Below are 57671 nucleotides of genomic sequence, written 5' to 3'. Positions count from 1 at the left end.
GCCGGGCTGGTGACGTTGCCCGCGACCCACACGTTCGGCACTTCGGTGCGCCCGTCGGCGTCCGCGGCGATGTAGTCGCCGACGTCACCCGGCCACGGCGTCGGCACCAGCCCCAAGGTGCGCAGCACGTCCGCCCGCGCGGCGAACCTGGGGCCGGCCACGACCGCCTGCACGGCGATGGTCTCCCCGGAGCGCAGGCGGACGCCGGTCAACTTGTCGTCGACGACCACCAGGCGCTCCACCTCGCCCGGCGTGACCTCGACACCGCGCGCGGCCAGCTCCTCGGCCTCGGCTTCGGTGGGCTCGGGACCGGTGTGCAGCAGCAGGCGCAGGTCCGAGGTCCACTGGCTGAACAGCATCGCCTGGTGCACCGCGAAAGGACCGGTGGACAGCACCGCGATCCGCTGGTCGCGGACCTCCCAGCCGTGGCAGTAGGGGCAGTGCAGCACGTCCTTGCCCCAGCGCTCCGCCAGTCCGGGCAGCTCCGGCAGTTCGTCGTGCAACCCGGTGGCCGCGAGCAGCCTGCGCCCGCGCACCACGCGCCCACCGTCGAGCTCGACCCGGATGCCGTCCTCGGTCGCGGAGGCCGATCGGGCCACCGCGTCGACCAGCTCCACGCCGTACCCGCGCAGCTCCGCCCTGCCCGCCTTGATGAACTCCACCGGCGACGCGCCGTCGCGGGTCGGGAAGCCGTGCATGTGGGCGGCCGGCGCGTTGCGCGGCTGCCCGCTGTCCACCAGCAGGACCGAGTGCCGCGCGCGCGCCAGCATGAGCGCGCCCCCGAGCCCGGCGGCACCACCGCCGATCACCACGACGTCGTAGTCGGTCTTGCGTTCCTGAACGGTCACCTGGTCTCCCGATCGGCTTCGTGAGCTGACATGCGGACCATCTCCGGCGGCGCGACCCGCGCAGCGGGCACTTCCCCACTCCACCGCCGGCGGGAAGTCATACCTTATCGTAGTCATCCGACGTGCCGGGCGGACGGAGGACCGCTACGTCGGTGAACTCGCGAAACAGCGGCACGCCTGCCCGATCGGGGTGAATCGGATCGCCGTCGTGGTTCACCGGTGTTCACGTGCGGTAGCCTCCGTGCGTATCGCGGACGATGCCAGGAGGAGAACACCGTGGGCAGTTCCCGTCTCGACAATCCCCCGGTCGTCACCACGGCGATGCTGATCCGCAAACCCGTCGCCGAGGTATTCCGCGCTTTCACCGATCCGGCCGTCACCACGAGGTTCTGGTTCACCGAGAGCACCGGGCCGGTGGCCGCCGGCGCGGAGTTGCGGTGGACGTGGGGGATGTACGGCGTCTCGGCCGACGTCCGCGTGAAGGAGTTCGAGCAGGACAGCCGGTTCGTCGCCGAGTGGCGCAACGGGCCGACGCCGACGACGTTCGAGATGCGGTTCACGGCCAGGTCAGAGGCCACGACGCTGGTCGAGCTGGTGGAGACCGGGTTCGGCGGCGACGACGCCGACGAGGTCGTGGCCTGGGCGATCGGCTCGATGGGCGGGTTCACCGAGGCCATCGCCGCCGCCAAGGCGCTGCTGGAGCACGGTGTCGTGCTGACCCTCGTCGCCGACCGGCACCCCGACGGCGTTCCCGGAGCGGAGTAACCGAATTCCGGCCGGAGCGCGCGTTGAGAAGGCACCGGACCGGAGCGCGACTCCGCGACCAGGCGATTCGCAGGAATTCAGTCCGTACACGGCAGATGAACGCGATCGTGCGAAATGGCGCGTAATCGTGGCACGGAAATCGCGAACCGGCCGGCGGGCCGCACAAATCGGGTTTTCGGAGCTTCGGCCAACCGGACGTGCACGGGTGTCCGGACGCCTCACCGTTCCGCCAAACGGTTGAATTAACGATAGCGGATTGCGGCAGGACGAGTGGCGGGCAGGACCCGGTTCACACGTCGCCCGCGATGGAGTTGCCGGCTTCCGCGGGATCGTCGCTGAGGTAGAAGGCCCTCGCCGCCTGGACGTACTCGTCCGTCGTCACGTAGCCGTCGCGATCGGTGTCGAGCATGGTGAACGCCCGCCGGGCCTCCTCCTCGGACATGCCGCCCCGCATCTGCGCGGCCATCATCTCCGTCGCGGTGATCCGGCCGTCGCGGTCCTTGTCGGCCGCGGCGAACACCGCCATGCTGAACGGGATCGCGGACGCCTCGACGAAGTCGGCGAAACCGGGGTCGTCCCCCCAGGCCACCCAGTCCTCGACGGTGACCTGCTCCACCCCCTCGACGTTCGGCCGACCGGGCATCGCCCGGAACATCCGGTGCGCGTGGAGGTGCACGCTGCGCCAGTGCTCCGAGTACGGCGGCAGGTCGTAGGTGTCGCACCACACCTGCGCCAGCGCGGTGATGTCGAGTTCGTCGATCACGCCGTCCCGGTCCGCGTCGAAGGAGCCGTACACCTTCTCCAGCTTCCGCCGCCTCAGTTCTTCGACCACCGGACCGCCTCCCAGGTGTTCGTCCTCAGTGGACACTGGCGTCGCCACCGCGCGGGGGCGAGCAGCTGTCGCACGAACTCACTTGAACAAGTTATAGCAGAACGTCGCGGCAGACGTCTGCTCCTGGGATGGCCCTACCTGACCGGCGGGCAACGCGAGGTCGAGCACGGGGTCGATCACGGGGTCCTGAGCGCGTCGAACGCCCAGGACCCCCGCGTGCCACACCGAGGTCAGCGGGTGTGGACCATCAGGCGGTCGACGCCGTGGACGATCGACGCGGCGCGGAAGGCCGGGTCCTCGCCGGCCATGCGGAGCTTCGGGAAACGGCGCAGCAGGGCCGGGTAGGCGGCGCGCAGTTCCATCCTGGCCAGCTCGGCACCCACGCAGCGGTGCGCGCCGTGGCCGAACGCCAGGTGCGCGGACGCCGGTCGACCGGCTTCGAAGTCGGTCGTGCCCTCGCGGTTGGCCGCCGTCAGGGACACCACGACCACGTCGCCTTCCTCGATCTGCTGGTCACCGACCCGCAGGGCGTGCCGGGCGAACCTCGGGAACGCCACCTGCACCACGCTCAGGTGCCGCAGCAGCTCTTCGACCAGCGGCGCGGTGGCCGCGTCGTCGTCACGCATCGCCGCCCGCGCGTCGTCGTCGGTCAGCAGCACGATCGCACCCAGCGCGAGCATCGACGCCGTCGTGTCGAAGCCGCCGGTCAGCACGCCGTCCGCCAGGCCCGCCAGCTCGACGTCGCTCACGTCGTCACCGTGCTGGCGGATGATCGCCCCGATCAGGCCGTCCCCCGGCGACCGGCGCTCGCGGCGCACGATCTCCTCCATGTACGACAGCGACTCGGAGATGGCGCCCAACGCCTGCCCCGCACCGCCGAACAGGTCGAACCGGGCCGCCGCCAGTTCCTGGAACCGGTCACGGTCCTCGTAGGGCACCCCCAGCAGCTCGCAGATCGTCAGCGACGGGATCGGCAGCGCGAACTCCTGCACGAGGTCCACCGGCCCATCGGCCGCCTCCATCGCGTCCAGCCGCTCGGTGACGATCGCGTCGATGCGCGGCACCAGTCGGGACAGCCGGCGCATGGTGAACTCCGGCGTGAGCAGCTTGCGCAGCCGGGTGTGGTCGGGCGGATCGGCGAAACCGAGGCCTCCGGGCGACTGCTCGATGCGGACCGCCGCACCGAGTCGGGCGTAGTCGTTACTGAACGCCCCTGTGTCGGAAAGCACCTTCTTGGCTTCTTCCTGACCGGTGACCAACCACACCCGCAAGCCGAACGGCACCGGGATCCGGTGCACCGCGCCGGCCTCCCGCATCCGCTCCAACTCGGCGACCGGCACCACGCCGTCCCGCTTCAACGGGACCAGCGCACGGTCCGGGAGCAGCGACAACGCCCGCGAACCGATCTTGCCCACGACCCACCGGGTCGCCGAACGCCGTGCGACCCACGCCACCAATCCGTCGCGCACGGACGCCAAAGTCGTCATCCCACACTCCTCTTCCCCAGGTTGACTTGAGCGACGGTAACCGTACGTAGGGGTGAGCAGCATCGCGCCACAGGCGGATTGACAGGAGATCGCAGGTAACAGACGATCGACGATCGCGCGTGAACGGGTGAAGCCGGTCGAAATCCGGCGCTGACCCGCAACGGTGATCCCACCCGGAACCAGCCCGAAAACTGCCGCGCATACCGGCTCCTGACACGGTCAGGCTGGTCATCGGGTCGGAGCCCGGGGGTAGGTCGATCACGGCTGTCGGTGGTCCGCTCAGCGTTGCGCCCGACAGGCAGACATGTCGTCGAGTCGGACCGCCGCCATCGCCACCGTCGGATACGGAGCGAGCTGGCGAACGGCCGTGCGCCCCCGAACACCCAACAGCGTGGACATCGGGGTTCCCCATTGACATGCAGCGGGAAAAGTTCGTGTAATTCTTTCAGGTATCACTCTCCCCATCCGCCCCTGCACGCAGAGTAAAGGGAGGTAGAGCCGTGTCCCTGTCACGCCCCACCCGGTTCGTGGTCTCGACGTTCGGCGCCCTCGCGGTCACCGCCGGCCTGGTGACCGCACCGGCCCACGCCGCGCCCACCGAGCCCGCCGCACCCGCGGACTCCGTCACCTCGGTCACCGACCGGATCGCCGCACGACTGGCCGGGGAGTTCGCCGACGAGGCACGACGGGCCGGCCTCCTGTCGACCACCTCGACCCAGGCCGTGCCCCTCGCGCGCGCTGCCGGCGACACAGCGCTCGGTCGGGCCGTGCGCGACGCCGACCGGGCGGTCCTGGCCGCCAAGGGCCTCCCGCAGGACGGCACGTCCCTTCTCACGATCCGCCTCGCGCACGCCGACATGGCCACCGCGCTGCACCGCGGCGCCGAGCCGCTGGTCGCGTCCTCCCCCGCCGACGACGCGGCGACGGTCGTGACGGCACACGACCGCGCGGGCCGCCGGGTGGCGCTGCCCGCCGACCGCGTTCCGCTGCGCCCGGTGTACCTGGTCGAGGTCGACACGCAGACCGCGCTCGCCAAGGGCGCGGAAGTGCTCCGCTCGACGCTGGCGCAGCGGGGCCTGTCCCCCGACGCCCGCGCGGCGGTCTCGCCCGCCTCGGGGTACTGGGCCACCCAGCTCACGTCGATCCGCCTGGAGGACGACAAGGAGCCGTGGCACAAGGGTGACTCCGAGATCTTCACGATCACCGCGGGGTTCGGCCTGGACGGCAAGGTCAAGGTCGACACGGTCCAGCTGCCCTACCTCGACGAGGACGGCAAGACCTACTACCCCAACCAGCTCCTGGTCCACTTCTCCGACTACAAGTACAACCTCGCCGACATCGTCATGATGGAGGAGGACGGCGGCACCAACTACCGCGACCTCGCCCTCGCGCTCACCCAGGCGTTGCTGACCATCGTCGACGGCGGCGCCTACATCCCGCTCGTCAACGCGATCATCAACGCGCGAGCAGGCCGGCGGTCATCGCCGCCGGCACGTGCAACCGCCCCGCCATCACGTCCCGCATCGCCGTGCGCAATTCGGCACCGCCCAACACCCGCTCGAACAGGAACCCGTCCGGCTCCAACTCCACCGCCGCCGCCACCGTCCGATGATCACAATCCGGCAGCAGCAACAAGACCTTCACCCGGCACGACCGCGACACGTCCGCACGACTCGCGTCCCGGCCCAGCAACTCCACCGCCACGATGACCAGCTCCACACCCTCCCGCCGCACGCAGGGCAGCCCACGAGTCGAACGAGCGGGACACCGACACCTCGTGGAACCCCCGGACCAGCGCCAGCAGACCCTCCCGGATCATCTCCCCGGGATGGGCGATGCTCACGGTCAGGCCCAACCCCGACGACGGACCGACGGGCACAGGCACAGCGGCGGAATTCGCGAATGTGCTGACGGGCATGAGTACCGGCCTCCAGACGGATGGTGCGCGAATGGCCGGCAGCTCACCGACCAGCCGACCATTCGCGGCGGTTTCGACCTCGACACCGCCGACCCCGCTGCCACCTCCTCCCGTTCCCCGACGTCTTCGGTCGAGCCGGCAGCGAAATGCCGCGCTCCGACTACCGACATCGTCACGTCCGACGGCAGGGCCGGCGAAATGCCACCTCCGGCCGCGGTGATGCGTTTCGCGCATCACCGGAGGCGACCTCTGCGGTCGGGCCGCCCGGGAAGCGGTTCGGAATCCCGCAGAAGTGCGAAGATTTCTCATGGTTCACCACTCGTCGGGCGTCAACATCGCAATCTTCCCAGCACCTCCCCCACCGGGGCATGATCCTCGTGAACGCCCTGAACAAGAACAGCCCACCGCGAGGAGCAGTCAGTGAGGCTGGACTTCCACCACGTGCAGATCCTCGATGCACTGCGGCAAGAGGGCAGCTTCCGCCGTGCCGCGGCGCGGCTCGGGATGAGCCAACCCGCGCTGTCCCGCCAGGTGGCGCGGGTGGAGAAGCAGCTCGGCGTGAAGCTGGTCGAGCGAGGCCCGTCCGGGGCGACGCTGACCGAGGCCGGCCGGATAGTGGTGCGGCACACGACGTCCATCAACGCGGCGATGGACAGGATGGCACGGGACCTGCGCGCGCTGGACGAAGAGCGGACCGAGCACCTGACGTTGGCGGCGTCGCTCAAGCCCGCGGTGACCGTTCCCCACCTGCTCTCGCAGGGTTACCGCGTGCGAGTCGAGCGCGTGCGCGACGCCGTGGCCGTCTCGATGGTGGAGGCCGGCCAGGCCGACGTGGCGTTCATCGTCGACGACCCGGACCGCCCGTACACGCCCCCGCGCGGGGTGCGCGCGGCGACGGTGATGGAGACACCGCTGTGGGTGGCGCTGCCCGAGAAGCACCGGCTCCGCGATCGGGAGCGGATCGCGCTGCGGGACCTGTCCGGTGAGCAGTGGCTGGTCCCGACCCCCGGCAACCTGCGTGCGATCGTGAAAGCGGCGTGCGCGGACAGCGGTTTCACCCCGGACGTGCGGCTGTCCGGCGAGGTCGACCTGCTGCTCGGCACGGTCGACCTCGGCGTCGGCGTCACGCTCGCGAGCCCGCTGTGCGGGCGGTTCTTCGGCAACAAGCTCGTCATGCGCCAACTGGCGGAGTCACTGGTCGAGCGCAAATTGTGCGTGTGGAGGTCCGATCGCGTGTCCTCGGCGATGGTGCACGACCTGATCGAGAAGCAGCAGCAGGCACACCTGACGTTGTCCTGGACCGAACCGGCGTACGAGCACTGGCTCGAAACCCACCCCTACGCACTGCCCTCGGTTGCCTGAAGCGAAAGCCCGTTCCCGGCGCCTCCCCGACGGCGGGCGGCCAGCAGCAGGGCCAGCCCGAGCACCGACATGACCAGGCCCATGCCGTACGCGGTGCGGTAGCCGAGGAACTGGGCCAGGCCGAGCAGCGGCCCGGCCAGCATCGCGCTGGTCTTCGCCGTGTTCGTGTACAGCGTGCTGGCGTAGCCCGGCCGGTCCGGCGCGAGGTCCTGGAAGTACGAGATGCCCACGCCCATCACCGCCGAGATCACGATCGCGTGCAGCACCTGCGCGGCCATGACCTGCCAGGTGGCCTCGGTCACGAGCATGATCCCGTAGTAGGCGAGGGCGACCGCGCCGCCCGCCAGCACCAGCACCCGGTGGTTGAACCGGATCGCCAGCGCGCCGAAGCCGAGCATCAGCGGGATCTCCAGGGCCGCGCACAGGCCGAGCACGAGGCCCGCGTCACCGGTCGTGCCACCGAGGTTCTCGGTGACGAACAACGGCATCGCCGCCACGCCGAGCGACGTCGCGCACTGGAGCAGCACGAACGCGAGTGCCGCGAAGACCACTTCCCGGCGCAGCCCCGACTGCCGTTCGACGCCGTGCGCCGGCGCGGGGGAAGGTCCCAGCTCGGGCAGCCACGCCAGCGCGACCACGACGGCCAGCACGTACACCACTGCGCTGGCGACGAACAGCCCGGTGAACCCGCCGCCGACGATGAGCAGCGCGCCCAGCGGCGGTCCGCCGACCCACGCGATCGACATCGTCATCCGCAGGCCGCTCATCGCCAACGGCGCCTTGGCCGAGCCGCTGCGCTCCAGCAGCTGCCGGGCGTAGGCGAACATCTGCGGCAGCTGGGAGGACGCGACCGCGTTCAGCGTGACCGCCACCGCGAGCAGCAGCCAGTAGTCGCGCAGGACCGCGAACAGCGCCCACGCCGCCGCGCCCGTCACGCCCGCCACGACCAGCAGGGTGCGGCGGATCGCGCGGGAGTCGGACAGCCGGCCGATCAGCGTGCTGACCACCATCGACATCAGGGCGCTGATCAGCAGGAACGCCCCGACCTCGAGCGGACCGGCCCCGACTTCCTTGATCAGGAACAAGGACAGGAACGGCGCCGCCAACGCGTACCCGACGCTCGTCATCAGGCTCATCGACACCAACGGGACGAAGGGTCGGGAACGGACGGCAGCAGGGCGTTCGGTCAGTGCCACACCGGCGATCCTCGCCGCCCGGGTGGGCGGCGAGGAAACGAAATTCCAGTATCCGGACCTTGTGAGAGCGCTATCACACCGTCGCGCGCGCCACGAGCACCGCCATGTCCAGCGGCAGCTCCCGGACGTCCTCCAACGTGAAACCGTTGGCGGACAACAACGTGCGGAACTCGTCGGTCGTGCGTTCACGACCTTGCACGGTGTTCACCATCATGTGCACGCTGAACGCCAGCGGCAGCACCGCGGGCCTGCCGGCCTGGATCGGCCGCTCGACCAGCGCCAGCGTCGCGCCCTCCGCCATCGCCGCGCGCACGTTGCGCAGGATCACCGAGCAGCGCTCGTCGTCCCAGTCGTGCAGGATCCGCGACAGCAGGTAGACGTCGCCGCCTGCCGGCACGGGGTCGTGGAAGAAGTCGCCCGCGACCACCGTCGCCCGCTCCGCGTGCCCGGCCAGCACGTCGGCCGCAGCGCCGACCACGTGCGGCCGGTCGAACAGCACGCCGCGCAGGCCGGGTGCGGCGGTCAGCACCAGGCCGAGCAGCCGACCGTCACCGCCCGCCACGTCGACGACCGTGCCGCCGGCGGGCAGGTCGAGCACGCCGGGCACCAGCTCCAGGAACGCCGTGCCCGCCGCCATCGCGCCCTCGAACAGCCGCGCGTCGGCCGGGTGCGCGGCGAAGTGCTCGAACGGCTGCACGCCGTACACGTGGCTGAACGCGCTCCCGCCGGTGCGGACGGTGTGCTCCAGCGCACCGAACGACCGGTAGAACAGGCCGCCGTAGATGCGGGCCAGGTCCCGCTGCGACCCGGCCGCGTCGCTCCGCAGCATCGCGCCCACGTCGGTCAACGACCACTCGTCGCCATCCCGGTGGAACGCGCCGAGCACGGCCAGGTACGCCATCAGGCGGCGGAGGTTGTCCTCCCGCGTGCCGGTGCGCTCGGCCAGGTCGGCGGTGTTGCGCGGACCGTCGGCGAGCAGGTCGGCCACACCCAGCTCGGCCACCACCGCGACGGCACTGGTGCGCCACGCGCCGGTCATCAGGTCGAGCATCTCCCGGCGCGGCCGGTCCGGCGGCCCGACGTGACGGGCCAGCAGCCTGGGGTGGTGACCGGGCACCTTCAGTTCCATCCGGGCCGCCCCCGCGACGCCGCGGAAGTACAGCACCGTCATGTCCTCGTGGTCGTTGTGACCGCCGCCGTCCGCGGCGAGGCCCGCGTCGAGCAACACCTCGCACAGCCCTCGCACCAGCACGTCGTCGTCGCTCGTGGCGCGGAACGCCAGGTGCGACTCGGCCTCGCGGTCCGCGGCCGACAGGGCGGACCCACCCGCCACGACGAACAGCTCCACCTCGCGCGGGCCGCCCTCGACCTCGCCGCGCACGATCCGCACGTCGAAGTCCTGCCCGGTCCTGCGCCGGAGCCTGTCCCGCACCACGACGCTCGGGACGGGTTCCCGCGCCGCCACCCCGAGACCGGCGAGCGCACCGACCGCGTCCGGCACGCGGGACGCCGCCACGAGGACCGCGGCGTGCAGGAATTCCAGGTGGGGTAAGGCCGCGGCGGGCGGCTCATGGCCCAGTACGGCCGCCAACGCGTCCGCGGTGCTCGTGCCCCGGGTGAAGCTCACGCATTCCGCCACTCGGCGGAAGTCTCTCTCCTCCAGCGCGCCGGGCGCGCCGGTAACCGTCACGGACATTGCTCGTCTCCCCCACTTGAGGATGGCGTGCCGCGCCCACCAGGGCGGGCACGGCGAACGCGTGTGACCCCGGGCACAGGCTAGGAGGTTTCCAGCTCGGGGTGAAGCTCGATGTCGCACCAGCGCACGAGTCCGGCGATGCGCGGCTGCCCGTCGTGCCGCCAGACCATGGACGCCTTGGTCATCGCGCCCGGTGCGCAGACCCGGCTCGCGCCGAGGGTCGCCAGTTCGCGGGCGGTGCGCCGGAACTCCTCGCCGACCACTCCGAGCCCGACGTTCTGGAGGTGCTCGGCGTACGGGCGCATCGCGTCGACCGCCGCGGCCACGTCGGGCACGGACACGATCCGGGCCACCCGGTTGCCCGCGCCGCTGAGCGGCGTCAGCGCGTCGTCCAGCACGACCGTCCACTCCAGACCCTCCGAAGCCCAGACCTCGCTGCGCTCCGAACCGGCCGCCCGCCACTCGGCGACGAGCCTGCGGTGCTGCAGCACGGCGGCGTCCTGCGCGTCGATCGTCCCGGGCGGGCTGTCCCGGGCCTCGCGCCGCATCGCCTCGGCCAAGTGCCGGGCGACCGCGCGGGCGTGCTGCTCGTGCACCAGGTACACCTGCGGCGACAGGCACGCGTGCTGGTCGAAGTCGCTGCAGTCCGCGGCGATCTGCCGGGCCACCTCGGCCGGACCGTGCCGGTCGACGTACCCGGCGTCGACGATGCCGAACGACAGCTTGTGCGAGTGCTCCTCGTAGAGGTGGTGCGGCCCGACCTTGGCGCGGATCGCCGCGCACGCCTGGTCGCCGCCGTAGGCGATCACCGCGTCCGCGTGGCCGAGCGCGGCCTCCAGCGTCTCCTCGTCGTCACGATCCCAGTACGTGGCCACGACCGCGTCCGCCAGCACCGGCTCCACGTCGTGCAGCGTGCGCAGGAACGCGGCGGTGAAGTGGGGTTCCCTGGCCGGGACCTTCGCGATCACGGTCGCCTTGACCAGCAGCGCCCGCACCAGCGACCGTGCGGGCAGGCCCGGCACGTTGCCGGAGAACACGGCCAGCACGGTCCGCGGCCCGACCGCCGTGGTGCCGCCCGTGAAGCCGTCCAGCACCTCGGGGTCGCCCAGGTCCCGGGTCAGCGCGGCGAGCAGCGGCTCGGTACGCAGGTTGCCCAGCTCGGCGTCCAACGCGCGGTCGATCGTCTCCTCCGACATGCCGGTGACCCGCGCGGCGTCCCGCACGGTGGCGCGGCGCGCGGCGAAGTCCCGCTTGGCCCAGAGGTCGACGACCGCGTCGACGGCGGCCACGATCCGCCGCACGGGCAGCCGCCGCAGCTCACGGTGCGCGGTCTCCAGCCCGGCCCCGATCACGGCCCAGTCGACGGGTCTGACGCCACGCCACTCGTGCGGACCCGAACTCAGGGTGAACGGCACGCCGCCCACCGGCGCCCACTCCGGCATCCACGACACGCTCATTCGGCTCCTCCGGTCATCTCGTCCAGGGTGAGCGAGCAGCCGCGACTGGCGCCGCCCGCGACGCGGCCCGCGATGGCGACGCCCTCCGGCACGGCGATGCCGAGGTCTCCGGTGAGCAGCACGTGCGGCCGGTCGAGCAGGGACAGGTCGGTGATCTCCAGCAGTCCGGTGCCCTCGGTCAGGTACTCGCGGGTGTGCGGGTCGCGGACCTTGGGACCGCCCGCCGGGTGGCTGCCCTTCGGGCGTTCGCCGAGCGGGCCGACCGGGGTGTCCGCGGAGTCGAACAGCTGGTTGGCCAGTTCGGTCATGCCGAAGATGTTGGCGTGCCGCTCGATGCCGAAGACCCGCCGAACGGCGGCACGCAGCTCGTCCACCCGCATGACCCGCGAACGGCCCTTGAACCCGCCCCCGTCGAACAGCCGCGAGCCGGGCGGCAGCCGCCAGCTCTTGCCCTGCGCCTCCAGCGCGTCGCAGATGTTGACGAACGCGAACGTCGCGCCGATCAGCACCACCGGCAGGCCTTCCGCCACCGCGGTGTCCAGCCGCCGCGCCAGCAGGTCGAAGTCGACCCCGTTCGGGCCGACGACCGCCGTGCTGAGTTCGGGATCGCCGCACGACCGGGCGACCCGCCCCATGTCGAACGCGATGGCCATCTCCGGCGCGGCCTCCTCGGACGGCACGAACGGCAGGACCACCGGGCGCACGCCGTCGTCCGGCCGCAGGTGCCGCCGGGCCTGCGCCTCGATCGCCAGCCGCTTCAGCTCCAGCCCGAGCGCGGAGTACCGGACGGTGCCCCGACCGCTCCCCGTCGTGCCGCTGGTGCGGAACACCCGGACCGCCGGCGCGTCCGGGAACAGGTGCGGCCCGCCGTCCTTGTAGGCGGTGTCCGGCACACCGACGCCCACCCCCACCTGCTTCCAGTACCGGGCGACGTCGGGCGAGTTGGCGATGGCCAGCTCGACCAGCTCCTCCTGGACGTCCCGCGGATCGCCGACACCCTCGGAGACCAGCTGTGCCATGCGATCGAAGAGCCGCGCGACGTGGGGATCGTCGTGGGCAACGGTCATCGATTTCCTCCTGCGGACGAGGTCGACCGGACGGTCGGCGCGCACCGGCCCGTACTACGGGATCCGCCCCCGGAACGGCGTACTGCCAACCGGGGTTTGCCGAGGCCACAGGATGACGGACGAACGGCCCAGGTAGGAATGCCGCCGACCGTTCCGCTTCGGTAACCGGAACGCTCGAAGGCCAGGTCGGCACCTCCTCCCTGCGGCAGGAACGCCCCCGGAACGACCCCGGAACGCCGACTCGCACGCACGGCCGCGTCACAACCCGACTGCGCAACGTCACCATGTCACGCGTGGTGATCACGTGACACCATGTGCGGGGACAGATTCGTGACCAAAAACTTGCCCGGTTTTCCGCATTATTGCGGAGAGCGTTCGGACATCCGACCATTCGTGCCGTAACAATGGCGGGTATGCGCTAACAAATACCCGGAGCAACCGATATCGCCGCTATGGACGAGGATTCCACTCCGACGGCAGGAGTCCTCGCGCCCGAACGCCGGAGCACGGCGTCCGAACGCCTGAACCGCGCCGTCGCAGACCGAGCAACCAACTGGGGTGCCGGATGAACAGCCGAATGGTCGAACTCGAAGCAGTCCTGTCCCGGTCCGCGCCGGACCGACAGGCGGCACGGCGCCTCGCCGTGGACTTGGCGCGCTCCCTGGACGCGCTGAGCGCCCGCCGGGACGTGGACCGCCTGCTGCGCTGTGCCGCGGCGCTGACCCGGATCGGCTCCGCCGACGCCGCGGACGCGCTGCTGATCGCCATGCTGACCCTGGTGGACCCGGTGGGGCCCGAGGCGTCACGCGTGCGCGACCAGCAGGCGCTGACATCCGTGGCCCGCGGTCGGCGGGAACCGGGCGCGACAGTGGCGCGCCAGGCGCGGCGCAGAGTGCCCGGAACCACGTTCGGCCGGGGTGCTCCCCTGCGCCAGGTGGTCGGCGACTTCCTGGACCCGGTGCCGATGCCCGACCCGGTGACGGTCGGCGCGGTCGCGGTGGCGGTCGAACCGGTGAAGTCGACCGAGACGGGCGCGCTGGAGCTGGCGTTACAGCGCAACTCCGCGGTGCTGGGCGCGAACCACCCGCAGACCTGCGTGCTCCGGCTCAACCTGATGTGCGCGCGGTTCCGGATAGCCCGCGACCAGGGCGACGCGGAGGAGATCGCCGAGTCGCTCACCGACATGCGCGACGCGACCAACCGGGCGTTGAACTCGCTGGGCACGTACCACCCGCGGGCGCTGGTCGCGCAGGCGAACCTGGCGTCCGCGGAGTTCGAGCTGGCCAGGACGCGCCGCTCCGCCGAACGGGCCAGGCAGGTGCTGCCCAACCTGCGTTCGGCCTCCGACCGCACGGGCACCCGGCTCGGTCTGGACCACCCGCACGCGATGGTGGCGGCGTCGAACCTGGCGTCGGCCGAGCTGGAGCTGGCCCACTTCGACGGCGCCCGCGCGCAGGCGCAGCGGCTGCTGGACCTGGTTCGTGACGCGTCGATGCGCTCCATGTCGGCGTTGGGCCCGGACCACCCGGCCGCGATCGCGCTGGACGAGCAGCGGCGGGCGTGCGAGGCGTTGCTGTCCGGCGCGGGGCCCGATCCGTCGTTCGAGCGCGGCTACGCGTCGTTCGCCGACGCCGGTCGCTCGCTCGCCACGGCGAAGCCCGGCACTCCGGCCGTGCGGCAGAACATCCCGACGGAGTGGCCACCGGGCACGCTGCTGGCCCGGCTGCGGGAGAGCAGCAGGCAGGAGCTGCTGACGCTGGGCACGGCGGTCCGCTACTCGGCGGACCGGGAGATCATCGTCCAGGGCGCGACCGACACGCACGCCTTCCTGCTGCTCGAAGGCGTGGTGAAGGTGCTGGTCAACGACGCGAGCGGGGAGACCGCCGTGCTCACCGTGCGGGTCGCGGGCGACCTGATCGGCGAACTGGCCTCACTGGACCACAAGCCGCGGTCGGCCACGGTGGTGACGTGCGGTGACGTCTCGGCGAGGCTGATCACCAGCGCCGAGCTGCACGGGTTCCTGCACCGCCGCAACGACGGGTTCGTCGAGCTGATCGGGGTGATCGACGACCAGCTGCGGTGGGCCAACCGGCGGCGGCGCGACTTCCTGTCCCACACCGCCGCCGAGCGGGTCGCGCGGGTGCTGGCCGAGCTGGTCGGCGCACACGGCAGGCAGGAGGCCGACGGCTGGGTGCTCGGCATCCCGCTGACCAAGGTGGAGCTGGCGTCGATCGCCGGGATGAAGCCGCGCACCGCCGAGAAGGCGTTCGCGGACCTGCGCAAGGCGGGAGTGGTGGTGAGCCACCTCCGGCGTGACGTGGTCGTGCCCGACCTCGAGGGGCTGCGGAGGTTCGCGCGCTTGTAGTCGGGCTCCAGCCGGCAGCTCCAGCCGGCAGTCGGGCTTCAGGTGGTGAACCAGCCGTCGACCAGGGCGTTGCCGAACTTGCCCGCGGGGTCGAGTTCGGCACGCAGTTCGGCGAACCGCGCCCAGTTCCCGTACCGCGCGCCGGGGTCGGCCAGCTCGAACAACTTGCCCCAGTGCGCACGCGGACGCCACGGGTCGAGCGCCGCCTCGATCTTGCGCAGCACGGCCCGCACGGCGGTGTCGTCCTGCGTCCAGGTGAAGTGCAGGGCGACGCTCGCCCGGTCGTGCACCGGGCTCAGCCACTGCTCGTCGGCCGCGACCGTGCGGACCTCGGAGGTCAGCAGCACCGGCGCGAGGTCGGCGCCCAGGCCGTTCAACGCCGTCAGCGCCTCGGCGGCGTGCTCGCGGGCGACGAAGTACTCGGACTGGAGCTCCCGGCCGACGCTCGGCGTGAAGTCGGCGCGGAAGTGCGGCAGCCGTTCGTGCCACGGGCCGGGCACGCCGAGCTGGGTCGTGCAGTGCAGGGCGGGCTGGCCGGGCACCGGGTGCCGGGGCTCGGTGGCGGGCGTCGCGCCCGTCCAGCTCAGGTCGTGGCCGGCGGCGTCGGCGCGCTGCTTCACGAACACCTGGGCCACGCCCTGCCAGGTGGTGAAGGCGCTGACGCTGTAGGCGCCGGCGAACACGGCGTCGACGTTCGCGACCAGGGCCTCGAACGGCATGTCCTCGTAGATCCGCTGCTCGACGTCGAACGTCGGCACGACGTCCAGCTCCACCGCCACCACCACGCCGAGCGACCCCAACGCCACCACGGCGCCGTCGAATCCGGCGTCGCCCCTGCTCAAGGTGATGACGTCACCGTCGGCGGCGACGAGGTCGAGCGAGCGGACGAGGCTCGCGAGCGACGGGATGTCGTTCCCCGAGCCGTGGGTGGCGGTGGCGCACGCGCCGATGATCGTGATGTGCGGGAGCGACGGCATGGCGGGCAGCGCCAGCCCGGCGGCGTGCAGCAACTCGGCGAGCCTGGCCAGGCGCATCCCGGCGCCCACCCGGACCGACCCGGACCCGACCTCGAACACCTCGGGCATCCCGTCGAGGCTGATCAGCGTGCCGGTGGTGTCGGCGATCGTGCTGAACGAGTGGCCCGCGCCGACGACGCGAGCCGAGTCGGCGGCCTTGACCGCAGCCCGGACCTCCTCGACCGACGTCGGGCGCGCCGTCCGCGCGGCGGAGAAGGTGAAGTTGCCTGCCCAGTTGGTGCTCACCGGCGAGATTCTGCCTCATCAGCCGCATGACCCCCTCTTCTCCGAGCGGGCGGGTGGAACGGATCGCCGTCGCCTCCCGTCCCACGCGGGGAGGTGTCGGGATGCTGCGGTACATGACGGTGGGTGCGCGCCGTTCCTCTCCGGTGGGTACCCCGGCCCGAGTCGGACGCCACGGTGATCGGGATCTCGGTCGGGGTGGTGCTCACGACGGCATTGGCGCTGGTCAGGCGTCGGTCGTCGCTGCAGGTGCGATCGGGCAGGCTTCTCGCGGCGCGCCCGTACCGCCGCCGCGGAGTCGTCCGAGGTCTCCGAACGCTCGCGCTCAGAGGTCCCGCGATGTCGGGCGTTCGCCCAGCAGGTAGGGGTCGCGGACGACAACGAACCCGTGGCGGGTGCTCACCGCGCCCTCCCGGCGCAGTCTGCGCAGCGCGCGGACCACCGATTCGCGGGACAGTCCGAGCAGCGCGGCGAGCTCTTCCTGGGACTTGATGTGCACGGGGACACTGCCCGAACCGCCCATCGGGTATTCCTGTGCCCTGAGGGCGAGGTACTTGACCACCCTCGTGAACGCGTCGGCGTCCGCGCTGCGGGCGGCGGTGGCTTCGCGCAGGCGTTCGGAGAGCACCTCGCAGAGCACGCGCAGCAGGTGCGGCCGGGCCGTGAGCAGGGAGTCGAACTCCTTGGCCCGCACCCGGACCGCCCGAACGGCGGTCGAGGCGATCACCGTCGTGGACCTCGGGTGCCGGTCGATCAGCGCCTGCTCCCCGAGGATGTCGCCCGCCACCCGGGTGGACAACAGCCGCGTGCCGGTCGCGTCCACCACCCGCACGCGTCCACCGCACAGCACGGCTATCCAATCGCCGACGTCCTCGGCGCGGATCAGCCACTCATCACGCTTGTACCGGGCGGATTCGGCGACATCCGCAAGCGCCGCGCGGTCACCGTCGTCGAGTCGGCCCCAGAAACTGGCGTCCTCGCAGCGCCCGGTCAACTCGCGCAGCCACTGTCTGCTCGTCACGCTGTCCCCGTTCGTCGACGGCTGGAACGGACGGGCGGTGTCGAGGGCGGAACGCCGGACCGGGACCGCCGAGGTCGGTGGCGGCTCTCACCGACGGCGTGGCTCGGCGGCCCGCGGACTCGACTCCCGGATGAGCTGCCGGCTCGGGAGTGACGGACGGTCAGGGGTGCAGCATCGGGTTGCCCCAGGCCAGTTCGGGCAGGTTGTTCGGCACACCTACGGCGATGTTGGCGCCGGCCTGCATCGGACTGCCGACGACGTCGGTGCGCCGGGCGACCAGTTGCAGGTTGAGGGCGTCGGTCACGTCCACGACCAGCACCCGCGGCCGGCCCTGCACGACCGCGACGCCTTCGCGCTTCCGGCCGTCGACGAACACCTCGAAGTGCCCGGTCTGGCGCGCGTCGGCCGCGTCGTCGAGCACCGCGACCGTGACCTCCAGCTTCCGGAACCTCATGCCGAGGTTGTAGCTGGTGGAGCCGGTCCTGCCGTTGGGGAAGTGGGTGCTGCGGTAGATGATGCTGTCGATGTACTCGTGCCCGTTGATCTGCGCCGTGCCGAGCGTGACGTCACCGGATCTCCCGGTCGACTTCAGGCTGGTCAGCGGCACGGACTCCTCCGGCTTCGGTGCCGCGTGGCCGGTGAAGGCCGGTCCGATCACCTCTCGGACCTGGTCGACGATGTGCGCGAGGTCGCGTTCGGCCGACCGGTGGTGCAGGCGGGTGTACTGGCGGCCGGCCAGCGACTCGATCGATGGCGGGAGGTCGATCTCGGCGGGCAGCCGGATGCCGCCGACCAGCACCGGCAGGATGGGGCGCTCCTGGGCGATGGCCAGTTCGAGTTCCAGGCGCACCCAGTCTCCCGGGCGGTCGATCCGGCGCGTGCCGCTGTCGTCCGCGGCCAGCCAGAGCGGCCCGATCAGCGAGATCATGATCGAGCACTCCGACGCGGCCGTCACGATCTCGGGCCGGAACGGCGTTGAGCCGGTGATGGACCGGCTGGACCGGAACACCCGGTCCGCGCCGAACACGCGCGACAGCTTCTGGTCCAGCAACACGGCGGTTTCCGCGGTGTCGCCGACCCTGAAGTTGATGAAGATCTTCCTGATGGCGTTACCTCCTCGCAGGTGTGGCGGTGGGCTGGTCAGTTGCTGCCCGCGATGACGTGCGGCGAGCCCCAGACGGCGTTGCCCCGCGTGCAGTTCTTCTCGTCCACGGTCACCAACGACATCTGCAGCGTCAGCGCGAACACGCCGGGCGGCAGGTCGACGGCCAGCGGCTTGGACTCGCCGGGGCCGACGACGACTTCGTGCAGCGGCTGGACCTCCTCGGTGTTGACGAACACCGAGAACTTCACGCTCAGCCCGGGGTCGGAGGTCCCGTCGGTGCCGATCGCGGACACCTCAAGGCGCTTGAAGTTCTTCAGCCGGAACTGCTGCTTGGTGCTGCGCCTGCTGCTGTAGCAGGAGTTCAGGTCGTCCCACACAGCTGCGTTGTACTGGGTGAGCTGCACGTCGTGGTCGCCGTGCTGGAACGTCCACTGGTCGTTCGGCATGGGCAGGCCCACGAGGAACACCCGCGAACCTGCCGCCAGCGAGCTGCCGTCGCCGGCACGCGCGGACGTCGGCGCCGCAGACACGACCGACGACGAGGTGACCGGACTCGACGGCGCCGTCGTGGTCGTCGTCGAGTCCGTGGTTCGAGTGGTGGTGCTCGTGGTCGTCGTCGTGAGCGGGGCCGCGTCGCCCGACTCGCCGGGTTCGCCGCCGGACAGGACCAACCACGCCACCAGGACCAGCACGACGACCACCGCCCCGCCGATGAGCGGCGCGCGGCCGGCCTTGCGGGTCGGCTTCGTCTCGGTCAACGGCATGTCCGCCAACTCGGAGCGCAGCCGGCGCGCGGCATCCGGGTCCTCCCGCAGGCGTCGCGCGAGTTGGATGCGCAGGGTGTCCGCGAGGCCGGCGTCACCGGGTTCGCTCTTGAACCGCTCCAGCGTCTCGGCCAGGTACGCGTCCGACAGCATGACCTCCAGGTGGTTGAGGAGGCTTTCCAGTCGGGCGTCGAACACCGCGGCGCCCGCTTGCTGCTTGCGGATCAGGTACTGGGCCAGCGGACGCACCACGGCGTTCGCGAGATCAGCGTCGTCCACCATGCGCTCCCATCGGAGAGGTCGGCTCTTTCGTCGTGCCAGTCGACCACGGACGTTCGGGCCCACCGGGCGGGAATTGGGTCACGTGCGGCACTCCCGGCGTCAGTTGTGACCGGAGTCGGGATCAGCGGGGTCCGGTGCCGCCGTCCTCCTCCCTCCACCGCCGCAGCAGTTCGCGCAGCACGTCCGCGGTCTGGTCGGACAGCACCGCTTCGCCGTCGGGTTTGGTCGGCATCCGGCCGGACTTGGGATCGACGAGGCCGACGACGAGATCGCGCGCGAGGTTGGTCAGGTTGTCCAGGATGGTGGTCAGCGGCTCCAGCCCCGGGTTGTCCGGGGCGGCGTCCGCCGGCCGCAACTGCTCGGTGAAGGCGCGGGCGGCGGCGGGCATCGCGTCCATCAGCGCGCCGCGCAGGGGCGCGTGCGCCTCACCGGCGCCGGCGATGCCCTTGGCGGCGTCGAACAGGTCCAGCAGCGACAGGTGGCGCTTGCCGATCTCCACGGCGAACGCCCGGTTGAGGGGTTCGGGATCGGTGAGCCGGTCCGTCACGGTGACGACCAGCGGCGCCACGGAGGGTCCGGCGGCATCGAACAGCGCGGTGACCGGGTCGCGCAGGCCCTCGTGGTGCGGCAGTGCCCGACCCAGGACGGTCAGCGCGGTGCCGAGCCACCCGTCGGGCAGGCCGGTGACGAGCTTCGCCGCGAGGTCCGGGCATTCGACCAGGGCGTCCGCGACCAGGCGTTCGGCGAGCGCGGCCGGCCGCGGCGGGGCGAGCAGGTGCGGGCCGGGGTGCAGCCGGGACCACAGGTCCGCGTGTCGTCGGGCGGACTCGGCGTCCTCGCCGAGCAGCGCCGGGAGCCGGGCCAGCAGCGCCTCCGCCTCGTCGACGGACGCCGGGGCGCACAGCGCGGCCAACGCGCCCACGACACCGAGCGCGGCCAGGTCGTGCTCCGGGTCTTCCTCCGCCGTGAGGAGTTCACGCCACCGGGCCAAGTCCTGCTCGTGCAGCGCGGCCAGCGGGCCATGCGGTGACGCAGACCGGCCGAGAACGTGGTTGAGCGCGTGGGCGTGCAGTTCCAGCACCGAGGTCGCCTCGGGCACCTGTGGCACGGTCGCCGTGACTCCCAACTCGGCCGCGAACGCCTTCACCGCGGCCGTGAACACCGGTTCGGGCGGCACCGGCCGCAACACCAGTGGCCGGTCGGCGGCGGCGAACAGGGCGGCGACGCCGTCGTCGGCGACGACCTCCTTCAGCCAAGCGCCATCGGACCGGCACAGCACCAGCAGCCGGGTCGAGGACCGATCGGCCCGCCGGGCCACCGCGTCGGCCACCGCGCGCAACCGGTCGGGGCGCAGCTCGGCGTCGTCCACCACGGCCAGCAACGGCCGTGCGACCGCCCCCGTGCGCAGGATCTGCTCAGCGGGTGCCTCGCCCGACACCACCCCCGCAAGCCACCCGACGTCACCCAGGCGGCGGCACAGCTCGACCGCGAGCCGCCGCCGGCCCGAACCCGACGGCCCCACGAGCAGCTTCACCGACCGCTGCGCCGGTCCGGTCGCCCAGACCACCAGGTCGGACAGCTCGCCGTCGCGCCCGGTGTACGGCACGACCCGGCGCTCGGGGCGCAGCAGGCCGCTCGGGGGTTCCTGCGGGCTCCACGACACGGGTGGCTGGGTGAACAGCCGCGGCGCGGCGAGGGTGGGTACGAGATCCACCAGGTGTTCGACCAGTTCCGCCATCTCGTCCGGCAGCCGCCGCCTGCTCAGGTGGGTGACCTGGCGGCTCGCGAACGCCCGGATCGACTCGGGCAGCTCGGCGTGGACGGGCCGGCGTGCGCCCGGCAACAGCACCGGCAGGACCGGGATGCCGCGCTCCAGGGAGCGCGCGATCTCCAACCTGACCCAGTCCCGCTCGTTCTCCAGCCGGGGTCGACCGGTGGCCGGGTCGACCTGCATCCACTGTGGACCGACGACGGCCACCAGCACGTCGGCGGACTCCAGCGCCCGCCGCATCTCATCGGGGTACTCGGTGCCCGGCGGCATCGACCAGATGTCGAAGAACACCAGGTCCTCGCCGAACTGGTGGACCAGCTCGCGGGCCAGCGAGGCCGCCGCGAGGGACTGGTCGTTGGCGCGGTAGTTGACGAACACGCCTGCCATGCGGTTGATCTCCGTTCTCAGCGCGCGGCGGTGGCGGCGAGTGGGTCGCCGGGCATCGCGGTCGCGGCGGGTTGACCGAGGACCATGCAGCGCAGGTCGGCGTCCTGGGGCATGGTCGGTGGCGTGCCGAGGAGCACCGCGCCGACCGCGACGAGGAACGTCCGGCTGACCGCGTCGCTGCCCTTCTTCGTGCGCGGAGCCTGGAAGACCAGGTACCGGGCCTCCTGCCACGCCCGCAGGTCGCCCTCCTCGGCGGTGGAAAGCAGGCGCAGGGCTGCGCGGAACATCACCGCACGGGACGCGGTCGGTGCGGTGACGGCGTAGACGGGCTCGCCGCCGACCTCCACCCGGGCGGGGTCGCCGCCGCGCCGCGTGATGCGCTCGACGAGTTCCCGCCCGAGCGCCTTGCCCGCCTCGCCGCGCACGAGGCTGTTGCCGGTGATGGTCGTCCCGTCCGGCAGCACGACCGGGTTGACCAGCACATCACCCGCGCCCTCCACGTCGAGCCGTTCGCGGGCCGCGCGGCCGTAGTCGAGCATGATCCGGTGTGCCGGCGTCTCCCTCCCGCCCACGTACGTGGCCGTCGCTTCGTCCCACACCGCGCCTTCACGCAGCCGGCCGAGGTAGCCGAGCCGGTCGTAGTTCGGGCCCGCTTCGCTCAGCCGAGTGCGGTAGCGGGTCGCGTCGTGCGCCAGACCCGTACCCAGCCGTCGCATGGTGGACGACGCCAACCGGTACCGCCACGCCATCAGATCGGCGTGCACGGCCTCCAGCACCCGTTCGCGGTCCCGACCGGGGGTCGGTGCGGTCGAGCGGATCCTGCGTCCGGCGGCCTCCGCCACGGCGGCCTGCTCGTGGGCGAAGGACCGCACGCGGCGCAGTTCCGCGAGGTCGGTGGTGCGCAGGGCGAGGTCGGGGGTGGGCAGGTGCTGGGCTGTGATGGTCATGCCTCGCCTCCGGCGGTGTCGAGCAGGCGCTGGACGCGCGCGGCGTCGTGCGCCCGGTGTTGGACGTGGTGCAGGGCCAGTGCCGAGCGCCAAGCCGTGGTCGCGGCCGTCAGGTCCGCCAGTGCCGCGTTGGCCTCACCGAGGCGTTCGAGCGTCCCGGCGCGGTGGAACAAGTTCTGCCCGCCCATGAGGTCCAGGGCGCGGGTGTAGAGGGCGACCGCCTCGGCGTGCCGGCCGGTTCGGTGGGCGATGTTCCCCAGGCTGTCCAACGCCGTCGCCTGGCCTTCGGTGTTGGCCAACTCCCGGTACAGGGCGAGCGCGTCGAGGCCATGCGCACGCGCGTCGTCGTGGTGGCCGGCACCGGCCTCGATCCAGCACAGCAGGTCCAACGCGTCCGCCTCGTGCGCGCGTTGCCCCAGTTCCCGGTACAGGCCCAGTGCTCGCGACGCGTGGTCGAACGCCTTGCGGTACGCCGACCGCTGGTCCCAGGCACGGGCCAACGCGCGGTGGACGTGGGCCTCGCTGTGCCGGTCACCGTGCTGTTCGGCGAGCGACAGGGCGCGCTCCAGGTGCGGGAGGCCGTCCTCGGGTCGACCCGCGCGCGACATCGCGGCGCCCAACAGACGGTGCGCCAACACCAGACCCGCGGTGTCGTCCACCTGTCCGGCCGCCGTCAGCGCCGCCGTCCACGCGGAGACCTGGTCCAGGTTGTGACCGTTCTGCCAGTGGTAGCTGTGCAGCACCCACGCCAGCCGCCACACGTCCCGGTGCGCACCCCGACGCGCCGCCGCCGCCTGAGCGGCGAGCACGCCGGCGTGCTCGCCGTCGAACCAGGCCTTGGCCGCGGCCCGATCAGGTGCTGTGTCGGGCAGGCATCCCGGCGCGGGGGCGTCCACCGCGAGCGCCTGCCTGCGCGGGTCGAGCAGCCCGTCGGCCGCGATGCCGGAGTGCACGTAGTAGTCCACGAGCCGCCGCAGGGCGCCCTCCCGCTCGCCGGGGGACAGGCCGACGGCCCGGTTCGCCGCGTACAGGCCGACCAAGTCGTGCATGCGCCATCGGTGGTGCGTGCGCCGGTGTACCAGGGACGCCCGCTCAAGCGCCCGGACCGCACCCAGCGCGTCGGCCTGCGAAAAGCCGGTGAGGCTCGCGACCGCGGGCAGGCCCAGCTCCACCGCACCCGCGAGCCCCAGCAGCCGGAAGACCTCCGCAGCGCGGCCGGGCAGCGCGTGGAACGACCACGACAGCACGGCTTCGAGGCTGGTCGACTCGTCACCGGGGTCGAACGCGGCCACCCGTGTGGCCTCGTCCCGCAACTCGTCCGCGAGCACGGACAGCGGAAGGTCGACCTCGGTGAGGCCCCGACCCACCACGATGCCCAGGCTCAACGGCATCCCCGCGCAGTAGGCCAGCAGCTCGTCCACCGCCGCGACATCGGCGTCCACCCGGTCCGCGCCCAGCCGACCGGTCAGCACCTGCTTCGCCTCGTCATCGCTCAACCCGCCGAGGACCACCCGCCGCGCGCCCGCCCGCGCCACCAGCCCGTCCAGCCGGTTGCGGCTGGTGACCAGGACCGTGCAGCTCGCCCCGCCGGGCAGCAGCGTGAGGACCAGACCGGCGTCGACCGCGTTGTCCAGCAACAGCAGCATTCGACGACCGGCCACGAGACTGCGGAACCGACCGACCTGCGCGTCCAGGTCGCGCGGCAGGGTGCGGTGGTCCACGCCGAGCCCGTCGAGCAGGCACCGAACCGCGGTCGCCACGGTCATGGGCTCGCCGACTGGCACGAACCCGTGCAGGTCGATGAACAGTTGGCCGTCGGGGAAGCGGTCCAGCCGGCGGTGGGCCCAGTGCAGCGCCAGCCACGTCTTGCCCATGCCCCCGGTGCCGACGATCGCGGCCAGCCGCACGGACGTACCCTCCGCTTCCGTGTTCAACACCGCGTCCAACACGTCCAACTCCGGTGCCCGACCGGCGAACCACGGCGGACACGGCGGAAGTTGGCGCGGCAACGGCACGGCGCTCGTCTCGGCGCGGGTAGCGGCGTGGACCACGATGTCACCCGTGATGCGTCCGGCCTGCAATATCGTTCCGGACTGCATGGAGGTGACGGTGTTGTGGATGTCCGTAGCGGCGGGGTCGGAGTCGGCGGCGATGTCCGGAGCAGCCATCGGTACCTCCGCTCCGCCTTGATTGGCGTGCGCTGATGGTAGGGACGGTTGACCGGAAGTTGTCCGCATTAAGGGGGTGAGGTGAAGCGTTTTCGACGCGACCGGGACAACCACCCCTACAGCCGAGTCCGACGCCGGCTGGTGGACGCATTCGCGCTGGTGAGGAAGCGTGATCTCCGGGTAGTTCCGCCCGCTCGGCCTTCAGGACCGCAGCAATGGGTCGCTTCGCCCCGTCCCAGGACAATGGCGTGAGCTGACCGTGGTGACGCAGTCCTTGGACGGATCACCGCCTACGGTCACCCGGTCCGCCTGGTCGCCGCGCCCGGCGCGATCGTCCTCACCGCACGGCGTTTGAGCCGGGCGCTGATCGCCAATCGGTTGTAGGCGTTGACTGCGGTCACCACCCAGCGCGCAGACTGCGGTGTCGAGGACTGCATCCGGGCGGGCGGAACGGATCGCCGTCGCCTCCCGTCCCACGCGGGGAGGTGTCGGGATGCTGCGGTACATGACGGTGGTGGGTGCGCTGTGCGCCGGGTGCGCGCCGTTCCTCTCCGGTGGGGTGCCCCGGCCCGAGGCCGACGCCGCGGTGATCGGGATCTCGGTCGGGGTGGTGCTCACGGCGGCGTTGGCGCTGGGCGGGCGTTGGTCGTCCCGAGTGGCGGCGGTTCTGGGCACCGGGTTGGCGGCGGTGGTGTGGTGGCTGCTGGTGTCGGACCTGCTGACCGGGCTGACGGGCGACGACCTGCCGGTGCTGGCTGTGGGGGCGTCGGCCGTCGCTGTAGGTGCGATCGGGCGTGCTTCTCGCGGCGCACGTATACCGCTGTCGCCCGCGTCGACCGAGGAGAAGCAGGTAAGCGGCCGGCTCGGATGGCGTGTCCGGCCAGGCGGGGTGGTGGCGGTGGTCGTCGTGGCGGTCGCGGCGGTGGTCGCGCCTTCAGCCGCCGATGCGGTGATCGTCCGCTCGGAGACGCGGGATGCCCGGGACTTCCCGGCGGAGCCCGTCGCGGAGCGGCCGGCTGGGCGGCAGTGGGTGTGGCAACCGCCGGCCGACGTGGTCGACGTCGTCCCTGCCGGGCACGGGGTCGCGGTGGCGTCGCGCGACGGGTCGGTGGTGGCGTTGAACGGCGTCGACGGACGGGTGGAGTGGCGGTACGCACGGCCCGGTGCCCCGGTGGGGAAGCTCTTGGCGTCGATGGACCGGCGGACCGTGCTGGTGTCGTACCGGTCGTTGCACGACACCAGGGCGCAGTCGGTCGTCGCGCTGGACGCGGACACCGGATCGCCGCGCTTCGAGCTGGTGGTCCGGTCCGTTCTGGTGGAGACCGGTCAACTCAGGCCCGGCACCCGGATGTTGACCATGCGCGACGGGGACACCATCACCGGCTACGACCTCGTCACCGGCGCGCGGCAGTGGGCCTGGTCGCCGCCCGAGGGCTGCACGTCGCGGTTCGGGCTGCCGGCGTGGGGCCGCACGACGGTGCTCGCGCCGCTGGAGTGCCCGGAGTCGCTGGGCGTCCTGGCACTGGACGAGGTGTCCGGCCGGGAGCGGTGGCGGTACGAGGCGCCGCGCGACCAGCGGAGCGACGAGCGGCAGGACGTCCTCCTGCGCGCCACCCGCGACGGTGCCGTGGTGGCCGTGGAGATGTACGGCGTGCGAGCCGAGCCCGGCTCGGTGCCGAACGGACTGCTGGACACCGAGACCGGCCGGGTGCTGGTCCGACCGGAACGACCGTGGACCGTGCGTACCGACGTGGGCGTGATGCCGCTGTTGGAGCACCAGGAGAACGGTGGTGCGACCGAAGTCCACTCGCTCGACCCGGCCACCGGCGCGATCACCCCGCTCTCCGTCGAGGCCTGCCCGGCGCGCTCCGCCGACACCACCACGAGCACCACCTACCTGCGCGCGTGCGGGGACAACGGCCGTGAGCTGACCGTGGTCACGCAGTCCTTGGACGGGTCACCGCCCACGGCCACCCCGGTCCGCCTGGACGGCTCCGGCTCGCGGTCCGACGTCCACCTGGTCGCGGCGCCCGGCGCGATCGTCCTCACCCGCACGGCGTTCGGCGGCACCCCGTCCCCGGTGGTCGGCCTGGTGGGCTGACCGGCAGCTCGCGGTCAGGTGAGCCGGGCGCTGATCGCCAGCCGGTTGTAGGCGTTGACCACGGTCACCACCCACACCACCTGCTGGACCCGCACCTCACCCAACGCGCTGACCGCGGTGTCGAGGACGGCGTCCGGCACGTGGCCGTCGTGCACCAGCGTCACCGCTTCGGCCAACGCGAGGACGGCGCGTTCCGCTTCCGTGAACGCCGGGTCGGTGCGCCACGAGGAAACCTCCCGCACCTCACCCGCCGCCGCGGCCTTGTCGGTGTGCAGCCGGACGCAATACGAGCACCCGTTGATCTGCGAACACCGCAATCGCACCAGTTCGACGAGCCCGACCGGGAGGTCCACGTCGTCGATGGCCTTGGCCAGCGCGCCCAACGCCGCGAATCCCGGTCCGGCGAACGGATCAAGCCTCATCGCCACCACCTCCTCATACCAGTCGTTCGGCGGCCAACCGGGTGACGGTGGGCAGGCAGACCTTCCCCGTCCGCCCCAGTGGCAGTTCGGGCAGGACCAGCAGGCGTTCGGGCAGCTTGCGGCGGCTCACACCGCGGTCGCTCAGGAACGCCGTCAACTGCCCCAGCGACGGCGGGCTGCCGCCGGGGCGCAAGGCCACGCACGCGCACAGCCGCTCCCCCAGGTCCCGGTCGGGGACGGGCACGCACGCCACCTCGGCCACGGCGGGGTGGCCGCCGAGCGCCGACTCCACCTCGGCCGGGCTGATGGTGTAGCCGCCCCGGATCACCACGCGCTTGAGCCGGCGCACCACGTGCAGGGTGCCGTCGGGGTCGAAGAACCCCTCGTCACCGGTCCGCACCCAGCCGCCGGGCAGGCGGTGGCGCTCGTCCAGTTCCGGCGCGTCGAGGTAGCACAGCGGTGTCATCGGGCCCAGCGCGCAGATCTCGCCGTCCACGACCCGGATGTCGGTCACCGCCGGGTCAGGCCGGCCGACACCGTGCTCCGGCGTGGACGTGTGGCAGTTGACGCCGTCCGACGACCCGTAGATGTTGATCACCGGGCACCCGAACGCCGCGCGCAGGACCGCCAGCGTCGCCGGGGTCAGCACGTCACCGCTCGACACCACCGCGCGCACCGACGAGGTGTCCACAGTGGACTCCAGTTCGGCCATCCGGCGCAGCATCGTCGGCACGCCGAACACGTGCGTCGGTCGGTGCGTCGCCACCACCCGCAACGCCGCCGCCGCGTCGAACCGCCGCATCAGCATCAACGTCCCGCCGAACCGGCACAGCGTGATGGCCGCGCCGAACGAGCCGAACGCCGACGCCAACGGCACCAGCACCAGGTCGCGCGGCACCACCGTGGCGCCGTGCACCGCCCGCACGTAGTTCCCCCGGCCGCCGGCGAACGCGTTGTGCGAGTAGGCGACCAGCTTCGGCGCGGCCTCCGAGCCCGACGACACCAGCACACGCGCGGGTGCCTCAGGATCGACCGCGACCGGCGACAGCGGTGCGTCCCGGCGGGATTCCAGCGCCGCCGACACGTCGCCGATCACCGTGCTCGCCAGGGGTGAACCGCCATCGGGCAGGTGCACGGCCACCGCGCCGACCGCCGCCACCGCCAGCTCCGCCACCACCGCCTCCCGCCCGTTCGGCAGGTCGATGCCGATGATGTCGGCCGGGCCGTGTCCCCGGAGCGACACCGCCAGCCTCCGCACGGCGCGGTCCAACGACGCGTAGTCCATCGGTCCGGCGTCGTCGATCACCGCCGTCCGCCAGGGGTGCGCCAGCACGCGCTCCCGGAACAGCGAGTACAGGTCCCGGTCCGGGCAGTGCCCCGCCGCGACCCACGACCGGCGCAACGCGGCGGGAACCAGGTCCCGCACCACGAAGCCGGTGGACGACGTCCACATCATTCGAACTCCCACGCCGACACCGGCACCACGCACCCGTCCCGCACCAAGGCGCGCGAGAACCTCGGATCCCGCCCCAACGCGGCCAGGTCGGTGCACACCGGCACGCTCAACGGCGCCGTGCACCGCCGCGTCGCCAGGGCGTTCAACCGGGAGGCCGCCGACAGCAGCGACGACGCCACCGCCTGGCCCGCGCCGGACCGGATCCGCCGTGCGACGGCCTCCACCACTCCTCGGGCGCACACCACCCCGCCGAACACGTCCACGATCGTCATCAGCGACGGCGGCACGCCCGCGTGCGCCTGCACCACGAAGTCCGTGCCCAGCGGCGGGCGGGGGCCGAGCGCGTCACCCCAGCCGGACGCCTGCGCGTACACGATGCCGGGCCGCGCCCACGCCAGGTCCTGCGCCGTCAACGCCCACGCGGCGGCCTTCCCGGGCGCCCAGTTGTGCAGGAACACGTCCGCGCCCGACGCCAGCTCCAACAACGCGCGCCGACCGGTAGCCGTGGCGAGATCCACCTCGACCACCTGCTTGCCGCGGTTCAGGGCGTGGAAGCGGGCCGACACGTCGCCGGACACCGGGGGCACGCCCCGCAGCGGATCACCGCCCGGCGGCTCGACCCGCACCACGGACGCGCCCAGCTGCCACAGCAGGTGCCCGGCCATCGGACCTTGGACCCGCCGGCAGGATTCCACCACCACCAGCCCCGACAACGGCAACTCCGCGCAGGCACACCGTTCGGCGGCACTCGTCAGTCCCCCGCCACCGCGCAACCCTCCGCCACCGCACGGTTCAGCGGCACCGCGCAAGTCCCCGACACCGCCCGATTCCCCAGCAACGCACAGCCCTCCGCCACCGCGCAGGTCCCCGACACCACGCGATTCCCCAGCAACGCGCAGCTTCCCGACACTCGGCAGCCCTTCGCCACCGTGCAAGCCCCCGGTACCGCGCACCCTCAGCTCCCCGGCCCGGAACGCCCCGCCGGCCGCCGCACCCGCACCCAACGACCTGATCCGGTACGGCGGCAGGTCGTCCACCGCCCGGTGCGCCACCCGAACCAGCGTCATCCCGGTCACCGCGGCGACCTGTTCCAGCCGCGTGATCGACAGCCGCCCGGTCAGCCCCGTCAGCTCCGGCGGCAACGCGCAGGTCGCCGTCGCGAAGCGGAGCGCGAACGGCCGCCACGCAGCCGCCACCGCGCCCGGAGCGGCGTCCAGCGCGGACCAGAACCGGCGCCACACCTCCGCGTCCAGCGCTTCGACCTCGAACGCCACCCCGTCCGCCGACCGGAACGGCGGCCCACCCAGGCCTCCACCCACACCCCCGCCCACCGCGTCCGGCTCGTCCGCCGTCGCCGCCGCCAAGTACTGCGACACCGCCAGCAACGCCGCCTGCGCGACCGACGTCGACACCCTCCGCAGCGGAACACCGCGCAGCCGCGCCACGTCCAGCGCCCCCGCACCGATCGCATCGAGCTCAGCGGCCACGATCGACGCGTAGTCCAGCCCGAGCGCGGTGGGCCGACCGAACCGCCGGCCGTGCACGTGCATCAACCCGCACGCCGCCTGCACGTCCCTCTCACCGGCCAGCGGCAAATCCACCGGCCCCGCCCACGGCACCGACGTCACCACCGACGTCATGCGGCCCGCCGCCCGTGCACCGAGTACACGACGGGCGAGGTGGCCAGGAACCGTTCGTCGGCCAGCACCTCGCGCACCGCCGCCAACTGCCCGTCCGTCATGCCCGCCGCGATCAGCTTCTCCCGCAACATGTGCGTGGTGTGCGCGAGCAGCCGCACGCCGGGCGACCCGGCCCGCCACGAGTGCACGACCACTCGCGGGTCCACGTCGACCAGCCCGGCCTCGACCATCGCGCCGGCCACCTTGCGCCCCCACCCGCCGTCCACGCCGAACGCGTCGAACACGCTCTCCTTGACCGCCAGGAACGTCTCGTACAGCTCCGCCGCACGCCGGTCCGGCGCCAGCAGCACGGGGCTGTACGAGTTGTCGAACTCGTCCACCTGCAACCACCCGCCGGGCTTGAGCGCCCGGACGAGCTTGCGCAGCACCGCCTCCCGCTCGGGCAGGTGCCGCAGCACCAACCGCACGTGGACCAGGTCGAACTCGGCCTCGGGCAACGGGTCGCACACCACGTCGTGCCGCAGCACGGTGAGCAGGGGTGCGGGCGGCACGTGCTCCGGCTGCACGTCCGTCGCCAGCACCGTCGCGCCACGCCCGGCCAGCCAGTGCGCCACGCTCCCGCCGCCCGCGCCGACGTCCAAGCACCGCCAGCCGAGCCCGACCCCGGTCCGCACCAACCCGCCGAACGTCACCGGGTCGTACGCGGCGGCCAGGCAGCGGTGCTGCTCGGCCACGTGCGCCCGGTCGAAGACGTACGTGGTCACGTCCACCGCCCGGACCCGCACGTCTCGGCGCTGCCGACCAGCCGGGTGAGCAGGTCGAGCCGGCGGACCTTGCCGGTGGCGGTGCGCGGCACGTCGTCCCAGGCCAGCACGTGCGGGTCGGCCATCGTCGGCAGGTCGGCCACCGCCCGCCGCCACGCCGCCGGGTCGACCGGTCCCTCCGCCACCAGCACGGGGATCGGCCGCCGGCCGGGCGTGCCGAGCACCACGCACTCCACCACCTCCGGCAGCCGGTCCTCGACCAGGTCCTCCACCTCGAGGCAGCTCAGCCCTGGCACCGCGTCCACCTCGCGGTCCAGCAGCCGCACGGAACCCCCGCGGGTCAGCACGGCCAAGTCGCCGGTGTTCCACCACGGGCCGTCCTTCTTCGCGAGCCAACGGTCCTGTTCTCCGACGTACCCGGCGCACCGCGCCGCCGTGCGCACCAGCACCAGCCCGCTCTGCCCGCGCGGCACCCGTTCGAACGTCACCGGGTCGACCACGCGCAGCCTCGTCCGGCCGGGCACGGGACGCCCCAGGTCGCGGGCATCCGGTGAACGGTCGAGCGTCCGGCGGGTGAGGAACCGGAACGTCAGCGGCCCCGTCTCGGTCTGCCCCCAGCCCTGCATCCACAGCGGGCGCTTGCGGCGGGACGCGTCGAGCATCGCGCGCATGGCCGGCGGGTGCATGGCGTCGTAGGTGCTGACGAACAGCCGGACGTCGCGGAACGGGTTGTCCGGCCGTGCCGCCAACGGCTGCCACCGCACGTACGCCGAGGGCAGCGCCTCCATCGTCGTCGGGTGGTGGCGCGGGAGCACGGAAGACGCCGCCGCCGGGTCGCTGAGCAGCACGACCTTGCGCGGCGCGAGGCAGAACACGCTGGCCGTCCAGCAGAACGCGCGGCCGTGCGCGTAGGAGCCGGCGTTGGCCACCACGTCGTCGCGGCGCACGCCGATCACCGGCCAGCGCACGGCCTCGAACCGGGCCAGGCGGTGCACGATCGTGCGGGTGGTGTGCACGACGAGCTTGGGCACACCGGTGGTGCCGGACGTGTGGTTGATGATCAGCGGGTCGTCGTCGTGCCTGCGCCGGGGCACGGGCACCCGCGAGCCGCGCACGTCGGCCAGCATCACCGCGCCGGGGACGGGCGGGCCGAGCGACAGCACCCGGCGGGCCAGGTCGGCCGGCAGCACCCGGTCGGTGACCAGCACCTCCGGGTCCAGCCGCTTGAGCAGGATCTCCAGCACGTCGTCCGACAGGTGCCCGGACAGCAGCGCGGGCACCGCGCCGAGCCGCACCGCCGCGCACGCCAGCAGGTCGTAGTCGTAGTGGTTGCGCTTCACCACGGCCACCCGGTCACCTCGCCGCGCGCCGGCCGCGTACAGCCAGCCGGCCGCCTCCCGGACCAGCCTGGCGAGCTGCGGCACGGTGTAGTCGACGACCGGCCCCCGACCGGGCGTCACGACGCCGGTCGGCGCGATGTCGAACGGCCGGTCCAGGTGGACGGTGGTGTGCGTGCGCCGTTCCGCGACCTCTTCGAACAACGTGCCCATGTCGTGCGGCCTCATGCGCGCTGCCTCCTCGTGCCGGTGTCCGACGGGTTCAGGGCGAGCACCCGGGCGGCGGCCCGGCGGCCGGATCGCACCGCGGCCTCGCTGTACGGGGCCAAGGTCACCCAGTCGCCCGCGTAGTCCACGACCCCGCCGATGCGGGACTCGAACTCGCCGCGCAGTGCCAGGGCGCGCGGTGTGGCCTCGGGCAGCCCGTGGCGGAAGCGGTGCACGACCGATCCCGTGACCCCCTCCCGCAGCGCGGGCACGAACCGCGCGGCCTCGTCGGCGAGCACGCGCACCACCTCGTCGTCCGGCAGGTCCAGCAGCGCGGACGCCATCGCCGGGCTCGCGATCACCGTGACCAGACCGCGGCCGTCCGGCGCCCGGTCCGGGTGCTTGAGGTGGTCGAACAGCACCACCGACACCGACCGGCTCTCCGACCGCGGCACGGCGATCAGGTACACGGGCGGCTCGGGCCGGTGGTCCAGCATCAGGTGGACCTTCACCATCGGGGTGAACGTGCAGGCGTCCAGGAACGGCCGCTCGTGCGCGGGGGCGTTCACGTGGACCTCCCGGGCGACGGGCGCGGGCACGGCCAGCACCACGGACCGGGCGCGGAACTCCGCGCCGCCACCGCTGATCCGCGCGAAACCCTGCCCCGTCACCACTTCCCGCACCGGGAACGACGTGGTGACGTCCAGCCGGGCGGCGAGCGTCCGCGCCGGCAGATCCATGCCGCCGTCGTAGGTGCGCCACGCCGTGGAGGGGCCGATCGCGCTCAGCAGGCCCAGGAACGGCGCGGCGGCCGAGCGCTCCGGCAGCCAGCCGAAGAACCCGGACACCACGGGCTGGCACAGGTACTCCAGCACGTCCCGGTGGTACGGCGCGGCGAACTCGGCCACGGTGGCCGTGCCCAGCCGGGACGCCTCCGGCCGCTCGGGGTCGACCGCGTTGCCCAGGGTCGCCCGCAGGAAGTCGGCCCGAGCCCGGACGGGCAGCCCCGCACCGGTCAGCAGCCCCAACGGGTGCGCGAGCCCGCGCCGGACCCGACCGCCGCGCCACACCCCCAACTGCCGCCCGATCTTCGGCACCGCGTCGAGACCCAGGCGCCGCAACAGCTCCCACGTGTGCGGGTAGCCGCGGGTGGAGATCTGCTCCGCGCCGGTGTCGGCCACGAACCCGGACACGCGCCGCGTCGCCATCCGACCGCCGACGTGGTCCGCCGCCTCGAACACCCGCACCTCGCGGCCCGCCCGCGCCAGCTCGTGCGCGGCGGCCAGCCCGGCAATCCCACCGCCGATCACGGCTACGTCGAGGTCGGTCACCGGACCACCAGGTTCACCACGACCAGCGTCACCACGGTCACCCGGTGCACGTCGATGCCGATCCGCCGGGCGCGCAGGATGTCGCCCTGCCCGAAACCGGCCCGCAACTGCCTGGCCCGCAACAGGATCGTGGGCAGGAGTGCGAGCGGGAACCACCACGGCCCGCCGACCAGCGGCAGCGCCAGGATCAGCAGCAGCTCGCACGCCGAGACGCCCAGGACGAACAGCATGTTGCCGCGCGGCGACGTCAGCGCGGCCACCGTCGGCCGGCCGACCCGCCGGTCGCCCGCCACGTCGTTGGTGTTGGAGTAGACGCCGAACAGCAGCGGCCCCAGGCCGAAGAGGAGCGCCTGCACGACGACCACCCCGTCCACCCCGCCGGTGACCAGGCCGTACGGCGCGATCACCAGCGCCCAGCCCAGCGCGGCCAGGAAGAACTCCTGGAAGCCGTGGTAGCTCAGCTTGACGCCCCACGAGTACTGGAGGGCGAAGAAGTAGGTGACCGCGACCAGCACGATCGTCCACATCGGACGGTGGGGCGCGATGGCCAGCGCGCCGAGCCACACCGCCGCGCCGACGACCGCCGTGAGCAACCCGAACCGCAGGACCTGCGGCTCGGTGAGGGTGCCCGCGACGAGCGGTTTGCGGTTGAGCTTGCGCGCCGGGGCGTCCGGGGCGTAGTTCGCGATGTCGCTGCCGTCCCGGTACCCGGTGAGGTCGTCCAGCGCGACCATCGCGACGATCACGAACACCTCGCCGACCAGGAACACCCCCATCGTGGCCAGCACGCCGCCGTCCAGCCGCAGCGCGGGCACGAGCAGCGCCCACACCACCAGGACGCCCAGGTAGTAGTCGACGATGTCGAGCTTGGCGAGCTTCACGTACGCACCGGTGGAACCGGGCGCGATGGTCGTCGTCATCGGGCCTCCTCGAGCCTGGGACCGGACGTGGCCGTGAACCGGCACACTTCGTCGGCGATGTGCTCCACCTGCGCGTCGGTCAGGTGGGGGTGGATCGGGATGGCCAGCTGGCGGCGCGCGGCCGACGCGGCGGCCGGCCAGTCACGGCCGGGCTGGGCGTGCCCGGCGAACGCGGCTTGGCGCGGCAGCGGTGCCTGGTAGTAGACGTGCGTGCCGATGCCGCGGGCGGTGAGGTGGTCGCGCAGCGCGTCCCGCCGGTCGGCCAGCAGCGAGTAGACGTAGAAGCAGCGCCCGTCCCGGCCCGGCGGCGGCGCGAGCACGCCCCGGCCCTCCAGCCCGGCGAACCGGTCGGTGTAGTACTCGCCGATGCGCGCCCGTCGTTCCAGCCGGTCGGGCAGGGTGGTGAACCGGCGCAGCTGGAACGCGGCCATCACCTCGTCGAACCGGCTGTTGTAGCCGATCCGGTGGTGCACGAACCGCTGCCTGCCGTCCTGGCCGTGGTTGCGCAGCATCCGCACCGCCCGGCCGAGCGCAACGTCACCGGTGACGACCACGCCGCCCTCACCGGGCATGCCGAACGTCTTGACCTGCACGAACGAGAACACGCCCGCGTCACCCCAGGTCCCGGCCGGTCGACCGGCGAGCACACCGCCCTGCCCGACCGCGGCGTCCTCCAGCAGCCGCAGGCCCGCCCCGGTGGCGATCCGCCGCAGCGCGGGCATGTCCGCCATCACCGAGAACATGTGCGCGGGCATGACGACCTTGGTGCGCCCGCTGACGAGCTTGTCCACCTCGGCGGGGTCGACCACCATCGTCCACGGGTCCACGTCGGCGAACACCGGCGTCGCGCCCAGCAGCAACGGCGCGGACGCCAGCGGCGCGCACCCGTACGCCGGCACGATCACCTCGTCGCCCGGTCCCACGCCCATCGCGTGCAGCACCAGCGTCAACGCGGACGTCCCGCTGCCGCACGCCACCGCGTCCGCGACGCCGAGCGAGCCCCGCAGCACCGCCTCGAACTCCGCCGTGCGGTCACCGAGGATGAACCGCTGGTCGGCGGTCAGCCCGACCTGCTCCACCACCTCCAGCAGCAGGTCGCGGTCGAACAGGTCCGGCGGGAAGAACGGGATGGTCACGCGCGCCGCCCGAGGTAGAAGGAGCGGATCGCGTCGCACACCCGGTCCACGTCACGGAGCGGCAGGTCCGGGTAGAGCGGCAACGCGAGCGTGCGACGGCACGCCGCCTCCGCGTGGGGGAAGTCGCCGGGCCGGTGGCCGAGGTCGGCGAAGCACGGCTGGAGGTGCAGCGGCACCGGGTAGTAGGTCTCCGTGCCGACACCGAGCCCGGCCAGGTGCGCCGCCAGCTCGTCCCGCCGGTCCACTTCGACCACGTACACGTAGAAGACGCCGCGCACGCTGCCCCGGCGCGTCACCACCGACGGCAGCTTCCGCACGCCGGGGACACCGGCCAGCGCCTCCGCGTACCGCCCGGCCAGCACCGCCCGCCGCCGGATGTCCGCTTCCAGCCGACCCAGCTTGGCCAGCAGCACGGCGGCCTGGACGTCGTCCATCTTGCTGTTCACCCCGACCAGGTCGGTGGTGGTGGCGATGCCCGGGAAGTTGTCGATCGTGCGGCCGAACCGCCCGTGGTGGCGCAGCGCGCTCACCGCCTCGGCGACGTCGGGGTCGTTCGTGACGACCGCGCCCGCGTCGCCGAGCGCGCCGAGGGTCTTGGTGGGGAAGAACGACAGCACTCCCCCGGCGCCGAGCAGGCCCGCGTGCACGCCGTCGTAGCGCATGCCGATCGCCTCGGCGCTGTCCTCCACCACGGTCAGGCCGAGTCGGCGTGCCACCTCGCCCAGCCCGGTCATGTCCGCGAGGTGGTGGAACAGGTGCACGGGCATCACGAACCGGGTGCGCGGCCCTGCGACGGCGGCGACGGAGCCGGGGTCGAGCCCGTAGCCGTCCGGCTCGACGTCGGCGAACACCGGCCGCCCGCCCGCGAGCACCACCGAGGACGCCGACGCGATGAACGAGAACGCCGGCACCACCACCTCGTCACCGGTGCGCAGCCCGCACGCGCGCAGCAGCAGGACCAACGCGTCGGTGCCGCTGTTCACCCCGATCACGTGCGCGGCACCGGTGTACGCGGCCAGCGCGCCTTCCAGTTCGAGGACTTTTCGCCCGTGCGAGAACTTGCCGTTCTCGACCACTTCGACAATGTGCCCACGCATCATCGGCCACAATTCCGAAAATGTCGCCGATTGCGTGAAGAATGGCACGGTCAGCGCACTCACCTCCGCGATCACCGCTTCCGGCAGCGAGCGTATGGCAGGCGGCAGGCCGAACTCCCGAGCACGGGCGAGTTCACTCTTCCTGGTCAACTCGCCGACCCCGAGTTGACAGCCCCACCCGCGTCGGACAACGTCGGCACCGAACACCTCATTGCGATCGCTCATTCCCGATGCCTTCGATACCGGACGAGACAAGAGACAGGGCTCAAATAGTGCGGACACTCGTCGTGGGGTTGGGCCGGGCCGGGGCGGAACTGCACCTGCCGGTACTGGCCAGGGCGCGGACCTCGGTCCGGCAGCTGTTCGACGACCGGCAGATCGTGGCGTGCGACCCGAGGCGGCTGCCGGCGGAACGGCCCGGCCTGGCGATGGTGGGCAGCATCGCCGAGGCCGCCGCGCTGCTCGACCCGGCCGACACGGTGGCGCACGTGTGCACACCGCCGACCACGCGCGCCGAGGTGATGGCCGAGCTGGCCGAGCGCGGCTTCCGGAACGTGATCTCGGAGAAGCCGCTCGCCGCCGACACCGACGATCTGGCCAGGCTGACCAGGTTGCGCCGCAAGCACGCCCTGCGGATCGCGGTCGTGGAACCGTGGCTGACCAGCTCGCTCACCGTGCGGCTGACGGAGCTGATCCGCGGCGGCACGCTCGGCGAGCCGAAGTCGATCTCGATCGTGCAGAACAAGCCGCGGTTCCGCCGTTCGCTGACGAGGCCGAGCCACCTCACCGCGTTCGACGTCGAGCTGCCGCACGGCGTGGCCCTGGCGCTGCGGCTCGCGGGCAGCGCCCGCGTCACGCACGCCGCCGGGTGCGACCTGACCGTGGGCGACGTGGTGGTGCCGCGGATGGGCGGCGCGCGGATCGGCCTGCGGCACAACAGCGGTGTGCGCACGGAGATCGGCTCGGACCTGACGTCACCGGTGCGGGAGCGCCGGATCACGGTCGAGTTCGAGCGGGGCAGCGCGGTCGGCCACTACGCGGTGAGCGACGACGACGACCACTCGCAGCTCACCGTGACGGTCAACGGGCGCAGCGAGCACGAGGTGCTGCGGGACGACTCGCTCACCGAGTGGATGATCCGCGCCTACCGGCTCTTCCACGCCGGCGGTGACCAGCACGCGCGCGGTTTCGCGTTCGCCACGGACGTGGTGCAGCTGCTGTCGGTGGCGAAGAACATCTGCGCCGAGCCGGTGATCCCCGCCGCGCGCGGTGAGGCGTCGCCCGGCCCGGTGGCCGCGAATGTCCGCTGATCCCGTGCTGGCCGGCATCACCGACGAGGCGGCGCCGGACCTGGCCGGCCAGCTGGCGGTGCTCGCCGAGCTGGGCTGGTCGCACATGGAGCTGCGCACGGTCGACGGGCGCGCGGTGGCGGACCTGGACGACGCCGAGTTCGCCGTGGTGGCGAAGTCGCTGGCCGCGTGCGACGTGCGGGTGGTGTGCCTGGCGTCGCGGATCGGCGGCTGGGCGCGACCGGTCGTCACACCGTTCGACGAGGACCTGGCCGAGCTGGACGTGCTGCTGCGCCGGTGCGCAGAGCTGGACACCCGGTACGTGCGGATCATGTCGTACCCGAACGCGGGCCTGTCCGAGCGGCGGTGGCGCGACCGGGTGATCACGCGGGTGTCGATCCTCGCCGAGCGCGCCGCCGTGGCCGGTGTCGTGCTGCTGCACGAGAACTGCTCCGGCTGGGCCTCGATGAGCGCGGAGCGCGCCCTGGACCTGCTCGCGGCGGTGGACAGCCCGGCGTTGAAGCTGCTGTTCGACACCGGCAACGGCGTCGCGCACGGCTACGACGGGTACGCGATGCTGCGGGAGATCGTCGCGCACGTCGAGCACGTCCACGTCAAGGACGCCGCCGGTGACCGGTTCGTGCTGCCCGGCTGCGGTTCGGCACGGGTCGCGGACTGCGTGGAACTCCTGCGCGCCACCGGGTACCGGGGCGCGTGGTCGCTCGAACCGCACGTGTCGCTGCTGCCGCACGCGTCCGGCGCGCTCGCCCCCGACTCGGCGTTCGCGTTCGTCGCGGCCGGTCGGGCGATGGCCGAGCTGGTGCGGTGATCGGAGTCGCGAGGTGATCGGCGAGGACCGGGACCTGCTGCTGAGGCTGCTCGCCCTGCCGACCGCCGGACCGTTGGAGACGACCGCCGAAGTCCGCCTGTGGGACGCGGTCCACGCGTACTCGGAAGCCGGCGAGGACTTCGGGATGCGGACCGTCCACCTCGGTGCGGCGCGGGAGGAGGACGTGCTGCGGCACGACGTGCCCGCCGTCGTGCGCGAGGCGATCGCCGAGGACCCGGACTTCCTGGAACGGCAGCCGAGCCTGGTGCTGCGCGTGGGCGACACCGGGCCGACGGTGATGTTCAACGTGCACCTGGACACCGTCGCGCCGTTCGAACCGGCCGGGTTCGACGGCGTCCGGTTCCACGGCCGCGGCGCGATCGACGCCAAGGGCCCGGCGGTGGCGCTGCTGGCGGGCATCCGCGCCGCGCTGGCCGATCCGGCGGTCGGGCGGGACGTGAGCGTGCTGGTCCAGGCGGTGTCCGGCGAAGAGGGCGGCGCGATGGGCGTGTTCGGCACCCGCCCGCTGGTCGAGGCCGGGTACCACGGCAGCCTCAACGTGTTCTGCGAGCCGACCGACCTGCGCTACCTGCCCCGGTCCACCGCGGCGATGACGGCGTGCGTCCGGGTGCGCGGCGAGGACGCGATCGACGACCGGCCGCACGCCGGGCACAACGCGACGGTGCTCCTCGGTTTCCTCGCCCAGCACGTCGCCGGCGCGCTCGCCGGGCGGGTGCCCGACGGGCAGGTGTGCGTCGCGGGCCTGCACACCGGCCGCATGCACAACCGCGTGTACGGGAGCGGCGAACTGCTGCTGAACCTGTCCTACGCCAACACCGCGTCCGCGCGGGTGCTGGCCGTGGCGCTGGACGCGGCCCTGCGCGACGGGCTGGCCGAGTTCACCGCCCGGTTCAGCGGTGTGCCGCCGTTCCACCGCACCGCCGTCGACGCCGCCGCCATCACCCGGCTGGAGTGGCGCAAACGCGGCCTTCCCGCGCTGCCACCCCAGGACGTGCCGCTGCTGGACGGCGTGGTCCCGCGCTGGCCGGCGCACGAGCCTGCGTTCACCTGTGACGCGATCTGGCTCGCCGACGTGCCCGGCGCGCGGACCGCCGTCCTCGGCCCCGGATCACTGGACGCCAACAACGCCCACGCGCGCGGCGAGCACGCCGACGTCGCCGACCTCGACCGGTTCACCGACGTGGTGCGGGACATCGTCGTGCGGTTCGCGCGGAACGGAGGATCATGACCGTGCTGGTGCCCTATCCGACCCTGCTGGCCACCGTCACCGGTGCCTTCCGGGAGCGCGGCATGCCACCCGACCGGGCCGCGGTGGCCGCGGAGGCGCTGTGCCACGGCGACCTGACGGGGATGAGCACGCACGGCCTGGTGAACCTGACCAGGCTGTACCTGCCGCTGTTCGACTCGGGCCGCACGGACCCGGCCGCCGACATGGCGGTGATCGCCGACCTCGGCGCGTCCGTGCTGGCCGACGCGCGGAAGGCGTTGGGGCTCTGGTCGGCCTCGCAGGCGATGGAACTGGCCGCGGCACGGGCCGCGCGGTACGGGATCGGCATGGTCACGTTGCGCGGTGCGACGCACATCGGGTGCGCCGGGCACCACGCGGCACGGGCGGCGGCGCACGGCATGGTGGGGCTGATCGCCTCGAACTGCGGCGGGCAGCGGATCGCCCGGCCGCCGGGCGGTCGGGAGCCGATGCTGGGCACGAACCCGCTGGCGTTGGCGTGCCCGGCGGGTGACCGGCCGCCGTTCGTGCTGGACATGAGCACGACGGTGGTGCCGACGGGCCGGGTGCGGGCGGCGGCCCGTGCCGGCGAGGAGGTCCCGCCCGGGTGGCTGGCCGCGGACGACGGGACGCCGGTGACCGATCCGGCCGCGTTCGACCGGGGTGACGGCCACCTGCTGTGGCTGGGCGGTGCGCCGGAAACGGGCGCGTACAAGGGTTTCGGGCTCGGCCTGCTGGTCGAGGTGCTGGCCGCGCTGGTGCCCGGTGCGGCGACCGGGCCGACGTCGTCGGTGTCGCAGGACGACGACATCGGCGTGACGGCGTTGGCGTTCGCGCCGTCGGCCCTGCGGTCCGGGTTCGCCGACGACGCGTCGGCCCTGTTCGGGGCGGTCGTGGGCGCGCTGCCGGTCGACCCGCGGGAAGCGGTGACGTACCCGGGGTGGCACGAGGGTGAACGGGCGCGGTGGCGGCGGGCGCACGGCGTGCCCGTGCCGACGGAGCTGTACGAGGAGCTGCGCGCGGTCGCGCCTGAGCTGCGGGAGGCCGGATGACGCCCGACGTGATCCGGTTGGGCGTGGTGGGGCTGGGGGTGATCTCCCGGTTCTACCTGGCCGCGATCGCCTCCTCCCCGAGCTTCGAGCTGGCCGCCGTGTGCGATCCGGACGAGCGCGCGACGGCCGGTCACCGCGTCCCGGTGTACCGGTCGCACCGGGCGATGCTCGACGCGGGCGGCGTGGACGCGGTGGTCGTGACGGCCCCGAACGACGTCCACGCGGGTGTCGCGTCGGACGCCATCGCGTGCGGGCTCCCGGTGTGCGTGGAGAAACCCCTGGCCACCACGCTGCGGGACGGCCTGGCGGTGGCCGAAGCGGCCCGCACGCGGGAGGTCGCGCTGTTCACCGCGTTCCACCGCCGGTACAACGCGAACGTGCTGGCGCTGCGGGACAAGCTGACGGGAGGCCCGCCGATCGCCGAGCTGACCGTGCGCTACCTGGAGCGGATCGAGGAGCACGTCGGCCGCGACCGCTGGTACCTCGACCCGGCGCGGTCCGGCGGCGGGTGCGTCGCCGACAACGGGCCGAACGCGCTGGACCTGGTCCGCATGTTCCTCGGCGAGCTGACGCTGGAGTCGGTCCGGATCACCCGCACCGCGGGCGTCGACCGGCACGCCGTCCTGCACGTGCGCGGCACCGGGCCGGCGGTGGTGGAGCTGGACTGGTCGCACCCCGGCGAGACGAAGGACGTGACGGTCCGGCTCACCGACGGGACCGTGCTGAGGGGGGACATGCTCGCGGGCTTCGACGAGTTCAAAGGCTCGCTGTGGCACGAGTACACCGGCGTGCTGCACGACTTCGGGCGCGCCGTGGCACTGGGCCCGGCGTGGCGGGACGGCGGCCTGGCCGCGTTGGACCTGGTGGACGAGGCATACCGACGAGAGGGCGCGTGATGCAGGAGGACGGCGACAAGCGGGCGGTCGGCAGCCGGGTGGTGAAGGTCCTGGTGCACCGCCGCGACGACCGCGGCATGAGCCTCGAACCGTTCGCGAGCCGCTGCGTGCGCCGGGGCGAGGTGCACGAACTGGTGACCACGGACCACGACGACACCACACCCGGCGCGCGCGTCGACCGGGTCGCGTTCCTCGGGTTCGTGGAGATCGCCAACGCGGGCGTGATCGACCGCGGCGACGAGGTGTGGTGCGACGGCGGGCTGGTCGGCACCGTGCTGGGCTTCGACGCCTGCCACCACCCGAACCACTACAACATCCTGATCAGCACCCCCACCCCGCGCACCGGCCCCGAACTCGGCCTGCGGCCCGAGATGGGCGTGGTGTTCAGCCCGGCGGTCGTGACCGCCGCCTGACCGCGCGTCCTGTCCGCAACACCGAACGGCGCCCCGGGGATCGTCCCGGAGCGCCGTTCGTCCGCGTCAGGTCAGTGACCGAGGAGCGGCACGTCCAGGGTGCCGAAGTGGTAGGCGCGCACCGCACCCACCAGCTCGTCCACGGTCAGCGTCCCGTTGCCGCTGACGTCGATCGTGCGGAAGGCCTCGATCGCGGACGAGGCGTCGACCCCGATCGCCTCCAGCCACTTGCGGAACTCGGACGGGCTCACCTCGCCGTCGCCATCGGTGTCGCACAGGCCGACCATCGCGGCGACCGTCGGCCGGATCACCCGGTTGAAACCGGCGTCGCCCTCGGCGAACACCTGCGCCTCGACGACGCTCAGGAACTGGTCCTCGGTCATCGCGCCGTCCGCACCGACGCCCGCCTTGCTCGCCAGGAACTCGAACATGGCGATGTAGGCGTCGACCAGCGCCCGCGCCTGCGGCGACGACTTGTCCTCGCCGAACGCCTTGATGATGCGCATCGCCTCGGCCTCGTAGTCGGACTTCTCGATCCGACCGTTGCCGTTGACGTCCCACTTCTCGAAGCGCTTCTTGAGCCGATCGTTCTTGACCGTCGTGGACATGACCATTCGGGGACTCTCCTCAATGTGAAAGGTGGTTCGAGCGAAACGTGGTGTGCGACTTCGGTCTCCTGACCTGCTCCCCCGCCGGGGGTCACCTCACAGGCGCATGACCTCCCCTCCCGGCACGCTGCCCGTGACGTCGAGCAGCAGCCGCGCGCTCCTGGCCAGGTGGCCCAGGTCGTAACCGCTGTGCGCGACGAGCAGCACGGTGGCGTCGCTCGTGCGCAGCGCGGAGTCGAGGTCGGCGACGGGCGGGCCCAGCGCGGGCACCTCGCCCGCCACCGGGTCGTGGTAGCCGACCACCGCGCCGAGCGCGCCCAGTTCGTCGGCGATCCGGAACGCGGCGGACTCGCGCGTGTCCGGCACATCGGCCTTGTAGGAGACCCCCAGCAGCAGGACCCTCGCCCCGGCGACGGGCACGCCTTCGCGGGTCAGCAGCCGCACCGCACGTTCGACCACGTAGGACGGCATCGCCGAGTCGACCCGCCGCGCGGCCTCCACCACGCCGAGCCGGGCGCCTTCGCGGCGGGCCTTGTCCAGCAGGTAGCGCGGGTCGATCGGGATGCAGTGCCCGCCGACGCCCGGTCCGGGGGTGAACGGCTGGAAGCCGAACGGTTTGGTGGCCGCGCAGTGCAGCACGTCCCACACGTCGACCCCGAGCCGGTCGCAGAACACGGCGATCTCGTTGACCAGCGCGATGTTCACGTAGCGGTAGGTGTTCTCCAGCAGTTTGGCCATCTCGGCCTCGCGCGTGCCCCGGGCCACCACGACCGTGTCCACGAACCGGCTGTAGAAGGTGGCGCAGTGCTTCGCGCACAACGGCGTGTGCCCGCTCACCACCTTCGGTGTGTTGCGGATGCCGTAAAGCCGATTGCCGGGGTCTACGCGCTCAGGCGAGTAGCCCAGCGGGAAGTCCTCCCCCGCCAGCATCCCGTGCCGCTCCAGGACGGGTCGCAGCACTTCGTCCGTGGTGCCGGGGAAGCTGGTCGACTCCAAGACCACCAGCGTGCCCGGCCTCAGGTGGTCCGACACGACCCGGGCAGCGGCGCGGACCGAACCCAGGTCGGGTCGGCCGTCGGCGGCTAAACCGGTCGGCACGCAGATGACCACGGCGTCGGCCTCGGCGATCACCGAAGGGTCGGTCGTGGGGGTGAAACCCCTGGCGCGCATGGCCCGCAGCTCGGTGGACGACACGTCCATCACGTGCGAGCGGCCCTCGGTGAGCGCGCGGACCACGTCCGGGCTGGTGTCGTACCCGGCCACCGCCATACCCGCGGCAGTGGCCGCCGCCGCGAGCGGCAGCCCGACGTAGCCGACTCCGACCACGACCAGATCGAAGGACACGTGCACCTTTCCACTTCATCGGTTCGGGGACTCCACACATGGATCAGGCTCGGAACGCGGCGCCGAACGTCGGCACGTGCGTGCCGTACCCCGCTTCCACCGTCACCAGGGGCACGAGGCACAGCTGATCGCTGAAAATCGTCACGGGGCCGTCGGTCAGGTTCGACAGCACGTGCGCGCCGTCCGGGAGCGCCTTGCAGCCCTTGGGGTTCTCGTAGGTCTCAAGTGGAGCGATCTCGACCGAGAACACCACCACCTGGCCGGTCGCCGCCTGCGCCACCGGGGCGGGCGAAGCCAGCAGGACTGCGGACGCCAGCCCACCGAGCACGCCGGACACGCGTTTCACGGTCGCCTCCTCACCTGGGAATCATTGCTGTCCGCAAGCTAACAGTCACCCAGAGCGAGAAGTGGCGATCGAACCGAACACCACTCGGGCAGGTTGCGCCCCACCGCGAGAGTTCATCCGGTCGGTCACGCCACACCTGGCCGGGGTGGTCTTCGACGACCTTCACCCCGGCGCGATTCACGAGTTCGGGCGACATCCCGCCCGTCTCCCCCACGGTCGGGACGAAGGCCGGTTGCAAGGCGTGACCAAGCCCGGGAGCACCAGGCCGTCACCCCGGACGTCCACTTTCACCGAAGTGGACCGGGACAGCGACGGTCCGCCCTGCCTAGGGTCCGAAGATCACCTTCTTCGACTGGAGACACCGTGCTGGACGACGTGCTGGACGACGTGCTCGACGCCACGACCCGTTACGCGGCCTCGATCCTGGCCGACCTGCCCACCCGCCCCGTCGTGCCCGGCGGTGACACCACGACACCCGAACCCCTGGCGCTACCCGTGACCGGGATGGGCTTCGACGGCGCGCTGGACCTGTTCACCCGCCGCTGGGCGCCCGGCTTCTCCGGCTCGGCCGGTCCCCGCTACCTCGGTTTCGTCACCGGCGGCAGCACCCCCGCGGCGATCGCCGGCGACTGGCTCGCCACCGCCTTCGACCAGAACCCCGCCGCGTCGGACGGGTCCTCCGCGCCCGACCTCGAACGCGAGACCGTGCGCTGGCTCGCGTCGATGTTCGGACTCGGCGACGAGCACTCCGGGGCCTTCGTCAGCGGCGCGACGATGTCGAACTTCGTCGGCCTGGCACTGGCCCGGGAATGGCTCGGTGAACAGGCCGGTGTGTCCGTGGCGCAGGCCGGCGTCGGCGCGCTCGGATCGGTCAAGGTGTACTCCGGCGCACCGCACTCCAGCGTCTACAAGGCCTTGTCGATGCTCGGGCTCGGTCGGGACAGCCTGCGGCCGGTGCCCACCCTGCCCGGACGGGAAGCGATCGACGTGTCCCGGCTCGCCGCCGAACTCGACGGGACACCCGCCGTCGTCGTCGCGAACGCCGGCACCGTGAACACCGTCGACTTCGACGACCTCCGAGCCATCCTCGAACTCAGGGCCCGAAACCCCTTCTGGCTGCACGTCGACGCCGCGTTCGGCGGGTTCGCAGCCCTCGCCCCCGACCACGCCCACCTCGTCGACGGCCTGAACGAGGCCGACTCCGTGTGCGTCGACCTGCACAAGTGGCTCAACGTGCCGTACGACTCGGCCATCCAGTTCACCCGCCGGCGCGACCTCCAGGTGGACGTCTTCCGCAACTCCGCCGCGTACCTCGGCCTGCCGACCGGCAACCCGGACTTCGTCCACCTGACCCCGGAGAACTCCCGCCGCCTGCGCGCCCTCGCCGCCTGGTTCACGCTGACCGCCCACGGCCAGGACGGCCACCGCCGGATCGTGGAGCGGTGCGTCGACCTGGCCCGCCGGCTCGGCGACCTCCTCGCGGACACACCCGGCGTGCGCCTCCTGGCACCGGTCCGGCTGAACGTCGTGTGCTTCACGCTCGCCGACTCGCCGACCCCGGAACGCGTCGCCGAAGCCGCCCGCCGCATCGCCGCCCACGGCGAGACCTTCCTCACCCCGACCGTCTACAACGGACAGCCCGCCCTGCGCGCCGCCTTCAGCAACTGGCGCACCCGACCCGCCGACCTGGCCGCCATTTACGGCGCGATCGCCGACGCGTGCGACGGCCTCTGACCCCTAGTCAGGGCTGGACCGTCGGGGCTGGACCGTCGGGGCTGGATTCGCGGCGCTGGACCGTCAGGTGAGAGTCGGCAGGACGTCGGCGGCGACGGTGTCCAGGATCGCCTCGTCACCGGCGAACGGACCCGAGTCCCGCGGCCACGGCACGAGCACGTCGGTGAAACCCAGCTCGTCCGCCCGACCCAGGAAGTCGCGGAAGCACTCGATGCTCGACAAGGAGTACACCGGCGCGGCGTCGGTCTGGAGGAACCTGCGGACCGACCCCGACGGCCGGGACTCGGCGGCCAGCGCGTCGTCGAACCGCGCCGGCAACTCCGTCACCGACTTCCACCACCCGTCCAGCGCGTCGTAGTGGGAACCGATGGTCACCCAACCCTGGCCCAGCCGCGCCGCCAGGGCCAACGCCTTCGGACCGTTCGCCGCCACCACGAACGGCGTCCGCGGGCGCTGCACGCAACCGGGCGCGTTGCGGGCGTCGACCGCGGTGAAGTACTCGCCGGAGTAGTCGACCCGCCCCGTCGTCAGCAACGCGTCCAGCAGCTCCACGAACTCCGTGAAGCGGCGCGACCGGCTGACCGGCGCCGTCCTGCCGAACACCTCCACGTCGTACCCGCCCAACCCCCCGGCGCCGACGCCCACCGTCAACCGGCCGTCCGACAGGTCGTCCAGCGCCGTGACGTCCCTCGCGAACGGCACCGGGTGGCGGAAGTTCGGCGACGCGACCATGAAGCCCAGCTCGATCCGCGAGGTCACCTGCGCCGCCGCGCTCAACGTCGGCACCGAGCCGAACCACGTGCCGTCGACCAGCGAACCCCAGCCGAGGTGGTCGAACGTCCACGCGTGGGCGAACCCGTACGCCTCGGCCGCCTGCCACCGCGGCTTCGCCTCGGCCCAGCGGTACTCCGGCAGGATGGTGATCCCGACCCTCATGACTGACCCCCTACTGAACAGATGTTGTGTTCAGTCGAACAGAACTTGCGTTCGCAGTCAACGACAGGGACGCGGTCGACGCGAAAAAACGCCTGCCCCCGGCCGCTGACGAAGCGGCGGGGGGCAGGCGTTCCACGGCAGGGGCAGGCGTTCCGGCGAGCCTCGCGGGGTCTAGCCCCAGATCGAGCCGGCCCACTCGGGGTGGTCGACGAACGGGTTCCGGTTGTGCTGGTACGTGTCGTAGATGACCTGGTTGCGGCGCTTCTCGAACGCGTCCGGCGGGTCCTGCGCGTTCCACTGGAGCAACACCGACAGCCGGCCGTGGTACGGCGCCGTGCCGTTGTTGACGTTGTTGTTCATCTCCAGGTTCACGTAGCCGTCGCCGCCCTCGTACCGCACGGCCATGTAGAACAGCATCCGGGCGACGTCGCCCTTCACCGCGTTGCGCGGCTCCCACGAGTCGGCGTCGGTGTAGTTGCCGGGCGCCTCGCCGACCGGCGAACCACCCATGTCGAAGTCCTTGTTCCCGCGCTCCGCGTTCACCGACACGTCCGTCGGACGCAGGTGGTGGATGTCGGTGCCCGGACCGGTCGCCGTGCCGAAGTCGCCGTGCGACTTGGCCCAGACGTGCTCGCGGTTCCAGTCGTTCGGGTCACCGCCGTTGAGGGTCTTGCTCTGCGAGCGCCCCGAGTACAGCAGGATCACGTTGGCGCTGTTGTTCGGGTCCTGGTCGGTGGCCTTCAACGCGTTCCACACCTGGTCGTACGACAGCTTGGTGTTGGTGCGGATGATCCCGTTCAACGCCGTCTTCAACGACGCCCCGGTCTTGCCGATGGCGTTGCGGTAGTACGTGGTGTCGTAGTCGCCGCCGCCGGCACTCGTCGTGGTCGTGACGGTGGTCGTCGTGGTCGGCGACGTGCCGGCGTGGGCGAACGCGGTCGGCGACGTCAGGCCCGGGTGCGAGAAGTACGCGCCCAGGGGACCGGTCACGTCGATCCGCGCGCCGAGCAGGCCCGGGTTGGTCCGCAGGCCCCACTGTGCGCGGATCGCCGACGTGATCTGCACGTACAGCATCTGGCTGGTGCTGGTCTGGGTGGGCGTGTCGGCCAGCGCCAGCGCGTAGTCGGACGGGAAGTTCGACCGCACCACGGTGTTGGTGGCGGTGGGCTGCCCGACGACGTAGCCGCGCACGGTGGCGGACGCGCCGGTCTGCTGGCCGATGGCCTGGGCCACCGTGATCGGCGTGGCAGCGGCGGCGGTGGGGATGAGCAGGGCCGCCGCGATGGCGACGACGGAAACGACAACAGCGAGCGGATTCAGCAGGGGTCGCACGATTGGGTGTCTCCTCCCGGGCGCGGCGGCGCAGGGTGGGCCGCACCTTGGCAGGATCCCATGAAAGATCACTCGATCGAGTGAATGATCAACGAACGTTCGGGAAGGGATAAGAATTAGTCAACACTGAAGAAATAGGGACCACTGGTCAAACAGCGGTGTGGATCACCCGCTGGGGTGGCCCTCAACCGGTGACGGGGACGGGATGAGCGGGCCGCGCCCAAGCCGCCAGACGGGGGGCGAGCAGCCGGTACACCTCGGGGTCGAGGCCCATGCCGGTGTGGCTGCTGGCCACCTCCACGCAATCCGCGCACGGGTCCGCGCACAGCTCCCACGGCGCGATGGCGTCGTTGCGGGAGAACACCGCGATCGCGGGCACCTCCAGCGGCCGGCCCATGACCGAGGAGTTTGTGGAGTAGCACAGGCCCGCGAAGCAGTCCTCGTCCAGCAGGCCCGGAACGCCCGCCGACGACAGGCGGGCCAACGTCCGCGCCACCCTCATCACGCTGGGGTGCGCGCCCAACTGGTCCAGCACCGGGCTGGCGAGCATCACCAGGCCGCGCACCAACTCGGGTCGGCGCACGGCGAGGAGGCGGCACAGCCCGCCACCGCGGCTCTGCCCGAACAGCACCACCTTGCCGCCCGTCGCCTCGACGTGCGCCTCCACCCGGCGTTCCAGGCGGTCGAGCAACCGGGTCGTGCACCCGACGTTCAGGCCGATCCGCGCACCGATGGGCGCGTAACCGCGCTTGCGCAACCACGTTGCCGTGAGCTGCAGGCTCCGGTCACCGAACCCGAACCCCGGCACCAGCACCACACCGAGGCCACGACCTTCGTCCGGTTCGGCGGCACGCCACGCCGGATCGCCCAGCAGGCGGGGGATGCCGAGCATCATCGCCACCAGCACCTGTTCACGGGCCGCCGCGCGGACCGCCTCCAGCACGCCCATCCCCACCTCCCGGTCAGGGAGTAGCAGGGTTCCCCGTTCGGGGCGGTCCATTCCGATCCGACTCGGCGTTTGCCGCCGGGAACCGAGGGAACCAGAGACCATGTGGTTGTGGAGACCGCCGGGCGTGTACCGGCCCCAAGAGGACACCTGGCTGATCGCCGAGGCGTTGGCAGGCGCGGGCATGCCGCGTGGCGGGCGGGTGCTGGACATCTGCACCGGCACCGGCGCGTTGGCGGTCGCCGCGGGCCAGGCCGGCGCGGGTGAGGTGACCGCGGTCGACCTGGGCCGCCGCGCGGTGGCCGCCGCCTGGGTCAACGCCCGGTTGCGCGGGCTGCCTGTGCGCGTGCGGCGAGGCGACTTCGGCGACCTGGTCGGCACCGGCGAGTTCGACGTCGTCACGGCCAACCCGCCGTACGTGCCGAGCCCTGCCCTGCCCGGACGAGGACCCGCACGGGCCTGGGACGCGGGACCGCGCGGACGTGCCGTGCTGGACCGGCTGTGCGCCGTGATGCCGCTCTTGTTGGCGCCCAAGGGGATGGGGCTGATCGTGCACTCGACGTTGTGCGATTCGGACGTGACCCTGCGGCAGCTGCGCGGCGGTGGGCTGAAGGCGTCGGTCGTGGCCCGTCGCACCGTCCCGTTCGGACCGGTGATGCGGCAACGTGCCCGGTGGCTGGCCCGGCGCGAGCTCATCGAGGACGGCCAGGCGCACGAGGAGCTGGTGGTGATCCGTGCCGACGCCGCGTGACGCCCGGGTGGTGACGGTCGTGCCCGGCGGACCGGTCCTGGTGGAAGGGCCGGTCGAGCTGCGGCTGGACGACGGGACGGTGGTGTGCTCGGACCGGTTCGTCGTCGCGGTGTGCGCGTGCCGCCGTAGCAAGCGCTACCCGTTGTGCGACACCAGTCATCGCAAACGTCGTTGACGAAACACCTGCCCGCCCGGGGTTCTACAACAGGCCCTACAGCGGCCGGAGCAACGCCGACCGGCCCTCGGTCCACGCGCTCAGCAGGTGTGCGCCGAGCCGTTCTTCCAGCAGCTCCGTGGCCTGCACGCCGAAGACCACCGACTCGGCGAGCGCAGGCTCACGGGCCAGCAGGTCGCCGATCACGTCCCGCCGCATCACCTGCTCGTGCACCGCGTCGGCCTCGATGTGCTCGGTGAAGAACTCGACGCAGTCCGGGTGCGCGCCCATCCGCTCCAACGCCTTCGCCATCCGCGCCGCGCTGGGCGCGGTGGTGATCTCGGCGGCGGCGAAGTGGCCCACCAGGGAGCCGCGCAGCGACCGGTGCAGGCCGCACAACGACATCAGGTTGACCGTCGCCACCATCACGGCGGGCGCGTGCTCCAGGTACCGCAGGTAGCCGTCGTCCAGACCGGCGCCGACGAGCAGGTCCGCGAACAGCTGCGAGTGCATCCGGTCACCGCGACCGCCGCCGAACTCGTCGAACTCCACCGCCACCAGCGCCGCCTTGGCCCGGCCGCGCAGGCGCGGGATCACCCACGCGTGCGGGTCGGCCTCCTTGAGGTGGTAGACCGAGCGCAACGCCAGGTACTCGCGCATCTGCCACCACTCCCCCTGGTCGCGCAGGTAGTGGCTCACGCCGACGGCGTCGACCGGCTCGACCAGCAGCCCGTCCAGCACCTCGCCGACGTCCGTGCCGCCGGGCACGTCGTAGCGCAGCGCGTCGAGGAACAGCTGTTCCAGGTCGGCGCGGAACCTCAGCAGCTCCGGGTTCCACTCCCACTCGTCCGACACGCCCGTGAAGCCCTGGTAGTGCAGCTCGTAGCAGAGGTGCAGGGCCAGTTGCAGGTCCTCTCCGTACGGGTCGGCCGACACGTGCGTCGGCAGGTCGGCCGGCGGTCCGGCGCGCAGGGCTTCGACGACGGCGGCGGACAGAGGTCCGCGCGGTGTGGGCAGCACGGCTTGGTCGACGGCCTGATCCGCAGTGGTCATGACGGTGGACTACCCGTTCCGCGGCCAGTGCACGCGAGCAGGTCGACCGCGGCTTCCGGTGATCCGGCCCGGCGCTGCCGCTGTGCGCCCGTCCCGTTCTCCAGAACGCCCCGCAGCAGTTCCCGGATCGGCTCGCGGTCGTCGCCGAGCGCGTCGGACACGTGCTCCAGCAACGCCTCCACCAACTCGACCGCGGGCACCTGGCGCGCGGCGAGCGGGTCCACGCCCGGACCGGTCGACCCGTAGCGGGCGGCCGACCACACCGCCGCCGCCAGCACCTGGTCGTCCGGTTCCGGTGCGGCGCCCCCGGCGAGTGCGGTGTCCACGAGCGCTCTCGTCAGACCGGCCTGGAGCACGGCGTCGTCCACCGTCGCGGCGGTGTCGGCGGCCCGGACCTCGACCGTCGGGTACCGCGGTGACGGCCGGGCCAGCCAGAACGTCATGGTCGCGTCGACCAGAGCGCCGCAGGCCACCAGCTCTCCCACGCGGACGTCGTGGTCGGCGGCCGTGCGGAAGAACGGCGGCACGCCGGAACCCGGGAACCCCGCCTGGTCGATCAGCCGCCAGCTCGCGTACCCGGTGTCCCTCCCCCGGTCGAACGGCGAGTTCGCGCCCAGCGCCACCAGCGTCGGCAGCCACGGCCGCAGGTGGTTGACCACCCGGACCGCCGTCTCCCGGTCCGGCACGCCGACGTGCACGTGGCAGCCGCAGCACTGGTAGTCGTCCACCTGGCCGCGGTACATCGCGTCGATCCGCTCGAACCTCTCCCCCGGGCTCAGCCTCGGGTCCGGGTCGGCGAGCACCGGTGCGCCCGACGGGATCAGCTTCAGCCCTTCGGCGTGGGCGGCGTCGGCCAGCACGCGGCGGCCCGTCACCAGCTGGTCGCGCAACTCGTCCAGGTCCGCGCACACACCGCTGGCAAACTCCACCTGCGCGCAGCTCAGCTCACGGTGGACCTGCGCGCCCGGCGGCAGACCGCGCACGCGGGCCAGGACGTCACCGGCGCGTGCCACCGGACGGCGGGTCGACGGGTCCACGAGGAGGAACTCCTCCTCGACGCCCACGGTCATCAGGCCGGGTCACGCCGGGGCAGGGGCTTGGTCGCGGGGCCTTCGAGCACGGAACCGTCCACGTCGAACCGCGAGCCGTGGCACGGGCAGTCCCAGCTGCGCTCGGCCTCGTTGAACCGGACCATGCAGCCCAAGTGCGTGCAGCGCAACGACACGCCGTGCACGACGCCCGCCTCGTCCCGGTACACCCCCGCCTTGCCCGTGCCGTCCCGCACCACCCGCGCCGCACCGGTCGGCACCTCCGCGACCGAGCCGACCTCGGCGGACTTGAGCCGGTCGCCGACCATGTCGACGGCGACCTTCGCGTTCAGCTTGGCGAGCTTCGGCGTGGCGCCCAGGGTGAGCCGGTGCGGGCTGAACGTCGCCGTCAGCCGGTTCGCCCGGCCCACCACGAGGTCCGTCAGCAGCTCGGCGGCCATGGTGCCGTTGCTCAGACCCCACTTCATGAACCCGGTCGCGCCGTACAGCGTGGTCGAGCCCGGCGTGTAGGAGCCGATCATCGGCAGGTTGTCGTAGGCGGTCGGGTCCTGGGCCGACCAGCGGTGGGTGACCTCGGCGACGTCCCAGTGCCGTTCGGCGAACGCGGTCAGCTCGCCGTACGGGTCGCCTTCGGACGAGCCGGTGGGGTGGCTGCGCCCGGCGACGATCAGCAGGTCGCCGTGCCGCGCCAGCGACCACGACGGGCTGCCGGCGCTGATCGCGAGACCGGTCGGCGGCGTGCCGGACCTCAGGCGGGCCGCGACGCAGTACGCCCGCACCGACTCCAGCCGGGGGAAGTACAGGCCGCGGTCCAGGATCGGGTAGTGGGTGGCGATCACGACGCGCTCGGCGACGACCGTGCCCTGGTCGGTGTGGACGCGGCACGGCCTGCCGTCCTCGACGCCCTGCACCCGGCTGCCCTCGTAGACCCGCGACCCGTCACCGTCCACCGCCTCGGCCAGGCCGCGCACGTACTTCACCGGGTGGATCACCAACTGGTCGTCCAACCGCACCGCGCCGGCTACCGGGAACGGCACGCCCATCAGCTCACCGCGATCCCGTGACAGCGGCAGACCGGCCTTGATCGCGGCGGTGCCCTCGTCCTCGACGGCGGCCAGCTCGCTCTCGTCGAACGCGAACGTGTACGCGGGCATCCGGTGCAGGTCGCAGTCCAGGCGTTCCTCGGACACCAGCGCCGCCACCCGTTCGACGGCGGCCATGTTGCCGTGGGCGTAGTCGGCCGCCACCTCGGCGTTGTGCCTGCGCTCGATGGTCGAGTACACAGTGGACTGGAGCGCGGTGACCTTGGCCGTGTTGTTGCCGCTCACCCCGCTGCCGACCCGGTCCGCCTCCACCACCACGACCCGCATGCCCGCCCGTTTGAGCAGCAGCGCCGTGGTGATCCCGGTGATGCCACCGCCGACGACCGCGACATCGACGGCCGTCTCGCCGGTGAGCACCGGGAACCGGCCGTGCGGGATGGCTTCCGACCACAGCGAGTGCCGGGCCGTCGTGGTCGCTTCCGTCATGCCCTAGCTCATACCCGGGCCGTGCGCGTTCGAACCTCCCCTTCGCGGGCTATCCCCCGCCCATGCGCACCTTTGCCGACCTCGACGACCTCGTGGCGCTGATCGACGAGCGGGCGCCCGCGCGCGAGTTGTTCGTGCGCTGGTCGCGTGGCCCGGACGTGGACGGTGGGCGGGCCAGTCGGGACGGGTTGACCGGTGGGCGGCTGCCGGGGCTGTCCGCGAACCCGCTGGCGATCGAGCCGTGGTGGGGTGACCGGCCGTTGCGGCTGTGGGTGGCCCGCCGCCTGCACGACTACCGCCACCTGCGGGAACGCCGGGGGCCGGGCGTGCGGCCCTGGGTGCTGGAGGGCGAGGAGGTCGGGCGCGGGCCGGACAACGAGCCGCTGGTCCGCTGCAGTCGGCCGATCGGGTGGATCGCGGACGAGGTGATGTCCGAGTGCGAACACCTGGTCGAGACCAACGCCTGCACCGACTGGGGTCCGCTCGACCGGGAGGGCTAGACGGTCAGGGTTGGCCGGCGACCCCGTCACTCGACTCCGGCGTACGAGTGCAGGCCGACCGCGACGAGGTTGACGAAGAACAGGTTGAACAGCACGACCACCAGGCCGATCACGTTGATCCACGCCGAGCGCCGTCCCCGCCAGCCCGCCGTCGCGCGGGCGTGCAGGTAGGCGGCGTAGCAGACCCACGACGCGAACGCGACCGTCTCCTTCGGATCCCAGCCCCAGAACCGGCCCCACGCCTCCTCCGCCCACACCGCGCCCGTGATGATGGCGAACGTCAGGGTGAGGAACCCGACCGTGCCGGTCCGGTAGGCGATCCGGTCCAGGTCCTCGGCGGGCGGCAGGCGCCGGACCGGCTTGTCCTTCTTCCGGGTGAACTCCCCCGAGCTGATCAGGTGCAGCGCGCTGACGACACCGGACAGCAGGAACACGCCGCTGGCCATGATCGCCGCGGCGACGTGGATGACGATCCAGTACGAGCGCAGCGCCGGCACGAGCGGAGCGGCTTCGGCGTAGAGCCGGTTGCCGGCAAGGAACAGCAGCAACGCCACCGGCAGCAGCACGAAGACCGACATCCGGCGCATGTCGTGCCGGAACACCAGGTACAGCCACACGCCGACGGCGATCAGGCCGACCGCGGACAGGTACTCGTACATGTTGCCCCACGGCACCCTGCCAGTCGCGACACCGCGCAGCACCGCCGACCCCAGGTGCAGCAGTCCACCCAGGACGGTCAGCGCGACACCGGACCGCCCCACCCGCACCGCGAAGGCGTGCGGGTTCGCCGCGTGGCGCGTGAGCGCGTACTCGGCGGAGCACAGCAGGGCGGCGAGCATGTAGACGCCGAACGCGCTGGTGAACAGCCAGTCGCTGAGCAGCGCGGGCACACCGAGCCGGTCACCCATGGCCGGTCCACAGCTGGTTCAGCCGCAGGATCATCACCGGCACGCTGAGGCAGGTCACGGTCAGCACGCCGGCGCCCCACCGGGACCGTTCGGCCACCGACCACACCGCGCCCAGCGGCAGCACGACCGCCGCGCCGAGCAGGTAGCCGACGAACGTGGCCCGGTCCAGGGCGCGGTCCGCGCCGAGCACCGCGACGACGCCGGCCACGGCCTGCGCCAGGAGCCCGACCTCCAGCAGCACGACGACGGAGGCGAGCCCCAGCGTCGGCTTGGTGCGCAACGTGATCGGGCGGTCGAGCACGGCCAACCCGAGCGCCCAGGCAGCGGCGACGAGCGCGACGACCGTCAACGCGGTCGCCAGGACTTGGATCATCGAAACCCTCCGGAAATGACTACTACAGAACGTAGCACTACACGTTGTAGTAGATGATCCGGAGGGGTCAGAAGACCAGGAAGCTCACCGGGGTCGACACGAGCACCAGCCCCGCGACCAGCACGGACCACCGCAGCACCGGGGGCAGCGGCGGCAGGCCCGCCAGCCGGTCCAACCGCGCCTCGACCGCTATGTCCGCAGCACCCAGTGCGCCCTCGGGCGGCCGGACCGCGCCGAACCTGCGCAGCGCCGCCGCCAACGGCAGGGCGCCGTGACGCAGGCTCGCGCTCTCGTCCGCCCGCATCTCCACCAGCAACGCCACCGCCTGCGCGGCCGACCGCACCAGGCGCACCCTCGGCAGCACCGCGCACAGCGCGCTGAACGGCAGCAGCACCAGGTCGTGGCGCTCCCGGCCGTGCGCGTGCTCGTGCCCCAGCACGGCGTCCAACTCGTCCTTGGCCAACGCGGACAGCGCGCCCGAGCTCAGCACGACGGCCGACCGCGCGCCGGGCACGCAGTACGCGACCACGTGCGGGTGGTCCAGCACGAGCGCGCCGGGCGCGGCGTCGTCACGGCGGGCCACGAGCGCCAGCACGTCGCGGTGCCGCCGCCGCACCCGCAACACCGACCACCACGTCCACAGCAGGCCGATCACCAGGTCCAACGCCGACAGCAGACCCAGCACCACCAACACGGCGAGCGGCGTCACGTCACCGCGCACCGCGTCGGCCGCCCACCGGCCGAGGGCGACCGGGATCGGGGCGTCGTAGGGGGCGAGGCCGAGCGCGAGCAGCAGGCCGACCACGGACATCACCCACGTCAGGCCGAGCATCTGCCACAGCAGGATGCCGGTGCGCGGTGCGCGCCACACCCACCGCGCACCGGCCAGTGGGCCCGCGACCACCGTGCACAGCGCCAGCGTCCCCGCGACGTGCAGCGCGGCGTTCACCGTTCGTCCAGCGCCTGGCTCAACGCCTCCGCCTCGGGTTCGGTCACCGACTGCGCGAAGTGCGCCAGGGCCGTCTCCCGGTCGCCGGTCAACGACAGCGCGTCCAGCATCAGCCGGGCGACGTACTCCTCGCGGCTGGCCACCGGCGCGTAGTACCAGGCGCGGCCCTCCCCCGCCTCACGCCGGACGAAACCCTTCTTCGCCAACCGGTTCAGCACGGTCATCACGGTCGTGTAGGCGAGGTCGCGGTCGGCCAGCGCGCGGACGACCTCGCGCACCGCGACCGGCTCTCCCCTGTCCCACAGGACGTCCATCGCGGCGCGTTC

At 72.4% G+C, this 57671-nt stretch carries 51 protein-coding genes, 1 pseudogene and 1 riboswitch (1 of these 53 only partly in view); of the genes and pseudogenes, 15 read left to right on the top strand and 37 right to left on the bottom strand.

Annotated features, from left to right (window positions below; all coding sequences use genetic code 11):
* Window positions 1-848, bottom strand: partial view of an NAD(P)/FAD-dependent oxidoreductase gene (locus OQ02_RS19225; protein ID WP_033439848.1) — the 5' portion only. Its footprint begins 127 nt before the window's first position; 848 of the gene's 975 nt are visible here — the first part of the coding sequence; the start codon lies at window positions 846-848; its stop codon lies off the left edge, out of view.
* Window positions 849-1124: 276 nt separating this feature from the next.
* Here OQ02_RS19225 and OQ02_RS19220 point away from each other — a divergent pair, with 276 nt between their 5' ends.
* The gene (locus tag OQ02_RS19220; RefSeq protein ID WP_197043397.1) at window positions 1125-1613 is read left to right on the top strand and encodes an SRPBCC family protein; all 489 of its coding nucleotides are present in this window, start codon (window positions 1125-1127) and stop codon (window positions 1611-1613) included.
* 289 nt (window positions 1614-1902) lie between these two features.
* Here OQ02_RS19220 and OQ02_RS19215 read toward each other — a convergent pair whose 3' ends face one another.
* Both OQ02_RS19215 and OQ02_RS19210 read right to left on the bottom strand, forming a co-directional pair.
* Window positions 1903-2445 (bottom strand): EF-hand domain-containing protein, encoded by a 543-nt coding sequence (locus OQ02_RS19215; protein WP_033439847.1) that lies wholly within the window; start codon window positions 2443-2445, stop codon window positions 1903-1905.
* Between the two features lie 230 nt (window positions 2446-2675).
* Window positions 2676-3932, bottom strand: a complete 1257-nt coding sequence (locus OQ02_RS19210; RefSeq protein ID WP_033439846.1) for a cytochrome P450 — start codon at window positions 3930-3932, stop codon at window positions 2676-2678.
* Window positions 3933-4008: 76 nt separating this feature from the next.
* A riboswitch (cobalamin riboswitch) is annotated at window positions 4009-4144 on the top strand.
* A gap of 288 nt (window positions 4145-4432) precedes the next feature.
* On the opposite strand from OQ02_RS19210, the gene OQ02_RS19205 reads away from it, so the two are divergent.
* Both OQ02_RS19205 and OQ02_RS19200 read left to right on the top strand, forming a co-directional pair.
* Window positions 4433-5641 carry a DUF3103 family protein gene (locus OQ02_RS19205; protein ID WP_051772523.1) on the top strand — a complete coding sequence of 403 codons (1209 nt, stop codon included), beginning with the start codon at window positions 4433-4435 and terminating at the stop codon, window positions 5639-5641.
* 629 nt (window positions 5642-6270) lie between these two features.
* Complete coding sequence (locus tag OQ02_RS19200) at window positions 6271-7212, top strand: LysR family transcriptional regulator (protein WP_033439845.1); 942 nt, start codon at window positions 6271-6273, stop codon at window positions 7210-7212.
* On the opposite strand, the gene OQ02_RS19195 is transcribed toward OQ02_RS19200, so the two are convergent.
* The 4 genes from OQ02_RS19195 to OQ02_RS19180 form a co-directional block, all read right to left on the bottom strand.
* Window positions 7188-8339 carry a sugar efflux transporter gene (locus tag OQ02_RS19195; RefSeq protein WP_231500112.1) on the bottom strand — a complete coding sequence of 384 codons (1152 nt, stop codon included), beginning with the start codon at window positions 8337-8339 and terminating at the stop codon, window positions 7188-7190. The two genes, OQ02_RS19200 and OQ02_RS19195, sit on opposite strands and share 25 nt — an antisense overlap.
* Window positions 8340-8481: 142 nt before the next feature.
* Complete coding sequence (locus OQ02_RS19190; RefSeq protein ID WP_033439844.1) at window positions 8482-10104, bottom strand: methyltransferase; 1623 nt, start codon at window positions 10102-10104, stop codon at window positions 8482-8484.
* A gap of 80 nt (window positions 10105-10184) precedes the next feature.
* Complete coding sequence (locus tag OQ02_RS19185) at window positions 10185-11561, bottom strand: acyl-CoA reductase (RefSeq protein ID WP_033439843.1); 1377 nt, start codon at window positions 11559-11561, stop codon at window positions 10185-10187.
* Window positions 11558-12628: an acyl-CoA reductase gene (locus tag OQ02_RS19180; protein WP_033439842.1), complete on the bottom strand. Its 1071-nt coding sequence runs from the start codon at window positions 12626-12628 to the stop codon at window positions 11558-11560. The genes OQ02_RS19185 and OQ02_RS19180 overlap by 4 nt, the downstream gene beginning before the upstream one ends.
* A 565-nt stretch (window positions 12629-13193) precedes the next feature.
* Here OQ02_RS19180 and OQ02_RS45865 point away from each other — a divergent pair.
* A complete protein-coding gene (locus tag OQ02_RS45865; RefSeq protein WP_231500111.1) occupies window positions 13194-14993 on the top strand; it encodes a Crp/Fnr family transcriptional regulator in 1800 nt (599 codons plus the stop codon).
* Window positions 14994-15031: 38 nt separating this feature from the next.
* On the opposite strand, the gene OQ02_RS19170 is transcribed toward OQ02_RS45865, so the two are convergent.
* From OQ02_RS19170 to OQ02_RS19135, 7 genes are all read right to left on the bottom strand, one after another.
* Window positions 15032-16255 (bottom strand): FAD-binding protein, encoded by a 1224-nt coding sequence (locus OQ02_RS19170; protein WP_231500110.1) that lies wholly within the window; start codon window positions 16253-16255, stop codon window positions 15032-15034.
* A 322-nt stretch (window positions 16256-16577) separates the two neighbouring features.
* Complete coding sequence (locus OQ02_RS41085; RefSeq protein WP_051772522.1) at window positions 16578-17273, bottom strand: Crp/Fnr family transcriptional regulator; 696 nt, start codon at window positions 17271-17273, stop codon at window positions 16578-16580.
* Between the two features lie 160 nt (window positions 17274-17433).
* Window positions 17434-18327 carry a TIR domain-containing protein gene (locus OQ02_RS41080; protein ID WP_051772521.1) on the bottom strand — a complete coding sequence of 298 codons (894 nt, stop codon included), beginning with the start codon at window positions 18325-18327 and terminating at the stop codon, window positions 17434-17436.
* 86 nt (window positions 18328-18413) lie between these two features.
* Window positions 18414-19421 carry a hypothetical protein gene (locus tag OQ02_RS19150; RefSeq protein WP_156077139.1) on the bottom strand — a complete coding sequence of 336 codons (1008 nt, stop codon included), beginning with the start codon at window positions 19419-19421 and terminating at the stop codon, window positions 18414-18416.
* Between the two features lie 124 nt (window positions 19422-19545).
* Window positions 19546-21582: a toll/interleukin-1 receptor domain-containing protein gene (locus tag OQ02_RS41075; RefSeq protein WP_051772520.1), complete on the bottom strand. Its 2037-nt coding sequence runs from the start codon at window positions 21580-21582 to the stop codon at window positions 19546-19548.
* A 17-nt stretch (window positions 21583-21599) separates the two neighbouring features.
* Window positions 21600-22529 carry a hypothetical protein gene (locus tag OQ02_RS19140; RefSeq protein WP_033439839.1) on the bottom strand — a complete coding sequence of 310 codons (930 nt, stop codon included), beginning with the start codon at window positions 22527-22529 and terminating at the stop codon, window positions 21600-21602.
* Window positions 22526-24697, bottom strand: a complete 2172-nt coding sequence (locus OQ02_RS19135) for an ATP-binding protein (RefSeq protein WP_051772519.1) — start codon at window positions 24695-24697, stop codon at window positions 22526-22528. Before OQ02_RS19135 ends, OQ02_RS19140 begins: the two co-directional genes overlap by 4 nt.
* A gap of 493 nt (window positions 24698-25190) precedes the next feature.
* Between OQ02_RS19135 and OQ02_RS19130 the strand changes: the two genes are divergently transcribed.
* The gene (locus OQ02_RS19130) at window positions 25191-26798 is read left to right on the top strand and encodes an outer membrane protein assembly factor BamB family protein (protein WP_033439838.1); all 1608 of its coding nucleotides are present in this window, start codon (window positions 25191-25193) and stop codon (window positions 26796-26798) included.
* Between the two features lie 14 nt (window positions 26799-26812).
* Here the strand turns inward: OQ02_RS19130 and OQ02_RS19125 are convergent, their stop codons facing one another.
* Genes OQ02_RS19125 through OQ02_RS19085 form a run of 9 tightly spaced genes read right to left on the bottom strand, consistent with a single transcriptional unit; the run spans window position 26813 to window position 37108 of the window.
* A complete protein-coding gene (locus tag OQ02_RS19125; RefSeq protein WP_033439991.1) occupies window positions 26813-27220 on the bottom strand; it encodes a carboxymuconolactone decarboxylase family protein in 408 nt (135 codons plus the stop codon).
* Window positions 27221-27233: 13 nt separating this feature from the next.
* Window positions 27234-28676 (bottom strand): ANL family adenylate-forming protein, encoded by a 1443-nt coding sequence (locus OQ02_RS19120; RefSeq protein ID WP_033439837.1) that lies wholly within the window; start codon window positions 28674-28676, stop codon window positions 27234-27236.
* A complete protein-coding gene (locus tag OQ02_RS41925; RefSeq protein WP_033439836.1) occupies window positions 28673-30316 on the bottom strand; it encodes a CoA transferase in 1644 nt (547 codons plus the stop codon). The genes OQ02_RS19120 and OQ02_RS41925 overlap by 4 nt, the downstream gene beginning before the upstream one ends.
* Entirely contained in the window at window positions 30313-31101 is a 789-nt protein-coding gene (locus tag OQ02_RS19110; RefSeq protein WP_033439835.1) for a class I SAM-dependent methyltransferase, read from the bottom strand. Before OQ02_RS19110 ends, OQ02_RS41925 begins: the two co-directional genes overlap by 4 nt.
* Window positions 31077-32645 (bottom strand): class I adenylate-forming enzyme family protein, encoded by a 1569-nt coding sequence (locus tag OQ02_RS19105; protein ID WP_231500109.1) that lies wholly within the window; start codon window positions 32643-32645, stop codon window positions 31077-31079. Before OQ02_RS19105 ends, OQ02_RS19110 begins: the two co-directional genes overlap by 25 nt.
* Complete coding sequence (locus tag OQ02_RS19100; protein WP_033439833.1) at window positions 32642-33955, bottom strand: NAD(P)/FAD-dependent oxidoreductase; 1314 nt, start codon at window positions 33953-33955, stop codon at window positions 32642-32644. The genes OQ02_RS19105 and OQ02_RS19100 overlap by 4 nt, the downstream gene beginning before the upstream one ends.
* Window positions 33952-34875 (bottom strand): UbiA family prenyltransferase, encoded by a 924-nt coding sequence (locus tag OQ02_RS19095; RefSeq protein ID WP_033439832.1) that lies wholly within the window; start codon window positions 34873-34875, stop codon window positions 33952-33954. Before OQ02_RS19095 ends, OQ02_RS19100 begins: the two co-directional genes overlap by 4 nt.
* Window positions 34872-36011, bottom strand: coding sequence for a DegT/DnrJ/EryC1/StrS family aminotransferase (locus tag OQ02_RS19090; protein ID WP_033439831.1), 1140 nt, complete (start codon window positions 36009-36011; stop codon window positions 34872-34874). The genes OQ02_RS19095 and OQ02_RS19090 overlap by 4 nt, the downstream gene beginning before the upstream one ends.
* Window positions 36008-37108, bottom strand: a complete 1101-nt coding sequence (locus OQ02_RS19085; RefSeq protein WP_442973651.1) for a DegT/DnrJ/EryC1/StrS family aminotransferase — start codon at window positions 37106-37108, stop codon at window positions 36008-36010. Before OQ02_RS19085 ends, OQ02_RS19090 begins: the two co-directional genes overlap by 4 nt.
* A 272-nt stretch (window positions 37109-37380) precedes the next feature.
* Here OQ02_RS19085 and OQ02_RS19080 point away from each other — a divergent pair, with 272 nt between their 5' ends.
* From OQ02_RS19080 to OQ02_RS19055, 6 genes are read left to right on the top strand one after another with little or no spacing between them, the layout of a single operon-like run.
* Window positions 37381-38418: a Gfo/Idh/MocA family protein gene (locus OQ02_RS19080; protein ID WP_231500107.1), complete on the top strand. Its 1038-nt coding sequence runs from the start codon at window positions 37381-37383 to the stop codon at window positions 38416-38418.
* Complete coding sequence (locus OQ02_RS19075; RefSeq protein ID WP_033439829.1) at window positions 38408-39226, top strand: sugar phosphate isomerase/epimerase family protein; 819 nt, start codon at window positions 38408-38410, stop codon at window positions 39224-39226. The genes OQ02_RS19080 and OQ02_RS19075 overlap by 11 nt, the downstream gene beginning before the upstream one ends.
* Window positions 39227-39239: 13 nt before the next feature.
* Window positions 39240-40475: a M20/M25/M40 family metallo-hydrolase gene (locus tag OQ02_RS19070; protein WP_033439828.1), complete on the top strand. Its 1236-nt coding sequence runs from the start codon at window positions 39240-39242 to the stop codon at window positions 40473-40475.
* Complete coding sequence (locus tag OQ02_RS19065) at window positions 40472-41524, top strand: Ldh family oxidoreductase (protein WP_033439827.1); 1053 nt, start codon at window positions 40472-40474, stop codon at window positions 41522-41524. Before OQ02_RS19070 ends, OQ02_RS19065 begins: the two co-directional genes overlap by 4 nt.
* Window positions 41521-42420, top strand: a complete 900-nt coding sequence (locus tag OQ02_RS19060) for a Gfo/Idh/MocA family protein (protein WP_033439826.1) — start codon at window positions 41521-41523, stop codon at window positions 42418-42420. The genes OQ02_RS19065 and OQ02_RS19060 overlap by 4 nt, the downstream gene beginning before the upstream one ends.
* Entirely contained in the window at window positions 42420-42833 is a 414-nt protein-coding gene (locus OQ02_RS19055) for a DUF6917 domain-containing protein (RefSeq protein ID WP_033439989.1), read from the top strand. The genes OQ02_RS19060 and OQ02_RS19055 overlap by 1 nt, the downstream gene beginning before the upstream one ends.
* A gap of 71 nt (window positions 42834-42904) precedes the next feature.
* On the opposite strand, the gene OQ02_RS19050 is transcribed toward OQ02_RS19055, so the two are convergent.
* The 3 genes from OQ02_RS19050 to OQ02_RS19040 form a co-directional block, all read right to left on the bottom strand.
* Window positions 42905-43447, bottom strand: a complete 543-nt coding sequence (locus OQ02_RS19050) for an EF-hand domain-containing protein (RefSeq protein WP_231500106.1) — start codon at window positions 43445-43447, stop codon at window positions 42905-42907.
* Between the two features lie 90 nt (window positions 43448-43537).
* On the bottom strand, window positions 43538-44785 hold the full coding sequence (locus tag OQ02_RS19045; RefSeq protein WP_033439987.1) for a nucleotide sugar dehydrogenase: 1248 nt from the start codon (window positions 44783-44785) through the stop codon (window positions 43538-43540).
* A gap of 43 nt (window positions 44786-44828) precedes the next feature.
* On the bottom strand, window positions 44829-45131 hold the full coding sequence (locus tag OQ02_RS19040) for a hypothetical protein (protein ID WP_051772517.1): 303 nt from the start codon (window positions 45129-45131) through the stop codon (window positions 44829-44831).
* A 363-nt stretch (window positions 45132-45494) separates the two neighbouring features.
* Between OQ02_RS19040 and OQ02_RS19035 the strand changes: the two genes are divergently transcribed.
* A complete protein-coding gene (locus OQ02_RS19035) occupies window positions 45495-46865 on the top strand; it encodes a pyridoxal phosphate-dependent decarboxylase family protein (RefSeq protein WP_033439825.1) in 1371 nt (456 codons plus the stop codon).
* 63 nt (window positions 46866-46928) lie between these two features.
* Here the strand turns inward: OQ02_RS19035 and OQ02_RS19030 are convergent, their stop codons facing one another.
* The 4 genes and pseudogenes from OQ02_RS19030 to OQ02_RS19020 form a co-directional block, all read right to left on the bottom strand.
* Entirely contained in the window at window positions 46929-47801 is an 873-nt protein-coding gene (locus OQ02_RS19030) for an LLM class flavin-dependent oxidoreductase (RefSeq protein WP_033439824.1), read from the bottom strand.
* A 171-nt stretch (window positions 47802-47972) separates the two neighbouring features.
* Window positions 47973-48752 carry an endonuclease gene (locus OQ02_RS19025; protein ID WP_197043406.1) on the bottom strand — a complete coding sequence of 260 codons (780 nt, stop codon included), beginning with the start codon at window positions 48750-48752 and terminating at the stop codon, window positions 47973-47975.
* Window positions 48744-49034 (bottom strand): annotated as a pseudogene (locus OQ02_RS47165) (DUF6359 domain-containing protein); the annotation flags it as partial. The pseudogene OQ02_RS47165 and the gene OQ02_RS19025, both read right to left, overlap by 9 nt.
* Window positions 49035-49317: 283 nt before the next feature.
* Entirely contained in the window at window positions 49318-50082 is a 765-nt protein-coding gene (locus OQ02_RS19020; RefSeq protein ID WP_051772516.1) for an alpha/beta fold hydrolase, read from the bottom strand.
* A gap of 100 nt (window positions 50083-50182) precedes the next feature.
* On the opposite strand from OQ02_RS19020, the gene OQ02_RS19015 reads away from it, so the two are divergent.
* Window positions 50183-50830, top strand: a complete 648-nt coding sequence (locus OQ02_RS19015; RefSeq protein ID WP_033439822.1) for a HemK2/MTQ2 family protein methyltransferase — start codon at window positions 50183-50185, stop codon at window positions 50828-50830.
* Entirely contained in the window at window positions 50814-51005 is a 192-nt protein-coding gene (locus OQ02_RS19010; protein WP_033439821.1) for a CDGSH iron-sulfur domain-containing protein, read from the top strand. The genes OQ02_RS19015 and OQ02_RS19010 overlap by 17 nt, the downstream gene beginning before the upstream one ends.
* A gap of 36 nt (window positions 51006-51041) precedes the next feature.
* Here the strand turns inward: OQ02_RS19010 and OQ02_RS19005 are convergent, their stop codons facing one another.
* From OQ02_RS19005 to OQ02_RS18995, 3 genes are read right to left on the bottom strand one after another with little or no spacing between them, the layout of a single operon-like run.
* The gene (locus OQ02_RS19005; RefSeq protein WP_033439820.1) at window positions 51042-52037 is read right to left on the bottom strand and encodes an iron-containing redox enzyme family protein; all 996 of its coding nucleotides are present in this window, start codon (window positions 52035-52037) and stop codon (window positions 51042-51044) included.
* A complete protein-coding gene (locus tag OQ02_RS19000; RefSeq protein WP_033439819.1) occupies window positions 52034-53107 on the bottom strand; it encodes a carboxylate-amine ligase in 1074 nt (357 codons plus the stop codon). Before OQ02_RS19000 ends, OQ02_RS19005 begins: the two co-directional genes overlap by 4 nt.
* A complete protein-coding gene (locus OQ02_RS18995; protein WP_033439818.1) occupies window positions 53107-54615 on the bottom strand; it encodes an FAD-dependent oxidoreductase in 1509 nt (502 codons plus the stop codon). The genes OQ02_RS19000 and OQ02_RS18995 overlap by 1 nt, the downstream gene beginning before the upstream one ends.
* A 62-nt stretch (window positions 54616-54677) precedes the next feature.
* Here OQ02_RS18995 and OQ02_RS18990 point away from each other — a divergent pair, with 62 nt between their 5' ends.
* Window positions 54678-55115, top strand: a complete 438-nt coding sequence (locus OQ02_RS18990; RefSeq protein WP_033439817.1) for a DUF6098 family protein — start codon at window positions 54678-54680, stop codon at window positions 55113-55115.
* A 26-nt stretch (window positions 55116-55141) separates the two neighbouring features.
* Here OQ02_RS18990 and ccsB read toward each other — a convergent pair whose 3' ends face one another.
* The 4 genes from ccsB to OQ02_RS18970 all read right to left on the bottom strand — a co-directional run bounded on the left by ccsB (window position 55142) and on the right by OQ02_RS18970 (window position 57659).
* The gene (gene ccsB / locus OQ02_RS18985) at window positions 55142-56023 is read right to left on the bottom strand and encodes a c-type cytochrome biogenesis protein CcsB (RefSeq protein ID WP_033439816.1); all 882 of its coding nucleotides are present in this window, start codon (window positions 56021-56023) and stop codon (window positions 55142-55144) included.
* Window positions 56016-56396, bottom strand: coding sequence for a hypothetical protein (locus tag OQ02_RS18980; RefSeq protein ID WP_033439815.1), 381 nt, complete (start codon window positions 56394-56396; stop codon window positions 56016-56018). The genes ccsB and OQ02_RS18980 overlap by 8 nt, the downstream gene beginning before the upstream one ends.
* A gap of 67 nt (window positions 56397-56463) precedes the next feature.
* The gene (locus OQ02_RS18975; RefSeq protein WP_033439814.1) at window positions 56464-57345 is read right to left on the bottom strand and encodes a M56 family metallopeptidase; all 882 of its coding nucleotides are present in this window, start codon (window positions 57343-57345) and stop codon (window positions 56464-56466) included.
* Window positions 57342-57659, bottom strand: coding sequence for a BlaI/MecI/CopY family transcriptional regulator (locus tag OQ02_RS18970; protein ID WP_231500121.1), 318 nt, complete (start codon window positions 57657-57659; stop codon window positions 57342-57344). The genes OQ02_RS18975 and OQ02_RS18970 overlap by 4 nt, the downstream gene beginning before the upstream one ends.
* Window positions 57660-57671 lie beyond the last annotated feature (12 nt).

The organism is Saccharothrix sp. NRRL B-16314 (genome assembly GCF_000716595.1).
Taxonomy (GTDB): domain Bacteria; phylum Actinomycetota; class Actinomycetes; order Mycobacteriales; family Pseudonocardiaceae; genus Actinosynnema.
This window is presented reverse-complemented; position numbering and strand designations above follow the sequence as displayed.

Coding starts and splice junctions, on each gene's coding strand:
- OQ02_RS19180 (WP_033439842.1), bottom strand. CDS start 12,628: ATGACCGTTGCCCACGACGATCCCCACGTCGCGCGGCTCTTCGATCGC.
- OQ02_RS19140 (WP_033439839.1), bottom strand. CDS start 22,529: ATGACCATCACAGCCCAGCACCTGCCCACCCCCGACCTCGCCCTGCGC.
- OQ02_RS19085 (WP_442973651.1), bottom strand. CDS start 37,108: ATGCGTGGGCACATTGTCGAAGTGGTCGAGAACGGCAAGTTCTCGCAC.
- OQ02_RS19130 (WP_033439838.1), top strand. CDS start 25,191: ATGCTGCGGTACATGACGGTGGTGGGTGCGCTGTGCGCCGGGTGCGCG.
- OQ02_RS19105 (WP_231500109.1), bottom strand. CDS start 32,645: ATGAGGCCGCACGACATGGGCACGTTGTTCGAAGAGGTCGCGGAACGG.
- OQ02_RS19210 (WP_033439846.1), bottom strand. CDS start 3,932: ATGACGACTTTGGCGTCCGTGCGCGACGGATTGGTGGCGTGGGTCGCA.
- OQ02_RS19120 (WP_033439837.1), bottom strand. CDS start 28,676: ATGATGTGGACGTCGTCCACCGGCTTCGTGGTGCGGGACCTGGTTCCC.
- OQ02_RS19125 (WP_033439991.1), bottom strand. CDS start 27,220: ATGAGGCTTGATCCGTTCGCCGGACCGGGATTCGCGGCGTTGGGCGCG.
- OQ02_RS41075 (WP_051772520.1), bottom strand. CDS start 21,582: ATGGCAGGCGTGTTCGTCAACTACCGCGCCAACGACCAGTCCCTCGCG.
- OQ02_RS41925 (WP_033439836.1), bottom strand. CDS start 30,316: ATGACGTCGGTGGTGACGTCGGTGCCGTGGGCGGGGCCGGTGGATTTG.
- OQ02_RS18980 (WP_033439815.1), bottom strand. CDS start 56,396: ATGATCCAAGTCCTGGCGACCGCGTTGACGGTCGTCGCGCTCGTCGCC.
- OQ02_RS45865 (WP_231500111.1), top strand. CDS start 13,194: ATGAACAGCCGAATGGTCGAACTCGAAGCAGTCCTGTCCCGGTCCGCG.
- OQ02_RS19075 (WP_033439829.1), top strand. CDS start 38,408: ATGTCCGCTGATCCCGTGCTGGCCGGCATCACCGACGAGGCGGCGCCG.
- OQ02_RS19190 (WP_033439844.1), bottom strand. CDS start 10,104: ATGTCCGTGACGGTTACCGGCGCGCCCGGCGCGCTGGAGGAGAGAGAC.
- OQ02_RS19055 (WP_033439989.1), top strand. CDS start 42,420: ATGCAGGAGGACGGCGACAAGCGGGCGGTCGGCAGCCGGGTGGTGAAG.
- OQ02_RS19135 (WP_051772519.1), bottom strand. CDS start 24,697: ATGGCTGCTCCGGACATCGCCGCCGACTCCGACCCCGCCGCTACGGAC.
- OQ02_RS19095 (WP_033439832.1), bottom strand. CDS start 34,875: ATGACGACGACCATCGCGCCCGGTTCCACCGGTGCGTACGTGAAGCTC.
- OQ02_RS19050 (WP_231500106.1), bottom strand. CDS start 43,447: ATGGTCATGTCCACGACGGTCAAGAACGATCGGCTCAAGAAGCGCTTC.
- OQ02_RS18990 (WP_033439817.1), top strand. CDS start 54,678: ATGCGCACCTTTGCCGACCTCGACGACCTCGTGGCGCTGATCGACGAG.
- OQ02_RS19005 (WP_033439820.1), bottom strand. CDS start 52,037: ATGACCACTGCGGATCAGGCCGTCGACCAAGCCGTGCTGCCCACACCG.
- OQ02_RS18970 (WP_231500121.1), bottom strand. CDS start 57,659: ATGGACGTCCTGTGGGACAGGGGAGAGCCGGTCGCGGTGCGCGAGGTC.
- OQ02_RS19185 (WP_033439843.1), bottom strand. CDS start 11,561: ATGAGCGTGTCGTGGATGCCGGAGTGGGCGCCGGTGGGCGGCGTGCCG.
- OQ02_RS19015 (WP_033439822.1), top strand. CDS start 50,183: ATGTGGTTGTGGAGACCGCCGGGCGTGTACCGGCCCCAAGAGGACACC.
- OQ02_RS19195 (WP_231500112.1), bottom strand. CDS start 8,339: ATGACGAGCGTCGGGTACGCGTTGGCGGCGCCGTTCCTGTCCTTGTTC.
- OQ02_RS19065 (WP_033439827.1), top strand. CDS start 40,472: ATGACCGTGCTGGTGCCCTATCCGACCCTGCTGGCCACCGTCACCGGT.
- OQ02_RS19060 (WP_033439826.1), top strand. CDS start 41,521: ATGACGCCCGACGTGATCCGGTTGGGCGTGGTGGGGCTGGGGGTGATC.
- OQ02_RS19000 (WP_033439819.1), bottom strand. CDS start 53,107: ATGACCGTGGGCGTCGAGGAGGAGTTCCTCCTCGTGGACCCGTCGACC.
- OQ02_RS19020 (WP_051772516.1), bottom strand. CDS start 50,082: ATGGGCGTGCTGGAGGCGGTCCGCGCGGCGGCCCGTGAACAGGTGCTG.
- ccsB (WP_033439816.1), bottom strand. CDS start 56,023: ATGGGTGACCGGCTCGGTGTGCCCGCGCTGCTCAGCGACTGGCTGTTC.
- OQ02_RS18995 (WP_033439818.1), bottom strand. CDS start 54,615: ATGACGGAAGCGACCACGACGGCCCGGCACTCGCTGTGGTCGGAAGCC.
- OQ02_RS19030 (WP_033439824.1), bottom strand. CDS start 47,801: ATGAGGGTCGGGATCACCATCCTGCCGGAGTACCGCTGGGCCGAGGCG.